Annotated in this window: 36 protein-coding genes and 1 rRNA gene; 12 read left to right on the top strand and 25 right to left on the bottom strand. The window is 62.5% G+C overall.

Annotated elements, in window-relative coordinates; all coding sequences use genetic code 11:
• Together M6689_RS09510 and M6689_RS09515 are read right to left on the bottom strand one after the other, a co-directional pair.
• On the bottom strand, positions 1-251 hold a 251-nt coding region (locus M6689_RS09510), incomplete at its 3' end, for an AMP-binding protein (RefSeq protein ID WP_298270759.1).
• Between the two features lie 170 nt (positions 252-421).
• Positions 422-886, bottom strand: a complete 465-nt coding sequence (locus M6689_RS09515; RefSeq protein WP_298270763.1) for a hypothetical protein — start codon at positions 884-886, stop codon at positions 422-424.
• Positions 887-1,094: 208 nt separating this feature from the next.
• Between M6689_RS09515 and M6689_RS09520 the strand changes: the two genes are divergently transcribed.
• Positions 1,095-1,244: a hypothetical protein gene (locus tag M6689_RS09520; protein WP_298270766.1), complete on the top strand. Its 150-nt coding sequence runs from the start codon at positions 1,095-1,097 to the stop codon at positions 1,242-1,244.
• Between the two features lie 98 nt (positions 1,245-1,342).
• Here M6689_RS09520 and M6689_RS09525 read toward each other — a convergent pair whose 3' ends face one another.
• Entirely contained in the window at positions 1,343-2,053 is a 711-nt protein-coding gene (locus tag M6689_RS09525) for a PEP-CTERM sorting domain-containing protein (RefSeq protein WP_298270768.1), read from the bottom strand.
• A gap of 306 nt (positions 2,054-2,359) precedes the next feature.
• Here M6689_RS09525 and M6689_RS09530 point away from each other — a divergent pair, with 306 nt between their 5' ends.
• On the top strand, positions 2,360-3,805 hold the full coding sequence (locus M6689_RS09530; RefSeq protein WP_298270770.1) for a glyceraldehyde-3-phosphate dehydrogenase: 1,446 nt from the start codon (positions 2,360-2,362) through the stop codon (positions 3,803-3,805).
• Positions 3,806-3,867: 62 nt separating this feature from the next.
• Here M6689_RS09530 and rtcA read toward each other — a convergent pair whose 3' ends face one another.
• Positions 3,868-4,935 carry an RNA 3'-terminal phosphate cyclase gene (gene rtcA, locus M6689_RS09535; RefSeq protein WP_298270773.1) on the bottom strand — a complete coding sequence of 356 codons (1,068 nt, stop codon included), beginning with the start codon at positions 4,933-4,935 and terminating at the stop codon, positions 3,868-3,870.
• Positions 4,898-6,094: a CapA family protein gene (locus M6689_RS09540; RefSeq protein ID WP_298270776.1), complete on the bottom strand. Its 1,197-nt coding sequence runs from the start codon at positions 6,092-6,094 to the stop codon at positions 4,898-4,900. The genes rtcA and M6689_RS09540 overlap by 38 nt, the downstream gene beginning before the upstream one ends.
• Before the next feature lie 167 nt (positions 6,095-6,261).
• Between M6689_RS09540 and M6689_RS09545 the strand changes: the two genes are divergently transcribed.
• Entirely contained in the window at positions 6,262-6,522 is a 261-nt protein-coding gene (locus M6689_RS09545) for a hypothetical protein (protein ID WP_298270779.1), read from the top strand.
• A gap of 54 nt (positions 6,523-6,576) precedes the next feature.
• Here the strand turns inward: M6689_RS09545 and bfr are convergent, their stop codons facing one another.
• Entirely contained in the window at positions 6,577-7,044 is a 468-nt protein-coding gene (gene bfr, locus M6689_RS09550; protein ID WP_298270782.1) for a bacterioferritin, read from the bottom strand.
• A 158-nt stretch (positions 7,045-7,202) separates the two neighbouring features.
• On the opposite strand from bfr, the gene M6689_RS09555 reads away from it, so the two are divergent.
• The gene (locus tag M6689_RS09555; protein ID WP_298270784.1) at positions 7,203-7,973 is read left to right on the top strand and encodes a protein phosphatase 2C domain-containing protein; all 771 of its coding nucleotides are present in this window, start codon (positions 7,203-7,205) and stop codon (positions 7,971-7,973) included.
• Between the two features lie 213 nt (positions 7,974-8,186).
• A complete protein-coding gene (locus tag M6689_RS09560; protein ID WP_298270786.1) occupies positions 8,187-8,843 on the top strand; it encodes a hypothetical protein in 657 nt (218 codons plus the stop codon).
• Positions 8,844-8,918: 75 nt separating this feature from the next.
• Here M6689_RS09560 and M6689_RS09565 read toward each other — a convergent pair whose 3' ends face one another.
• The 6 genes from M6689_RS09565 to M6689_RS09590 all read right to left on the bottom strand — a co-directional run bounded on the left by M6689_RS09565 (position 8,919) and on the right by M6689_RS09590 (position 19,231).
• A complete protein-coding gene (locus tag M6689_RS09565) occupies positions 8,919-10,010 on the bottom strand; it encodes an NAD(P)-binding domain-containing protein (protein ID WP_298270789.1) in 1,092 nt (363 codons plus the stop codon).
• Between the two features lie 179 nt (positions 10,011-10,189).
• The gene (gene acnB, locus M6689_RS09570; protein ID WP_298270793.1) at positions 10,190-12,733 is read right to left on the bottom strand and encodes a bifunctional aconitate hydratase 2/2-methylisocitrate dehydratase; all 2,544 of its coding nucleotides are present in this window, start codon (positions 12,731-12,733) and stop codon (positions 10,190-10,192) included.
• Positions 12,734-12,938: 205 nt separating this feature from the next.
• Positions 12,939-14,180: a histidine--tRNA ligase gene (gene hisS / locus M6689_RS09575; protein ID WP_298270796.1), complete on the bottom strand. Its 1,242-nt coding sequence runs from the start codon at positions 14,178-14,180 to the stop codon at positions 12,939-12,941.
• Positions 14,181-14,222: 42 nt separating this feature from the next.
• The gene (locus M6689_RS09580) at positions 14,223-15,602 is read right to left on the bottom strand and encodes a diguanylate cyclase (RefSeq protein ID WP_298270799.1); all 1,380 of its coding nucleotides are present in this window, start codon (positions 15,600-15,602) and stop codon (positions 14,223-14,225) included.
• A 79-nt stretch (positions 15,603-15,681) separates the two neighbouring features.
• A complete protein-coding gene (locus M6689_RS09585) occupies positions 15,682-18,072 on the bottom strand; it encodes a DNA internalization-related competence protein ComEC/Rec2 (protein WP_298270801.1) in 2,391 nt (796 codons plus the stop codon).
• 10 nt (positions 18,073-18,082) lie between these two features.
• Entirely contained in the window at positions 18,083-19,231 is a 1,149-nt protein-coding gene (locus M6689_RS09590) for a hypothetical protein (RefSeq protein WP_298270804.1), read from the bottom strand.
• A 191-nt stretch (positions 19,232-19,422) separates the two neighbouring features.
• On the opposite strand from M6689_RS09590, the gene M6689_RS09595 reads away from it, so the two are divergent.
• The 3 genes from M6689_RS09595 to M6689_RS09605 all read left to right on the top strand — a co-directional run bounded on the left by M6689_RS09595 (position 19,423) and on the right by M6689_RS09605 (position 24,105).
• A complete protein-coding gene (locus tag M6689_RS09595) occupies positions 19,423-20,700 on the top strand; it encodes a diguanylate cyclase (RefSeq protein WP_298270806.1) in 1,278 nt (425 codons plus the stop codon).
• A 205-nt stretch (positions 20,701-20,905) separates the two neighbouring features.
• Positions 20,906-23,014 carry a response regulator gene (locus M6689_RS09600; RefSeq protein WP_298270808.1) on the top strand — a complete coding sequence of 703 codons (2,109 nt, stop codon included), beginning with the start codon at positions 20,906-20,908 and terminating at the stop codon, positions 23,012-23,014.
• A gap of 38 nt (positions 23,015-23,052) precedes the next feature.
• A complete protein-coding gene (locus M6689_RS09605; protein WP_298270810.1) occupies positions 23,053-24,105 on the top strand; it encodes an HD domain-containing phosphohydrolase in 1,053 nt (350 codons plus the stop codon).
• On the opposite strand, the gene M6689_RS09610 is transcribed toward M6689_RS09605, so the two are convergent.
• From M6689_RS09610 to M6689_RS09620, 3 genes are all read right to left on the bottom strand, one after another.
• Positions 24,102-25,559, bottom strand: coding sequence for a sigma-54 dependent transcriptional regulator (locus M6689_RS09610; protein WP_298270813.1), 1,458 nt, complete (start codon positions 25,557-25,559; stop codon positions 24,102-24,104). The genes M6689_RS09605 and M6689_RS09610 overlap by 4 nt on opposite strands.
• Before the next feature lie 142 nt (positions 25,560-25,701).
• Positions 25,702-25,971, bottom strand: coding sequence for a hypothetical protein (locus M6689_RS09615; protein WP_298270816.1), 270 nt, complete (start codon positions 25,969-25,971; stop codon positions 25,702-25,704).
• A 36-nt stretch (positions 25,972-26,007) separates the two neighbouring features.
• Positions 26,008-26,952: a class 1 fructose-bisphosphatase gene (locus M6689_RS09620; protein WP_298270820.1), complete on the bottom strand. Its 945-nt coding sequence runs from the start codon at positions 26,950-26,952 to the stop codon at positions 26,008-26,010.
• A gap of 164 nt (positions 26,953-27,116) precedes the next feature.
• Between M6689_RS09620 and M6689_RS09625 the strand changes: the two genes are divergently transcribed.
• Genes M6689_RS09625 through M6689_RS09635 form a run of 3 tightly spaced genes read left to right on the top strand, consistent with a single transcriptional unit; the run spans position 27,117 to position 29,475 of the window.
• A complete protein-coding gene (locus M6689_RS09625; RefSeq protein ID WP_298270823.1) occupies positions 27,117-27,536 on the top strand; it encodes a ubiquinol-cytochrome c reductase iron-sulfur subunit in 420 nt (139 codons plus the stop codon).
• An 11-nt stretch (positions 27,537-27,547) separates the two neighbouring features.
• On the top strand, positions 27,548-28,648 hold the full coding sequence (locus M6689_RS09630) for a cytochrome bc complex cytochrome b subunit (protein WP_298270825.1): 1,101 nt from the start codon (positions 27,548-27,550) through the stop codon (positions 28,646-28,648).
• Entirely contained in the window at positions 28,645-29,475 is an 831-nt protein-coding gene (locus M6689_RS09635) for a multiheme c-type cytochrome (RefSeq protein WP_298270828.1), read from the top strand. Before M6689_RS09630 ends, M6689_RS09635 begins: the two co-directional genes overlap by 4 nt.
• A 49-nt stretch (positions 29,476-29,524) precedes the next feature.
• On the opposite strand, the gene M6689_RS09640 is transcribed toward M6689_RS09635, so the two are convergent.
• Genes M6689_RS09640 through M6689_RS09665 form a run of 6 tightly spaced genes read right to left on the bottom strand, consistent with a single transcriptional unit; the run spans position 29,525 to position 35,396 of the window.
• The gene (locus tag M6689_RS09640; protein WP_298270831.1) at positions 29,525-29,980 is read right to left on the bottom strand and encodes a cytochrome c; all 456 of its coding nucleotides are present in this window, start codon (positions 29,978-29,980) and stop codon (positions 29,525-29,527) included.
• Positions 29,977-30,564 carry a quinol:electron acceptor oxidoreductase subunit ActD gene (locus M6689_RS09645; RefSeq protein WP_298270833.1) on the bottom strand — a complete coding sequence of 196 codons (588 nt, stop codon included), beginning with the start codon at positions 30,562-30,564 and terminating at the stop codon, positions 29,977-29,979. Before M6689_RS09645 ends, M6689_RS09640 begins: the two co-directional genes overlap by 4 nt.
• The gene (gene nrfD, locus M6689_RS09650) at positions 30,557-31,939 is read right to left on the bottom strand and encodes an NrfD/PsrC family molybdoenzyme membrane anchor subunit (protein WP_298270835.1); all 1,383 of its coding nucleotides are present in this window, start codon (positions 31,937-31,939) and stop codon (positions 30,557-30,559) included. The genes M6689_RS09645 and nrfD overlap by 8 nt, the downstream gene beginning before the upstream one ends.
• A complete protein-coding gene (locus M6689_RS09655; RefSeq protein WP_298270837.1) occupies positions 31,932-32,645 on the bottom strand; it encodes a 4Fe-4S dicluster domain-containing protein in 714 nt (237 codons plus the stop codon). Before M6689_RS09655 ends, nrfD begins: the two co-directional genes overlap by 8 nt.
• Positions 32,646-32,670: 25 nt before the next feature.
• Positions 32,671-34,869 carry a molybdopterin-dependent oxidoreductase gene (locus M6689_RS09660; protein WP_298270839.1) on the bottom strand — a complete coding sequence of 733 codons (2,199 nt, stop codon included), beginning with the start codon at positions 34,867-34,869 and terminating at the stop codon, positions 32,671-32,673.
• Between the two features lie 11 nt (positions 34,870-34,880).
• Positions 34,881-35,396, bottom strand: coding sequence for a cytochrome c3 family protein (locus M6689_RS09665; protein WP_298270843.1), 516 nt, complete (start codon positions 35,394-35,396; stop codon positions 34,881-34,883).
• A gap of 572 nt (positions 35,397-35,968) precedes the next feature.
• Between M6689_RS09665 and M6689_RS09670 the strand changes: the two genes are divergently transcribed.
• Complete coding sequence (locus tag M6689_RS09670) at positions 35,969-36,172, top strand: GSU3473 family protein (protein ID WP_298270845.1); 204 nt, start codon at positions 35,969-35,971, stop codon at positions 36,170-36,172.
• A 90-nt stretch (positions 36,173-36,262) separates the two neighbouring features.
• On the opposite strand, the gene ettA is transcribed toward M6689_RS09670, so the two are convergent.
• The 4 genes from ettA to M6689_RS09690 all read right to left on the bottom strand — a co-directional run.
• Positions 36,263-37,942, bottom strand: a complete 1,680-nt coding sequence (gene ettA, locus M6689_RS09675; RefSeq protein ID WP_298270847.1) for an energy-dependent translational throttle protein EttA — start codon at positions 37,940-37,942, stop codon at positions 36,263-36,265.
• A 103-nt stretch (positions 37,943-38,045) separates the two neighbouring features.
• Entirely contained in the window at positions 38,046-39,497 is a 1,452-nt protein-coding gene (locus M6689_RS09680; RefSeq protein WP_298270849.1) for a bifunctional 2-methylcitrate dehydratase/aconitate hydratase, read from the bottom strand.
• Positions 39,498-39,546: 49 nt separating this feature from the next.
• A complete protein-coding gene (locus M6689_RS09685; RefSeq protein ID WP_298270851.1) occupies positions 39,547-39,720 on the bottom strand; it encodes a hypothetical protein in 174 nt (57 codons plus the stop codon).
• Between the two features lie 445 nt (positions 39,721-40,165).
• A 16S ribosomal RNA gene (locus M6689_RS09690) occupies positions 40,166-40,952 on the bottom strand; the annotation flags it as partial.

Genomic DNA, 40,952 nt, shown 5'->3' on the forward strand with positions numbered 1-40,952 from the left:
GGCACCGCCACGGCCCCGCGGGCGACAGTCCCCCAGAACGCCACCCCCAACCAGGGGGAGTTCGGCCCCCAGAGGAGAACGCGGTCCCCGCGCCCCACCCCCCGGTCGGCCAGCCAGCCGTTCATCCGTAGTGCCAGGAGATGGAGATCGGCATAGGAAAAGGTGAACCGTCGGACCCCCGTCCGGTGGACAAAGGCGGTACGGCCGCCATGGGCGGGAAAGGTAGCCAGCAGATCGGCCAGAGTGTTCATGGTCTGTCCTGAAAGAAAAGTGGACCGCCGCAGCGGTGGAATACAGTATAGGAATCAATTCAGGCCATGCAACCGGTTATGCCGGCCGATTGGGGACAACCCCTGTTGCGGGCACAAAAAAACCGGCGTGTTGCCGGTTGACGATTTATCAACCAAGAAAACGGGTCCCGTCATGAACGGCCGCAGCCGGCAATGTACGAGACCTGCTGCGACATCTCCCTCAGAAACGCCTCCCGGCGAGGAATGCGGGTCTGGCGAAGCGTCTTGAGGTACTCCTTCAGGCAGCGATCAAAGAGGTACGCACGGCGGAGCATGGCCACCTCCCCCCAGAGCAGGGAGAGGACCAGGGGAATGAAGGCAATGGCGATGATGGAATGGATGAGGATGCCGAAGCCCGCGGTGAGAATCATCAGCCCGAGCCTGACGAGGCCGCGGCAGAGTGCGGCGTCGTTGGAGTCGTCCCTGCTTGAAATGACAGCCCGATGATGGGTCTCTTCGTGGCGGTCGAAGAACCGGCCGGCATTGTAGACAAAGGCGTCGGATTCCCCGCGTTTCGCCTTGGTCTTGAGGAGGAAGTGTATCTGCGAGAGCTGGTTGTCCGCGAAAATCAACTTTTTCAGCGCAATGCAGTCCATGACCTTCCGCTCCGTTGCGAGTGGATTCCCATCAGGCCATCACCTGGCTGCCCCCGGCTTCCAATAGTGTATACAGAATACCGCTCTCCTGCAAGCTCATATACCCGAAGGCATGGATGGCATGCTTGATATCGGGACCGAATTTGGATAAAGTGTGAATATACCGAACGAGGGCTACCATCCGCGATGCAGGACGGAAAGGGAAAGTATGGGGAGATACTTCAGGGAGACACGGACCCCGCAGGAGAAGGTTCGCGATACGGTGAACCTGATCATTGCCATCATCCTGACCGTAATCGCCTCGGCCCTCGTCGTCCTTCTCGTCTTTCTCTTCTACGAGAACATGCAGGGAGGCTAGGCTCGCCCCGCCTGCACGTGCCTCTTTCAACCGCACCCACAAAAAAGGGGGTACCACTTGGTACCCCCTTTCCATTTGACGGGAAACCGGAACTGTCCTCAGTTCCGTCTTCTTCGCGCAAACGCTGCACCAACCAGGCCGCTGCCGACCAGAAGTAAGGTCGCCGGCTCCGGAACGGGTGCCGGAGTGGGCTGACCATTTACCACCGGACCGTTTATGGCGAAATCGTTACCACCCGCCGCGCTTCCTCTCGTTACGTTGAAGGCAATTTTGTCGATGTTCGGCAGGTCGCTCAGCACTCCGAGAAAGAGGGCACTGTCATTCCCGTCATCGTCCGAGCGGCCCAGCACAGTGTATGCCCCCAATGAGGCGCCGGTCAGATCGAAGGCCTCTATCGTCGCGAGGAAATCGCCGTAATAGTTCGACTGGATCTGGGCGCCCACACCATTTACGCCGGCATTGAAGTCAAGGATCATCGGGCCATCGGTATGCATTGTCCAGAGAAGCGTTTCCCCCGTCCCGAAGTTGCCTGCCCATGAACTCCCCTGCACACGAATCTCCATCGGACCGGGGGATGCCTTGCTCACCACCGCTTCCAGTCCGGCAATACCGTTCACCGTGGCCGAAAATGACTGAGACAGCTGGGTACGGTCCCCCCCCAAGGCTCCCCAATCGATCGAACCATTTGCCAATATGGCGTTGGCATCGGTCGTCAGGCTTAGTGCATGGGCCTGGACAACTCCAAGCAGCAGTACGGCGACCAGTGACGCCAATGACAGGGAAGCCAGCTTCACACTTGTAGTTTTCATGGTTTCTCCCTCCTTTCGCAACCAATCATATAAAACGTTAATTCAAATAACATGCCGTAAAAAACATGCTGATATTGCTGGATATTTCTTGAAAGCCCCCTGCTGCCCCCGCATTTATGTAAAGTTATCCGACAGCAACTGAAAAGAAATTCCTAAACCGGCTCTGCCTTCATGAGAGCATTGCACTGTTCCCTTCAATCAGATTTTTTATCCGGATTACCGTTGTTCCTATTGAGAAAGTGGCATCCATATTTTAGAATGAGTGACTTGCACTTGCGTTACATTTGAAGGGAGAAGGGATAAACGATGAACAACAGGAAACAGGTAGCCTATATCAAGGAATGGCAGAGCCTCGAAGAGTGCGCCGAACAGATGCTTCCGCTGGTCGGCCACCTCTACCGCGAGCATAACATTGTGACCACGGTCTACGGCCGTTCGCTCGTCAACAGTACCCCCATCGACATCCTCAAGACGCACCGTTTCGCCCGCCTCATCCTCGACGACGAGCTTTCAGTCCTCGACACCTATCCGCTCCTCAAGGCGATGACGGCCCTCGATCTGGCGCCGGCGCGGATCGATATCGGCAAACTGACCGTTGCCTACCAGTACCAGGGTGGCAAGGTGGGGGTTGAGGAATTCGTCAGCCGGGAACTGGTTTCCGTAAACACCGGCCGGGTGCCGCTGCTGAGCGAGCCCCAGGATGTGGTCCTCTACGGCTTCGGCCGGATCGGACGGCTCCTTGCCCGGATCCTCGTTGAGAAGTCGGGAAGCGGCGAGAAGTTGCGGCTGCGGGCCGCCGTGGTGCGCAAAGGGGGGGCCGACGACCTGGCGAAGCGGGCGAGCCTCCTGCGCCGCGACTCGGTGCATGGCCATTTCAACGGGATCATCACCATTGACGAGGAAGAGAACGCCATCATCGCCAACGGCAACCTGATCCGCATCATCTACGCCGACGCTCCCGAAACCGTCGACTACACCCAGTACGGCATCCACAATGCGATCCTCATCGACAACACCGGGAAGTGGCGCGACCGCGAAGGACTCGGGCGCCACCTCCAGGCCCGGGGGATTGCCAAGGTCGTCCTCACCGCCCCCGGCAAGGGGGACATCCCGAACATCGTCGCCGGCGTGAACAACGACCTGATCGTCCCGGAGGAACGGATCTTCTCCGCCGCCAGCTGCACCACCAACGCCATCGTGCCGGTGCTCAAGGCGGTCAACGACCGGTTCGGCATCGTCAGCGGCCACGTGGAGACGTGCCACTCCTACACCAACGACCAGAACCTGATCGACAACTATCACAAGGCGTCCCGCCGCGGCCGCAGCGCCCCCCTCAACATGGTCATCACCGAGACCGGCGCCGCCAAGGCCGTAGCCAAGGCGCTCCCCGAGCTGACCGGCAAGCTGACCGGCAACGCCATCAGGGTCCCGACCCCGAACGTCTCCCTGGCGATCCTCAACCTGGAGCTTTCCCGGACGATCGACGTGGCGGAGATTAACCGCCACCTGCGCGAGATTTCCCTCAACTCGCCGCTGCAGAACCAGATCGACTACACCAACTCCCCGGAAGTCGTCTCCAGCGACTTCGTCGGCTCCCGCCACGCCGGCGTGGTCGATTCCCTGGCGACCATCGTCCAGGGAAACCGCTGCGTTCTCTACGTCTGGTACGACAACGAGTTCGGTTACAGCTGCCAGGTGGTGCGCATGGTCCAGAAGATGGCCGGGGTGGAGCTTCCCTCTCTGCCGAACTGACCTCTTTCCCGTCGGAACAAATGGATGAGAAGGCGTCTCTACGACAGGGACGCCTTCTTTCGTCAACGGCTGATCGTGACCTGCCCCACCTCCCCCTCTTCCCCCTCGATCCGATGCCGGAGCGCGAAGAATTGCCCGACAACCCAGAGATTGGTGAGGAGATGTCGGGTAACGCACGAAGTGGTAAAGGTCGATTCCCCCTGTGCCAGTGCAAGGTAGGGGACAACCTGATCGGCGAGATGCGGATCGAGGGAGGCCCGGGAGCGGTGGTGCCTCACCAGTTCCGCCGCCGCTTCCTCCCCCACCGCCTCGGCCCGTTTCCCGATGGCGCCGAGAGCGGAGAACCCCGACGGCAGCTCCCCCACCAGACGCCGCAGAAAGAGAAACGTCCCCTTTCCCGGGGAGGGCGCATCCAGAAGACCGATGTCGGCACGGATTCCCGCAGCGCTGAGCGTGTCGAGGGCACTACGGCGCTGCCGCTCGGCAATGGCGAACGGGAGATTGGCAACCCCGGAGAGGCCGCTCACCCGCATGCTCCGTCCCGACGACGTTGTCGCGAGGGGGGCAAGGGAGACCGCCGGCTCCACCACGCACCGTACCCGGCCGCCGCCGCGGGGATAGAAGCCGTAGGAATCGATGGCAAGGTGCACCTTCCCCCCGATCCGCGCCAGCAGAGGGGCGAAAACCTCTGCCAGATGGTGGTAAGGCGGGCTGAACGGCACGTGGGTACCCCCGGTAAGGATCACCGTGCTTCGCCCCGCAGCAAGGAGAAGCGGCAGGATGAGGGTCTGCAGAACAAGGGTGATGGAGCCCGCTGTCCCGATGTCAAACTGAAACTCGCCGGGCACCACCGCTCCCGGGGCGAAGACGAGGTCGGTGGAGCCGGGGGCGTCGCCGGTGACCCGGGCGCCGGAGATCCGCGCCGCGGCCCGGACCGCCATGAGGTGCTGGGGCATGAGCCCCGGCTTCTGTCGCCCCTTCCTGATGCCGACGATCCGGAACGGCTGGCCGGTCACACAAGACAGGGCAAGGGCGGTACGCAGGATTTGCCCCCCTCCTTCTCCATGACTGCCGTCGATCTCGATCACCGCCTCACCTTCCATTCCTCCCCGGCCCGCCGGAATCGCCACCTCCCCGTTCTCCCCACCGCAGAACGAGCGTGGCATCTCCTGAGAGCTCGGCGGCCGTGCCGAAGCGCTTTCCCTCGCGGTTCAGGAGGTCCCGCAGCCAGAGCGCGTCCCGCCGCGCCGCCCTCCTCACTCGGAAGTTCCGCATCTCCATCGGCACCATCTCGACCCCCGCGAGCCTCCCGTTGAGCGCATCGATCCGCGGGAAGTACATGAGCCGCAGGTCACCCCGAAACTCCTCGTACCCCTCGATTCCTTCGTAGTCGGTGATGAAATCGCCACAACCGTACAGGACAAGCTTTTCCCGGTAAACCTCGATCCCTATCACGTGATGGGAGGAATGGCCATGGATCAGGTCGACCCCCGCTTCATCAATCAGGCGATGGGCAAACTCCCGGTGTGCGTCCGGCACAGCGTACCCCCAGTTCCCCCCCCAGTGGATCGAGGCGATCACGATATCGCCCCGCCTCTTGACGACGCGAACCATGTTGCCGATGCGGGTTACGGCACGGCCCGACAGGTTCGGAAGGAGGTTCACGCCGGCCCGTCCGGGGGCTGCCGCCCACTCCGCGGGGATTCCGCTCGATTCGGTGCCGAAGGAAAAGACCAGCACCCTCCCCCTTCCGGGGAGATCCACGAAGGCGGGCGCCTCTGCCGCCGCCAGATCGCGACCGGCCCCGGCCCACCGCACACCCGCATGCCGGAGGGTTTCGACGGTCTCCGCAAGCCCCGGATACCCCCAGTCGAGCACGTGGTTGTTGGCAAGCGCACAGACATCGAGCGGCGCTGCCGTCAGGACAGGGGCGTTGGCGGGGTGCATCCGGTAGTGGATTCCCTTCCCCGGCCAGTGCTCCTCGCTTGTCGTTACGGCCGTCTCCAGATTGACGACCTTCGCGTCCGGGGCCCTGCGCCGCAGCTCCGCAAGCGCATCTCCCCACACGTAGTCGAAGGGGGCATTCCGTGGTATCGGGCCGTTGAGACGCTCGGCAAACTCCACGTACCGGCAGGCATCCCTTACGTACGGCTCGTAAAGATGGGGAGGAACGGGATGGGGGAGGATCTGGTCGATCCCGCGGCCGGTCATGCAATCGCCGCACAGAAAGAGTGTGATATCGGAGTGAATGCGGTCCTTTGGTGCTTCGAGCCGCTCCGTACTCTCCATGGCATCTCCCCTTCTTCAGTCCTCGCCCCGCCGCTTCAGCCCCTGCCGGATCTCCCCGGGTTGCAAGGAAAAACGCTGGACGCTCCCGACGTCATGAAGTATGCTGGGCCATCCTGTTGCACGACAATCATGGCCCGCAAGCGGCGACCATCAGGGAGGTGGAGAGCATGTTGCACGCAGATCTGGGAGCATCACTCTACAAGACGTGGAGCAGCGCACAGCAGCGCGATGAAATCGCCAAACTTGTGGAAGGATACCGCGCCGGACTCCCCGTCAGCATCCTCTGCCGGATGACGGAGGCCATTGCCGGCAGCCGCAAGCGGGCACGGAAGATCCTTCACGAGCTGATGACCCCGGAGGAACGTCAGGAGGCCGCCGGACGCGAATCCGGCGAGGTGCAGGCGTTCGTGCTCGAATACCTTCGATAGAAACATGACAAAGCCCGCTGATGCGGGCTTGTTCATTTCGCTGCCGGTTCATCTCTAATCGATCTGCTCCCCGAGGTAATTCGGGACTCCCATCTGCTTGATCTGGTCGAGTTGCGCCTCGATCACGTCGATATGCCCCTCTTCCTCTTTCAGGATCGATTCGAGCAGTTCCCGCGTCCCGTTGTCCCCGAGCTCTACCGCCACCCGGATGCTGTCGTTGTACCCCCGGATCGCCGCTTCCTCGGCCGCGTGGTCGTACTCGTGCATCCTGGGGATCTCGGCGCCGATATGAATCTTGTTGAGATTACTGACGATCGGCTTCCCTTCGAGAAACAGAATGCGGGCGATCAGCTTCTCGGCATGCTTCATCTCGTCGATGGAACGCTTCCTGATCACGGCGTGGAGAAGCTCGTACCCCCAGTTTTCGCACATCTCGGCATGGACGAAATACTGGTTGACCGCCGTCAGTTCCTCCGCGAGACGCGCATTCAGGTGCTCGATAATCGTTTCGTTCCCTTTCATGGATACCCTCCCTTTCAAACTCTTCGATAGCGACAGGAAGCCCTCACTCATGCCGTCGTTCTCAGTTAAGTGAAGCAGAGTCTTTCAAAAGGTCAAGAAGCTCTCTTCTTGCCGGGGACACGCCTGGGGGTAGAATGGAAAGCAAGGAGCGCGGAGACGTGAAATCGGCATGGAAGAGCGACATCGGGAAGGTACGCCGCCGTAACGAGGACTTCATCCTTGCAGACGATGAGAGGGGAATATTTCTCCTGGCCGACGGCATGGGTGGGCATCCGGGAGGAGATGTGGCGAGCGCCCTTGCGGTCGGCTCGGCCCACGAGTTCCTGGTGGCGCGTGGCGGCGAAACGGGAGACGACGGGGTCTCCTTCCTCCTGGCCGAAGCCCTCGCCGCCGCCCATTCGGCCGTGGCCCGGCGCGGGATCGAGGAACCGGACCTGGAAGGTCTGGGGACCACCCTGGACATCGTCTATCTGGGGAGAGGCTCGGCCTGGCTCTGTCACGTCGGAGACAGCCGGGTCTACATCTTCCGCCGCGGGGAGCTTCTCCAGGTGACCGAAGACGACAACCTCGCGTCGCTCCTCGCACGGCAGGGGGTCCCTCCCGCGGAAATCCCTCCCCACGCCCGGCATGTCCTCACCCAGGCCGTGGGGGTCTCCGACGAACTCCTCCCCGAGATCCGACGCCTGGAGGTGGAAGAGGATAGCATACTCCTCATGTGCAGCGACGGCCTCACCGGCATGGTACCGGACGACATCATTGCGCAGATCGTTCGTGACAGGCGCAATGGGCTCCAGGGGATCGCCAACCGCATCGTGGCCGAAGCAATCAGCCGGGGGGGCTACGACAACGTCTCGGTGATCCTCATCGACCCGGAATTCCGTCGGCCTCCCGGAGAATCGCTTCTCCTGCCGGGCCGGCGCAATAACTGAGCCGAAACCGGAAGTTGCCCGCCGGGCGCTTCAGGCTCTCTTCTCCAACCCCTCCGCCTTTCCCTTAACCGTTACAGCCACCTGGTAATCGCCCCTAAGGCATTTTCGCCAGCCGGACGAATTTGTGTATACTTAACTGGTGCGAGGAAAGCAGGCAGATCGGTAAAGGGGAGAGAGTAGTGTAGAGGCTATCGCGCCGGAGAGGAGGGAACTATGAAGAGGGCGTTTCTTGCGGCAATAATTGTCTGGGTCGCCGTCACCATGACAGGGTGTGGCAATGGAGGCAGCAGCCCGCCGCCGACTTTTGTTTCCCAGATCCTCAGCGACCCGGCATTTGACGGCGATATCGAGCAGACTTCTCTCACTTCCTTCACGATAACCCAGGGGATGTCTACAACCGTGCAAAGCGTCTTCGCCGGCATAGATCCCGTGACGCTCACGGAATTCCGGGCGTTCCTCGACTTTCCCCTTGGAGGCCCCGCCGGCGTCCCGGCCAACGCCGTTATCGCCTCGGCATTCCTCGACATAACCATCAACAACATCCAGCCGATCAACGGCTCCATTCCGATCCGGATCGAGCTCGTATCGTTTCAACCCCCGACTTTGCAGGCAACCGATTTCGACCGTACGCTCCAGCCGCCTCTCGCCTTCACCACCATCGTGCCGCCGATTTCCCAAGCCGATGTCGGCAGACACGTATCGGTAGACGTGACGCCACTCATGGTGGAAGCTCAACGGCTTGCACTGACCAACTTCCAGGTGAGGATACTGGAGGATCTGGGACCCGTTTCCCCCGGGCTTATCGAAATTTCCGACACTACCTCGAACCGGGGAGTGCTGGCGCCGCTGCTAGAGGTCACCTATTTCTGATCAACGGCCCGGCTCAAAAAAGCCGCACCCCCGATTCGGAAATGCGGCTTGCCGGCAAAAGGATTCGCAACTGCTTCAGGAGAACTTGCGCTTGATGGCCTCGACCACGTGGTGCGCATCGTTTATGGCGGTGTAGATCAGGTTCGGGTGCTTCTCCTCCTGGATGCTGCCGGCACTGATCTTCATGAAGGAGGGAGATATGGCTCCGCCGATGACATAGACCCCCTTGCGGGTCGATTCGTACTCGGAAGTGAGGAGAATGAGACGATCCCCTTCCTTGGCTACCGTGCAGACCCCCTCGGCACAGGCGATGGTCTGGACGCCGATCTTGTCGAAGATGGGGAGAGGGCCCTGAGAGCCGATGCAGGCAATCACATTCTTCATCGGAAAACTCATGGCGTGATAGATCTCGATCCCGTCGGACTGCCTGAATTCGTTTATCCGCAGCACCAGACGATCCACCCCCTCCTCGTCCACCTCGCCGATCCGGGGAACGGCCCCCGGAAGCAGCCTGATATTGCCACCCAGCAGTATCTCTTCGCCGAGCCGCTGGGCCGTCTCCTTGTTGACGTCGAACTTCTGGGCCACGTGGGCCCAGTAGACCGAATGGGTGTCATTGGCCTCCCGCTTCGCCTTGAGGATCGAAATGATGACGTCTGCGGCCGTATTTCCTCCCCCGATGACGAGGGTGCGTGCTCCCACGTACTTCCTCGGGTCGTCGAGGGATTTTGCCACCATCTTGGCATCGCCGTAGACGGACAGCTCCCGGGGAATGCTGCTGCCGAAGGCGAGAATGACCTTACGACCCTTGAACGCTCCCTGCGACGTCTGGACAGTGAGGTGGTCACGCCCTTCCCTCAGGTCCTCGAAGGTGATCTCGGTCTTTACGTTCAGGTTCTCATGCTGGACGAAATGCTGCACGTACTGGACATATTTCTCGACGGCCACCGGCTTGTCGGGAGGGCGGAGCTCTTCGACCAGGAAAGGTTCCGGGTTCTCCTTGGGCTTCGATGGGTAGACATTCTTCCCTTCCGGGTAGGTATTGGCGATTCCCTGGAAAACCGTCTTCCCCTGCTCCAGGAGGATATAGGAAAGCCCGCTGCGGTGGCAGAGATAGGCGGCCGCAACCCCTGCAGGCCCGGCACCAACAATCACAACGTCATGCATCGGCGTTACTCCCTCTCAAGATGATTTGCCTAAACCTCACTACTGCAGAGAAAAGAATACTAGATTCATCCTGAGGTGCAAAGCAAAAACCCCCGCCCGGGCAAGCCCGAACGGGGGTTCTCTTTTCACGCTTTCAGCCTCCCGGCTTCGAGCGTTGAGCCATCAGATGGCGCCGGAAACTACTTGTACTCCGGCATCTCGTCGAATTGCAGGTACTTGTAAATCGCATCCTTCTTCGGCTCAACCTTATCTTTGCAGATCGCCATAAACTCTTCAACTGTCGGAAGTTTGCCCATGGTGGCGGCAACTGCGCCCAGTTCGGCGGACCCGAGGAAGACCTTGGCTCCATCGCCAATCCGATCGTCGAAGTTACGTGTGGAGGTGGAGAACATGGTCACCCCGTCCGGCACGCGGGCCTGGTTCCCCATGCAGAGGGAGCAGCCGGCGATTTCGATGCGGGCACCGAAGGCGCTGTAGACCGAGAAGTACGCCTCGTCCTTGAGCTGCTGCTGATCCATCCGGGTCGGCGGGCAGATCCAGGTGCGGACGTTCGGGTTGAACTTAAGACCACGCCAGATCTCGGCGGCGGCGCGGAAGTGGCCGATGTTGGTCATGCAGGAGCCGAGGAAGACGTCGTTGATCGGGGTGCCGGCGACTTCGGAGAGAAGCTTCACGTCATCCGGATCGTTCGGGCAGGCGAGGATCGGTTCGGTGATCTCGGCGAGGTCGATCTCGATCACATCGGCGTAGGCGCCGGTCGCATCGGCGTTCTTGTCGGCCTCCAGGAGCTGCGGGTTCTTCAGCCACTCGTTGACGGCATCGATGCGGTTCTGGAGGGTCTGGGCATCATGGTAGCCGTCGGCGATCATCTTCTTCATGAGGGCCACGTTGGAGCGCAGATAGGTGGCCACGCTCTCCTTGGAGAGCTGGATGCAGCCGGCGGCGGCGCTGCGCTCGGCAGCGGCGTCGGTCAGCTCGAAGGCCTGCTCCACGGTCAGGTCGGGAAGCCCTTCCATCTCGAGGATGCGGCCGTTGAAGATGTTGATCTTGTTCTTCTTGGGAACAGTGAGCTTGCCCTGCTTGATAGCCCAGTAGGGGATGGCGTTCACCACGTCGCGGAGCGTGATGCCGGGGTTGAGCTTGCCCTTGAAGCGGACGAGGACCGATTCCGGCATGTCGAGGGGCATGAAGCCCATGGCGCCGGCAAAGGCCACGAGACCGGAGCCGGCCGGGAAGCTGATGCCGATGGGGAAGCGGGTGTGGGAGTCGCCGCCGGTGCCGACGGTGTCGGGAAGGAGGAGACGGTTCAGCCAGGAGTGGATGACGCCGTCGCCGGGCTTGAGGGGAACGCCCCCGCGCTCGATGATGAAGCCGGGGAGGGTCTTGTGCATCTTCACGTCGGCCGGCTTCGGATAGGCGGCGGTGTGGCAGAAGGACTGCATGAACATCGGCGAGAGGAACTTGAGACAGGCCAGCTCCTTCAGCTCGTCGGCGGTCATGGGACCGGTGGTGTCCTGGGAACCGACGGTGGTCATCTTCGGCTCGCAGGCGGTGCCCGGGAGGACGCCGGCGACGCCGCAGGCCTTGCCGACCATCTTCTGGGCCAGCGAATACCCCTGGCCGGCCTTGGGCTGCGGGTTCACCGGCTTGGTGAAGATGTCGGTGTCGCCGAGGCCGAGGACCGTGCGGGCCTTCTCGGTGACGGCGCGGCCGATGATGAGCGGAATGCGGCCGCCGGCGCGGAACTCGTCGGCTATGGTGTTGGGGGAGAGCTTGAAGGTGGAGATTACCTCGCCCTTCTCGTTGGTGACCTCACCCTTCCTGGTGTTGATGGTGATCACGTCGCCGTCGTTCATCTTCGTGACGTCCGCCTTGATGGGGAGCGCACCGGAATCCTGGGCGGTGTTGAAGAAGATCGGGGCGATGACGCCGCCGATGATGACGCCGGCGGTCTTCTTGTTGGGAACGGCCGGGATCTCCTGGCCGATGTGCCACAGCACACTGTTGCAGGCCGATTTCCGGGAGGAGCCGGTGCCGACCACGTCCCCCACGAAGGCGACCTGGTTGCCGGCGGCGCGCCAGTCGGCAATATCCTTGAGGCGGTTCGGGAAACGGGTCTTCCCCATGGCAAGGGCGTGGAGCGGGATGTCGGGGCGGCTCCAGGCGTCGCCGGCCGGCGAGAAGTCGTCGGTGTTGATCTCCCCTTCCACCTTGAACACCTTGACCTTGATGGTCTCGGGAACGCCCGGCTTGGAGGTGAACCACTCGGCATTGGCCCACGATTCCAGGACCTTCTTGGCGGCGGCGTTGGACTTGGAGAGCTCCACCACCTGATCGAAGCCGTCGTAGACCAGGGTCATGCCGGAGAGGGCCCTGGCGGCCTCGTCGGCCAGCTCGGCATCCTTGAGGGCCTCCACCAGCGAAGCCACGTTGTAACCACCCATCATGGTGCCGAGGATGCGGACCGCATCAACCCGGGAGACGAGGGGCGACTTCTTGGCCCCGCTAACGATGTCGGCCAGGAAAGCGGCCTTCACCTTGGCGGCGGGGTCGACGCCGGGGGAGACGCGCTCTTTCAGCAGTTGGAGCAGAAACTCCTCTTTCCCTGCGGGGGGATTCTCCAGCAGGTTGCAGAGGTCGGCGGTCTGCTCGGGGTTGAGCGGCAGCGCCGGGATTCCCTGGGCCTTGCGCTCGGCTTCGTGGGCGAGATAGGCTTCGATCATGGTACGTATCCTCCTGTGGATTTGCTGCTTGATTTGATCGTTATTTCGGTGTGTTGACATTATGAAGAGATAACGGAAAATGGATACTGTATACAATTTCCGAGTCCGATTGTCAATTGCTTAAGTGGATTTCAGGAAAGTGTAAATATGGGGGCAAGAGAAGGGGAAAAGGGAACGGGGCGGGAAAGACCCGCCCCGGAAGGGATCAACGGAGGTGGGGGGCTATCGCCTCGGGCTTTAGCGCAACGTCACCCTGGCTGCCGGCGTCCATGTTTTTAAGGACCGCACTCCCCCTGACCAGCTCATCGCCGCCGATGATCAGGGTGAAGCGGGAGTTGAGCTTGTCGGCGCGCCGCATCTGGCTTTTGAGGCTCTTCCCTTCGTAGTCCATCTCGACGGTGAATCCGAGGCGCTGAAGGGAGCTCATGAGAAGGAATGCCTCGTCCTGGGCCCCATCGCCCAGCGCGGCAACGAAGAGATCCGGACGCCGGGCGAAGGTCTGCTCCTTCAGGAGAAGCGCCACACGCTCGACCCCCATGGCAAAGCCGATGCCGGGGATGCTGGGGCCGCCGAGGTCGGCAATGAGACCGTCATAGCGTCCCCCCGCGGCAACGGCGCTCTGGGCGCCGAGGAGTCCCGTGACCAACTCGAAGGTGGTGCGGGTGTAGTAATCGAGCCCCCTCACCATCCGGTTGTTGATCGCATAGGCGGTCCCCACCCGCTCCAGATGACGACGGGTGGCGGCGAAGTGGGCGTCGCACGTGGGGCAGAGGTGGTCGAGCATAGCCGGGGCATCGGCCGTCGCCTCCTTGCAGTGGGCCGACTTGCAGTCCAGCGCCCGGAGGGGATTGGATTCGTACCGCCGCTTGCAGTCGTCGCAGAGACGGTCGAGCCGCTCCCGCAGAAAGTTCTTCAGTGCCTCGCGATAGGCGGGGCGGCAGTCGGGACAGCCGAGGGAGTTGAGCTGGAGCGTCGGCTCCGTGAGACCCAGTTCGGCGAAGAAGTGGCAGAGCATGGTGAGGACCTGGGCATCGACCTTCGGATCGGTGACGCCGGTCACCTCGGCGCCGATCTGGTGGAACTGGCGGTAGCGCCCCTTCTGGGGCCGTTCGTAGCGGAACATGGGGCCAAGGTAATAGAGCTTCGCCACGGGATCCTGGGCGTAGAGCTTGTGCTCGATGTAGGCCCGCATGACGCTCGCCGTCCCCTCCGGGCGCATGGTTACGGCGTTCTCACCCTTGTCGACGAAGGAGTACATCTCCTTCTCCACGATATCGGTCGTATCGCCGATGGAGCGGCAGAAGAGCTCGGTTTTTTCTAGGATCGGGATGCGTATTTCGGAAAATCCGTAACAGCCGAAGACGCGGCGGGCCGCAGCCTCGATGTGCTGCCAGGTTTCAACCTCGCCGGGAAGAATGTCGTTAAACCCCTTGATGCCAGTGATCATATACTTACCTGCTCCCCCATCGCATAGTGACAGATACCCGGGTTAACGAATGGACGTTGCCCGGAAAACACAGTTTTTACCCTGTTCCTTCCCCAGGTACATGGCCTGGTCGGCCAGCTCCAGGAGCTCAAGCTTCGACTGGGTATCCATGGGATAACAGGCATAGCCGAGGCTTGCGGTGAGCCTCACTTCAAGGCCGGCATCGGCGAGGAAGGTGTGCCCCTCGATGGAACGGCGGACCCTTTCGGCAACGGTCGCCGCCCCCTTCTCGGCGGTCTCGACGAGAATGACCGTGAATTCGTCACCGCCGTAGCGGATGACGATATCGACCTCGCGCACCGATTTCTTGAGCAGACTCCCCACCTCGTTCAGCACCTTGCTCCCCATCAGGTGACCGTGGGTGTCGTTGACCTTCTTGAAATGATCGAGGTCGATGAAGATCATCGAAACCGTGGTCCCGAACCGGTCGGCCCGCTTCAGTTCCCGGTCGAGGGAAATGTCGAGGTAGCGGTAATTGAAGAGCCCGGTCAGTTCGTCGATGTAGAGCATGTCCCGGGCATTGGCGTAGCGGGCCGCGTTGTCGATGGCAAGCGACGACTGCTCCAGCAGAAAGTGGACGCTTTTCTGCCTGAATCCGGTCGGAAACGGGCGCCCTGGCTCGTTGAAAAGCGCCACGGCGCCCTGGACGAATGTTTTTGAGCAGATGAACAGAAGGAGGCCGTCGGCCAGGTCCCCCCCTCTCAGGATCTCTTCACCTGAAAACAGCAAAGGATCGAACCGCTTGATCCCGTTGCCGTTATCCGGCAGCTCGTCGCAACGGGGAAGGAGGATCTCGGCGATCCGCTCCGCTTCATCGGCGGAGAACCCACGATTCTCCTTCAGATCCAGCAGGCCGTTTTTCCCGGGAAAGAGGCCGATGGCGCGACATCCGCCGATCTCCCGGAGCAGGGCGTCCACCACGACGCCGGAAATCCGCTCCAGGTCGAGGCAGTTTGCGATGTTCTGCCCCGCCTGGAAAAGGTTGAGCAGCTCACGCAGCTCGAAGTTCTCATTGATCAGGCGCCGCTGCTCGAAGCAGAGAGCCACGGTATGCTTGAACTCCTCATGATTGAACGGCTTGAGGATGTAATCCCGCGCCCCGTTCTTGAGGGCGAAGATGGCCGATTCCAGATTGGCATGGCCGGTCACGAGGATGACGTCGACCGTGGGGGTCTGCCGCTTTACCCGGGAAAGCACCTCGATCCCGCTCATCCCCGGCATGACAAGGTCGGTGATGACAAGCTGGTAATCGTTTTTTTCGAGAAACTCAAACGCTTCGGCGCCGGAGGCGACGGTATCGACCTCGTATCCTTCCTCCATGAGGAGATCGGCATACATCTGTCGAAAAAACCGGTCATCTTCGACGACGAGGATCCGTTCCATGGGGAGTAACTCCTGACGGGTGGTGGGCGGAACTGCTTCCGCACGAGTTCTTAGACTATCAGATAATCGCCGGTATTTGTCAATGGAAATGCCCCTGTACGAAGGTGCGGACCGTCTCGCTGCGCCCGTCGCTCACCACCTCGATGGTCCCGTCGCGGTCGGTGCGGTAGACGGCGATGCGCCGCCGCGCGAGACGCTGGAGGGTCTGCACCGCGGGAAGACCGAAGCTGTTGTGCTTTCCGGCCGATATGAGCGCCACGCGGGGAGCGGAGGCATCGAGAAACCCCTCGGACGAGGAATGGCGGCTTCCGTGGTGCGGAACCTTGAGCACCGTACACCGAAGCCGCGCCGGATCGGCCAGCAGGCGCTCCTCCGTAGCCTGACCGATGTCGCCGGTCAGAAGCAGCGCCGTGGCGCCGTAGGCAAGGCGCATTACCAGCGACGACTCGTTTGCATCGCTCTCCCCCTCCCCTTTCGCCGCGGGCCACAACGGTTCAACCTTGACGACGCCGATGGCAAGGGGTGCGGACGAGGAGTCGATCCGGCGAATTGCAACTCCCCGGTCCGCAAGGAGCCACCTGAGCCGCCCATAGTCCGCCCCTTCGCCACCCTCCCCGCTTTCCCAGAACTCCCCGATCGGAAACGATGCCGCGACGGCGATGAGCCCCTTCATGTGATCCGGATGGGGGTGGGTCATGACGACGTAATCGATCCTGTCGACCCCCAGGTTCCAGAGTGCGGGAACCAGGAGCCGCTCGCCCACATCCATCCCCCCCTCGTAAAGGCTACCCCCCCCATCGACAAGCATCCGTTTGCCGTCGGGGAACGTGACCAGGGTCGATTCCCCCTGCCCAAGGCTCAGGAACGTGGCCGTGAGCGTCCCGTTGCCACGGGCATCCGCCGGCAGATGGAAGAGAAGCAGGACAGCCACCGCAATCCCCCCGACCATCTTCCGCGCCCCCTCGTCCGTCATGACGGTCACGGCGGTCAGGCCGAGATAGAAGACGAGCATCTCCTCTTCGGAGACGCTCCCGAGCGACAGAGGGGGAACCAGCGCCATGGCAGTTATGATAACGTCGGACACCCGCACCAGCATCGCCGCAAGCCACAGCGGGGCCTCAGCGGCTCCGGGAAAAAGGGGGATCAGCGCAAGGGCGGCAAAGCCGGCGATGACGGCGCCGTATCCGAGAAGCGGCACAATGAGGAAATTGGTGACGATGCCGGCGAGCGACACCCGGTGAAAGGTTTGCGCCACAGGCAGCAGAGTGACGGCAGTTGCCGCCACCGAGGCGGCAAGAAAGAGGAGGAGCTTGCCGACGGCCGCATTCCCGATGGTCCGGAACGGGCGCATCATCAGGGGAGGGAGGACCACGAGCCCCCAGAGTGCAAGGAAGGAGAGCTGAAACGAGAGGTCGAAGAGGTCCTGCGGGCAGCATGCGAGGATGGAAAACGCCGCCAGGACGAGGGTATTGAGGGGATCGACCTCCCGCTCCAGAATCATAGCCACGGTAAAGGTGGCGAGCATGACAACCGAGCGGACCGTGGCCGGGGCGGCACCGCTCAGGAAGAGGTAGAAGACAACCGGCGGGAGGGTCGCCACGAGGGCCAGCCGGCGGAGATTCCAGCGCAGGGCGCAATACTCGGAGAGGGCCAGAAGCCTGAACAGCAGCTGGTAGAGGACGATCCCGATCACACCGACGTGGAAGCCGGAAATGGAGAGGATGTGGTTCACCCCCGCCCGCGTGTAGGCATCGGCGATTTCGTCCGGCACCAGGCCCCGGTCGCCGATGAGAAGCGCCCGCAGAACTCCACCCTCGCGGGGGAATCGATCGCTGATGAAGGTTCCCAGCCTGGCGGCAAGGAGATCGAACCATCGCCGAACCGGGAAGTCCACCCCTTCGCGCATCAGGACGATCCGGTCTGCCCGGGGGACCGAGGCGGTGACGAACACGCTGCGATATGCCAGATGACGACGATAATCGAATTCGCCCGGGAGGCCGTAATTCTCGGGGCGACGAAGCCGCGCCGCAAACCTGATCCGGTCGCCGGTGCAAAATGTACCCCGCCCATCCTTTACGTAGAGAAGGACCCGCCCCGATGCGGCGAGGGACGCGTCGCCCGTGATAAGACGCTCTGCCTGCAGGAATATCCGCTCCCCCCCGGCACTCCCTTCGGGACGGCTGTCGATGACTCCTTCAACGATGACAGGTTCGGGGGAGAGGCGGTTGACGACGTGTTCAGGGGAAAGATCGGGAGTGAGGAACGGTTTCAGGGCAACGGTGCCCCAGGCAAAGAAAAAGAGGGCGAGGAGCAGGGTGAAGGGTACACGGCTGCGGAGAAAAAGTGCCGCACCGGCACCGGCCAGGGCAAGCCAGACAACCGGTGCGGGAAGTTCGAAGGCCAAATGGTGCGCGGCGCAGAGCCCCGCGATCATCCCGCCCAGGGGGAGCAGCAGAGGGTTTCGGGACACCTCCGGTCCCCTATTTGCCAGCGCGCAACCGGTTGAGCACCCCTTTCAGGGCCTCTTCGTATGCGGCGCGGGTCACCGAGGTCCGGGGCGCACCTTTCAATCCGACAATCTCAAGGTAGTCGGCGGGGGACGATTTACGCTTCAGGATCTCGACCACATCGGCCCCGCCGAGGGGAGGAAGGGTGAGCGTAAGGAGGTGCCGGCCTTCCCTGAGGCGCATGATGCCGAGGTCGTGCCAGACGAGAAACGGTTTTCCCGGACGCTCGAACCGTCTGCCGTCGAAATCGATGACGACCGGCTCCCCCAGCAGACGCACCCGGAGTTCGTACACCCCGGCCGCTTCGATCACCAGCGGCACCTCGATGACCGCCCCCCCTGCTCCGGCCCGGGTCCACTTCGGAGGGGTGAAGGGACCGAGGAAGGAGGCAGTGGTGACGGTTACGCCGTCGGGAAGGTGCGCCGCAGCGTGGACGGCGACGGGACGCGGGCTCCCTGCCTTGTCGAATGGCATCTTCTCTTCGAGTCCGAGGAGCGGGGCGAACACCTCGGCCATCGCCCCCCAGGTCAAGGGGGCATCGAAACGCCACCCCCCCAGCGGCTCCAGTGCGGGGAGATCGTCCGCCTCAAGCGCGATCCAGTCCACCCCCCCCTCGGGAGGAAGCTGAACCGAAATGACCTGGGTCCCCGCCTTCAGCGAGACACTGCCAACCACTGCCTCCCGAAGCGTTCCGCCAGTGCTGACGCGGAATTCCTCCCCCCCTGCCCGCCAGAGCTGGCCGTCCCCGCGGGAACTCACCTTCAGCCGGTACTCGCCGGCACGGGGGAGAAACACAGTGAACCTGACCGAGGCGGGAACGGCGAGCCCGCTCACCCACCCCTTGCCGGTAAAGGGTCCATAGAGAGGGTAGTTCTTGACGGAGACACTGTCCCCTTCGACATCGTAGACATCCTCGGCCTCAAAGCGGAAATGACGGTTCCCGCCCAGGACCGCCAGGTAATCCGCCGGCTTCGGCTTTTCCGGAAGCCCCTTCTCCAGCCCCAGCTCCGTGACAAGCCTCACAGCCAGTTCGCCCTGCGTCACGGTGGAGGGTCCCTCCCCTGCCGCTGCGACCGGCGCAACGCATGAAAGCGAAACGCCGGCAAGGAGCAGAACCGTCATTGCAAACCACCGAAGCCCACCGAAAAGAGCGCCCATTCGCACAACCCCCGTAACCCATCGAAAAATATGGTGGATTCCTTATACCACAGCTCTCTTCCATTTGCCAATCGGCATTTGGATGCTATATTGGATGGAATCTAACGGTTTTGATTTCTACGGACATGGTGACACAGTTGAACCAGCCACTTCGCGTGCTCATAATCGAAGACTCGGAAGACGACTGTTTTCTCCTCGCCCGGGCACTCAGGCAGGAATTCGGCTTGAGCTACGAACGGGTCGACACCGCCGACGCCTTCAGAACCGCCCTCCTTACCCGGCAATGGGACATTGTCCTCTCCGACTACTTCATGCCCCGTTTCGACGCGCTGGCCGCCCTGAAGATCCTGCAGGAGCAGGAGAAGGATCTCCCGTTCATCATCGTATCGGGGAAGATCGGCGAGCTCGAAGCCGTGCGCGCCATGAAGGGAGGGGCCCACGATTACATCATGAAGGGAGACCAGGCCCGCCTGATTCCCGCCATCCGGCGTGAACTGCGGGAGGCCGCCGTCCGCGAAGAGCGCCGCCGGGCCGAGCACGACCTCCATGAGCAGTTCCATTTCAGGCAGGCGCTCATCGACTCGATCCCCGCCCCGATCTTCTTCGCAAATCCCGACGGAGTGTTTCTCGGGTGCAACAAGGCGTTCGAGAACTTTTCCGGGCTTGTCCAGAGCAAGATCGTGGGCAAGACCATCTTCGACATCGTCCCCCGCCCCCTCGCCGAGCGTTTCGAGGAGTCGGACCGAGAGCTCTTTCGTCACGGCGGCACCCAGATCTACGAAAGCTCCATATCTTTCGCCGATGGCGCCATCCACGACGTCATCTTCTACAAGGCAACCTTCAACAACGTCGACAATTCCCTCGGCGGTCTCGTCGGCACCATCCTCGACATCACCGAACGAAAGCAGACCGAGGAGAAACTTCGCTACATGAGTACCCACGACGCCCTGACCGGTCTCTACAATCGCGCCTACTTCCAGGAGGAAATGGAACGGCTCGAACAGGGACGCCAGTTTCCGGTCAGCATTGTCGTTGCGGATGTCGACCGCCTCAAGAACGTCAACGACACCCTGGGTCACGCCGCGGGCGACGAGTTGATCATCAGGGCCGCCCTGCTCCTCAAGGGGGCTTTCCGGGCCGAAGACGTGGTTGCCCGCATCGGCGGCGACGAATTCGCCATTCTGCTTCCGAGCGCCGACTCGGTGGCGGTGGATGAGGCACTGCACCGGCTGGCCGCAAAGCTGAAGTCCTACAACGAATCGAACGAAGAGCCGGCGTTGAGCATGTCGCTGGGAGCCGCAACTGCCGTCAAGGGAGATCGGCTTGAAGAAACTCTCAGGCTGGCAGACAAACGGATGTACCACGACAAATCGACCAAGAGCTGCGTCACCGCCGAGGGATGCAGGGGCGACATCTCCTCCCCCCATCCCTGAAGGCTCCGTGCTCACCCCTTCATCCTCCACTACTCCGGAAACACTTGCTCTCCGGTTTTTCCGGCCTCGAAAATTCGTCCTCAACTTACCCGCGGGAATGCCGATGAATAGAAAAGAGAGAAAATCCAAATTATTGCGGCGTGTTTCCGGTCCGGCCCTTCAAGGAGAGGCCAAACTTCGCGCCCGCACCCAACGGAGCACCACGATGAACCTCCCCCCCCTCCGCGCCCTCATCATCGATGACTCGCCGCTCGACGCAGAGCTGGTAATGCGGGAGCTGCGCAAAGGATTCACACTCACGGTTGCCCGGATCGACACCCCCGAATCCCTGACCGAAGCCATGAACGCCGGTGAATGGGATATCGCCATCTCCGATTACGTCATGCCCCGTTTCAATGGTCTCGACGCCGTCGCCATGCTCCGCGGAATGCGAAACGACATGCCGATCATCATCTGTTCGGGAAAGGTGGGAGAGGATGCCGCCGTCGAGACCATGCGGGCGGGCGCCAACGACTACATTATCAAGGACAATCTGGCCCGGCTTCTGCCGGCCATCAAGAGAGAACTGTCGGAGGCAAGGATCCGCCGGGAGCGGGAGGTTGCCGAGCGCCGAAGCCGGGAGCTTTCCGAGGCGATGGCGGCCGCCAGCCTCCGCTTTCTCGAAACCGGCAACATCTGCCGGATGGCCCAGATCCTCGTCGAACGCTGCGTCTCCATCACCACCTCGTCCTGCGGCTTCCTCTACGATCTGCGCCCCAACGGCGATGCACGGATTCTGGCCATTTCCGGCAACTCGTCCCATGTCGCCGCGGGGTGCCGCTTCCTCACCGGCCTGGAGGGGTCTGCAGACAACGGGTCGGGTTACGTCGTTGCACGCAGCGACTGTCTGCTGTTCGCACCGGTGGTCGACGAACAGACCATTCTATGCAACGACTTCGGGACCGGTAACCACCACCTCTGCCAGCAGGAACGATCCCGCAGCCTGATCAGCTCGTTCCTCGGCACGCCGCTGAAGGTCGGCGCCAGGGTGGTCGGCGTGATCGGGCTCATCAACAAGCCGGGGGGATTCACCACGCTGGAACGGAGGGAACTCGAAACCTTTGCCCAGACGGCGGCCCTTGCCCTGCACAGTGCCCGGGCGGAACTCGAGCACAAACAGGCCATGGAACAACTTCGCCAGGCCCAGAAGATGGAAGCGATCGGTCAGCTTGCCGGCGGCATCGCCCACGACTTCAACAACCTTCTCACGGTCATCAACGGCTACAGCACCCTGCTGCTCCACGAAATGCCCCACGACAACCCGTACCGGCCCGAAGTCGAGCATATCCTCCAGGCCGGCGAACGGGCCGCCGACCTGACCCACCAGCTTCTGGCCTTTAGCCGCCGCCAGATCCTGGAGCCGAAGGTCATCAACGTCAATCACCTGGTCAAGAACATCGAGAAGATGCTGAAGCGGCTGATTCGCGAAAACATCATTCTCAACACCCGCCTGGCTGACGAAATCGGCATGGTGAAAGCAGACCCTGGGCAGGTGGAGCAGATCGTCATGAACCTCGTGGTCAACGCCCGCGACGCCATGGAGAACGGCGGCGTCGTGACCATCGAGACCGCCGACGCCGTGTTCGACGACCTCTTCGTGCAGGAAAACCGTGGCGCCGTCGCCGGCAACTATGTCATGCTTGCCGTCCATGACAGCGGCACCGGCATGTCCGAGGAGGTGAAGCGGAAGATTTTCGAGCCGTTCTTCACCACCAAGGCCCAGGGGCGTGGCACCGGCCTGGGCCTTGCGACGGTGTACGGGATCGTGAAGCAGAGCGGCGGCTACATCCAGGTCCTGAGCGAACCGGGCAGGGGATCGTCGTTCCGGGTCTTTCTCCCCCGCGAGGAGACGATTCTCCCCGAGGGGAAACCCCGCCCGCGGCACGAGGGGCCGCGCGGTTCGGAAACGATCCTCGTCGTGGAGGATGAGGTCGGCGTCCTCAACCTGGCCGCCCGCACCCTGAGGGGACGGGGCTACAACGTGCTGCAGGCCGGCTCGCCGGCGACCGCAGCGGAGATTTTCCGCCAGAACAGGGAACGGATCGACCTGGTGCTCTCCGACATTGTCATGCCGGACATGAGTGGACCGAAACTGGCCGAAGAATTACGCCTGCTGCGCCCCGACATCAAGGTCCTGTTCATGTCCGGCTACACCGAAGACAGCATCGTGCCGCGCGAGATCAGCCGCGACCGCACCTCATTCATCCTCAAGCCATTCAGTCCCGATGATCTTGCGGGAAAGGTCCGACAGCTTCTTGGCAACCAGGCCGGTTGACCTCAATCCAATTCCGAAATTTCCAGGGAGGAGACCACGTGCAGACGACGATCCTGACTATCGATGACGAGGAGATGATCCGGGAGCTTCTCGTCACCGCCCTCTCCCGCGAAGGGTATCGCTGTTTCCAGGCCGGCGGCGCCGAAGAGGCGCGGGGCATCCTCAACGCGTACCGGGTGGATCTGGTGCTCCTCGATATCATGATGCCGGGCAATTCCGGCGTTGACGTCCTCAAGGAAATCAAGTCGCTGAGCAGCGATACCGTGGTTATCATGGTATCCGCCATCAGCGACACGGAAACCGCCATGCGCTGCATCCACCTGGGGGCCGATGACTATATCCTCAAACCGTTCGATATCGAGCGGGTGCTTCTCACCATCCGCAATTCACTCGAAAAGCAGCGTCTGCGCATCGAAAACCGGGAGTATCAGGCGAACCTGGAACGGAAGGTCGAGGAGCAGACCGGCCAGGTCAGAATGGCGATGGAGGAGCTCCACCAGACCTACGACCATACCCTGACCGCCCTCGTCAGGGCCCTCGACGCACGGGAAAAGGAGACCGGCTCCCACTCGGAGCGGGTGATGAACTACACGATGCTGCTGGCGGAAATGATGGGGATCGGCGAGCCGGAGCTCGGGGTCATGGCGCGGGGGGCGCTCCTTCACGACATCGGCAAGATAGGCATTTCGGACAACATTCTCCTCAAACCGGCACGGCTCGACGAGGCCGAGTGGATCGAGATGAGACGCCATCCGCGGCTCGGCTACGACATCCTCTCGGGGATCAGGTTTCTCAAGGGGCCGGCAGAGATGGTCTACGCCCACCACGAGCGGTACGACGGCACCGGCTATCCCAACAGGGTGGCGGGAAACGCCATCCCCCTCGGTTCCCGGATTTTCGCCCTCGTCGACACCCTCGACGCCATGACCTCCGACCGCCCATACCGCAGGGCGCTTCCCTTCGAGGCCGTGACCGAAGAGGTCAAGCGGTGCAGCGGAACCCAGTTCGATCCCGACATCGTCCGGGTCTTCCTCGCCATCCCCCGCTCCCGGTGGGAAGAGGCGGGGAAATACCGCTTCAGCGACAGTTAGCGTCCTGAACGACCGGTCGATCCGGCGCCGCCGAGCCGGTCCCGCAGCGTGTTTCTGCTTATTCCCAGCAGACGTGCCGCCATGACCTGATTGTTTCCGGTCCGTTCCATCGCCAGTCGGGCAAGGGCGACTTCAAGCCCCCTGCCGACCGACTCGTACACCGTTCCGTTTTTCTTCCGGCAGACCGCGTCGAACTCGGGGCCCAGAAAGGAAAGGAAAAACTGCGCGAAATCGTCCCCGCCCCCAATGACATGATGCCGCCGTACCTCGCCGCAACCCGGGAGCAGCGGCCCCAGGTCCTCGGGAAGCAGGAGATCCCCCTTGCAGAGCAGCACCGCAGAGTTGATCACGTTCTTCATCTCCCGAACGTTTCCCTCCCACGGATACTCCTGAAGCAGTTTCAGCGCCTTGGGCGCAATCCCCCTGATCGGTTTGCCGTGCTGCCGCGCGCTGCGGGTGACGAACAACTCGGCGAGCAACGGGATGTCTTCCGTTCGTTCCCGCAGGGGAGGAAGGAAAAAGTTCACCACCCGGAGGCGATAGAAAAGATCGAGCCGGAACGTCTTCTCCTTGACCGCTTGGACAAGACTGCGATTGGTGGCGGAAATCACCCGGACATCCACCTTGATGGTCTCCCGCCCCCCGACCCGCTCGAATTCCTGGTTCTCAAGGACACGGAGGAGCTTCCCCTGGCTCAGCAGGCTCATCTCGGCGATCTCGTCGAGGAAAATCGTCCCGCCGTTGCACTGCTCGAACTTTCCGATCCGGCGGGCGTGGGCATCGGTGAATGCCCCCTTCTCGTGACCGAAGAGCTCGCTCTCCAGAAGAGTGTCGGGGATCGCCGCACAGTTCACCGCGAGGAACGGGCGGTTTCTGCGGCGCGAGTAGTTGTAGATCGCCCGGGCGAGGAGCTCCTTGCCGGTGCCGCTTTCCCCCTGGATGAGGACGGCGGCATCGGAGCCCGCCACCCGCCCCACCATCTTCCAGACTTCCAGCATCTCGGGTGACGAGCCGATCATGACGTCCTCGTCACCGCCTCCCTCCTGCAGGCTTTCCCGCCTGTCGGTGAACCGCACGGCGCGGGTCATGAGGTTGCACTCGACGGCCTTGCGCACCGTCTCCCGCAAGGCGGCGAGGTTGAACGGCTTGGTGAGGTAGTCGTATGCACCGAAACGCATCGCATCGATGGCGCTGCGCATGGCGCGGGACCCGGTGGCAATGATTATCGCCAGGGCCGGATCGACACCCTTTGCCTCCTGCAGCACATCGATCCCCGACTCGCCCGTCAGGTTCAGATCGAAAATGGCGGCGTTGGGACGCTCCTCGGCAACGATCCGCAGGGCCTCCCGACCGTCGGTCACCGTGAAGAGTTCCATCTCGTCGTGCTCGAATACCCTGCTGAGCAGGGCGAGCACCACATCATCATCGTCAAGTATGAGCAGTTTGCTCCGCATTCGCTCCCCTTCGGCGAGATATTGTTCCTAACGCAACCTATCGGCAGCAGGGTCAAAAAACTTTAACGATTCAAAAAAAAGAGGCCATCCGGCAACGGACAGCCCCCATATGGCAACACGGTGTGGACGTATCGCCGCCGCGTTATTCTTCTTCCTCCTCGCCGTATTCGTCGACGCCGAAGGCCTCGTCGTACCCCATGTCTTCCGCCCCTTCCGCATCGTCGAGCTCATCGGCGAGATACTGCTCGGGGGAACGGAGATCGTCGTCGGCGATGGCTTCGAACTTTGCGACCAGATCCCCCTTGGTGCAGTAACGGCCCTCACGGTGGCCGCAGGTATCCGAAGCGCTCTCGCAAAGGTCGAACAATTGAATTTCCGTGCAGAGCCTCTGCTGCTTTCCGTTCTCTTCCATGAAAACCTCGTTCGGGACTGTTAATGGTCGACGGGATCAGTTCCCGTTGACGAACTCCATCGCCTTGTGGACGTCGTTCTTGCAGCCGATGAAGATCGGGGCGCGCTGATCAAGCGACTGCGGCTCGATGTCGAGGATCGGATTCCTGCCGTCGGTGGCGGCACCGCCGGCATGCTCGATGAGGTACGCCATCGGGTTCAACTCGAACAGAACGCGCAGCTTTCCGTTGGGCGAGCCGTTCAGGGCCGGGTACATGAAAATGCCTTTCCCCTTCATGAGAACCTGGTTGATGTCCGGAACGAACCCGCCGGAATACCGCAGCTTTGACCCCTTGTTTTCGAGATAGCGGACGAACTTCTCGGTCCCCTCGGGATACTTGTTGCGCAGGCCACCGGGAGCGTAGATGTCACCCTCCGGTTTCATGGTGACATTCTCGCGGCTCAAGGTGTACTCCATCAGGTGGTTCATGGTGAACTCGTGAACCCCCTTTCCGACGGAGTATACGAGAGAAACCCGCGGGCCGTAGAGAATGTACATGGCGGCCACCTGGTTGCGCCCCTTCTGGAGGAGGTTGCATCCTTCGTAGATCGAAACGATGGTTCCCACCGCCAGGTTCACATCGACCAGCGAAGAGCCGTCGAGGGGATCATAGGCCACCGAATAGAGCCCCTTGGCATCGGCCTGGGCCTGGAAGATCTCATCCATCTCCTCGGAGGCGATGTTGCAGACGACCCCCGAGTGAATGAGCCGCTTTTTTATGATCCGGTCCGACAGCACGTCGAGGGCGAGCTGCTCCTCGCCGTAGAGGTTCGAGGTACCCGCAACGCCGAGGTCGCCGGTGCGCACGGCGTTGATCACGTACTTGCTCGCCTCGGCGATCTCGCAGATCAGGTGAATGAGGTTGTCGCAGATATCCTGGTTGCGCAGATGACGACGGAGGTCGATCTGGAACTTTGTCTTGCCCGGTTCGGAATACGGCATGCACAGCCTCCTGTAAGGATTGGAATCGAATAGAGATTATTGTAAACAGCCCGCCAAATCAAGCGAAATCTGGGGAGCTTCTCACGAAACGGCCGGTGTCGGAAATATTGAAATGTCCCCACCAGCGTCTATACTTGATGCCGACACCCTCTTCCGGAGGTTCCATGCAGAGAAGCAGCAGAAGAAAATTCCTCGCAAGCCTCCTTGGCACCCTGGGGGCCGCGGCAGTCGGCATCGCGACGTACCCGGTGTTCAAATACCTTGCTCCGTCGCGTTCGGACGAGAGGGGTGGGAAGGTGACCATACCCCGTGCCCAGGTCGGGGTCGGCCAGGCCCGTTTCTTCCAGTTCCAGGGGCACCCGGCGGTGGTGCTGCAGAGGGGGCCCGGCGTCTTCGCGGCATTTTCCGCCATCTGCACCCACCTTGGCTGCATCGTGAAGTGGGTCCCGGAGAAAGGGGAGTTCCTCTGCCCCTGCCACGCCGGGCGCTTCTCCAGCGACGGCAAGGTCCTGGGCGGTCCTCCGCCCAAGCCACTGCCGAGCATTCCCGTCGCCATTTCGGGCGAAAACCTGCTGATCGGATAGGAGGGACGACGATGGGTCTGGGGAGGAAAATCGGCGACTATCTCGACGTACGGCTCGGCATCCGCGATATCCTTGCGCAGAACCTCACCAGATATCTGCTTCCCAGAAACATCAACGCCTGGTACACCCTCGGCGCGGTGCTCCTCACTCTGTTCGCCCTCCAGTTCGCCACCGGCATACTTCTCTTGGTCTACTACAATCCCACGGCCGACGAAGCCTTCCGCAGCATCCAGCGGATCATGAACGAGGTGCCGTTCGGCTGGCTGATCCGCACCGTCCACGCGGTGGGGGCCAACATCATCATCCTTGCGCTGCTCATGCATATGCTCTCGGTGCTCTTCATGGGAAGCTACAAGGCCCCCCGGGAGCTGACGTGGGTGGCGGGATTCCTGTTGCTGCTGCTGTCGCTGGGGATGTGTCTCACCGGGTATCTCCTCCCCTGGAGCCAGCTTTCGTTCTGGGCAACCACGGTGGCGACGAGCAGCTCCGGGGAGATCCCGCTGGTCGGCGACATCGTGCTCCGCTTCCTGCGGGGGGGCGCCATGGTTGGCCAGCCGACCCTGGGGCGGTTCTTCGCCCTGCACGTCATGGGCTTTCCGCTGATCTTCGGCCTGCTGGTTCTGATTCATCTCTTCTGCGTGCGCCGGGTGGGGATCTCCCGCCCCCCCTTCGGGCCGGAGTGGCGCCCTGCGGAACCGCCGGTCGCCTTCCGCCACGAAGAGCATCACGGCGGGATCCCCTTTTTCCCCCACTACGTGGCGAAGGATGGGGCAACGATCGCCTTCTTCCTCGCCCTGCTCCTCGCGGTGGTCTTCTTCGCACCGGGACTCTTCTTCCCGCCGGCCTCTTTCGAGCCGGCCGACCCTTTCACCACCCCCCGGGGGATCAAGCCGGAGTGGTACTTTCTCTGGGCCTACCAGACGCTCAAAATCTTCCCGAACGAGTTCCTGGGGCTCGCCGTGCAGGGGATCGCGCTGATCCTCCTCCTGCTGCTGCCGTTTCTCGACCGCTCGCCGGAGAGGCGGCCGGCCCGCCGTCCCCTTTTCGTATCCGTCTACTTTATCGGAATCGCGCTCTTCATCGCCCTTTCCGTGTGGGGGCACTACTCATGACGGGAACAGGCGAAGCACAATGTACGACGTGGCGTTGCCTGCCGCCCATCTTCTTCCTCGTTGCCCTGATCGCCTGGGTCAGCCCGGCCGCGGCCCAGACAGAAGAGACGGTCTGCATCCAATGCCACGGCTCGCAGCCCGGCCAACTCGGCGCCCCGGTCAGGGAATGGCGAACAAGCATCCATGCGGCCAACGGCATCTCGTGCCACAACTGCCACGGCGGCGACCCCACCGATGTGGCCATGGCGATGAGCCCGGAGCGCGGCTTCCTCGGCGTTCCGGATGAAAAATCGATTCCCGGCTTCTGCGGCCGCTGCCATGTGGGGGTCAAGGAAGACTACCTCGCCAGCGCCCACGGCCGGGCACTCGGCAAGGGGGGACCCCAGTGCGTGACCTGCCACGGCAACCACGCGGTGCAGAAAGCGAGCCCCGATCTGATCAACCCGAAGGATTGCAGCCGCTGCCACGACTACGGCCGTGCGGAGGAGATCAAGTCGGCGGTGCTTGAGACCGACCGCAGGATAACCGAACTGGAGCGGCAGCTTCTCTCCCTGCGCCACATCGGCATCGCCACCGCGGAGATGGATGGAGAGCTTTTCGCCCTGCGCAACCGGTTTCACCGGCTCTTCCACAGTGTGGACGTGGAGAAGGTCCGGAGCCAGACCGCCGGATTCCAGACGGAGCTGGGAAAGATCAGCGGCCGGATCGCGGAGATCGAGTCGAAACTGAACCGCCGCAAGCTCTGGGGGGGTGCAATGGTGGCGCTGCTGGTCGGCTGCGGCATACTTTCTCTCTTGATTTACAGAAGCTATCGGAAAGAAATCTGAGGCTTTTCGGGAAGATTTAGAGATCGGGCCGGCCGGCAAGCCGGCCTTCTCATTTGCGGGTGCGCAGGAAATTCACCAGACTCCAGCGCTCCCGGGGCGTGAGCTTCTCCCGGAACTGGGGCATGCGGCCGAACCCGAAGGTGATGGCCCTGAAGATCGTGGCGTCGCTCAGCCCCCGGACCATCTCGCTGTCGAGACCTGGAGGGGGGGGAGTGAGCTTTCGCCCCACGGGGCCGCGCTCGGCCGAAGTCATGCCGTGACACAGGGCGCAATTGATCTCGAAGAACGTTTTCCCCTCCGCCAGGGATGCCGCGGTCGGGAGGAGGGGATTTTTCAGCTCCCCCCCCTGGGGGATGACCTCCCTGCCGGAAACCGGCACGCTCCCCGCGGGGGGCGAGAGGACCGGCGCCCGGTACGGCTTGTAGGAGGGTTGCTCGTCCATCCAGAGGGCCGCCATCAGGATGGGGGCAGCGGCCACCACGGCCAGTTTCGCAGCTTTCTTCATGACGGCTCCTCCGCCACAATCCGAAGGGCCCCCGCTTCCCTCATGATTTCCTCCGCGCGGCTTTTCTGTTCCCCCGCAGGAAGGGAAAACACGCTGCCGATACACTCGCCGGTCTCCGCTTCGCGCCCGCAGACCACCGCCTCTCCCCCCGGGTGGATGGTGACGCTGATGCCGATGCACCCTTCGGCGATGGCGGGATCATAGGGACGTTTTCTCCAGACGGGAAGCCCCATCTCCAGGAACATCCCGACGATGGTGCCGGCAAGGGCGAAGAGCATGGCAAGCTCGTAGGTGACGATGCCGGTCGGGTAATAGGCGATGATCGGCTTTTCGCCCGTCTGCACCGGGTAGAGCCAGGCGGTGCCGGCGGCGAGGGCGAAGCCGGCGACGGCGCCGACGATGAAGCAGCCCAGGGTCAGCCAGCGAAACCGGGTGCGCTGGCCGGTCTTCACCAGCGCGCCGTCGGGATAGGGAACGGAGGTAAGGGAGGTTATCTGCGCCTCGGCGAATCCCTCCCCCACCAGACGCTCCACCGCCCTCCCCGCGCTCTCGAAATCCCGGAATATCCCCAGGATCTCAATCATCTCCCGCCTCCTTTCCCGCGATGGACGGCAGCTCGGCGCGGGCGAACGGGACAAGGACCTTGCGCGCTTCCAGCTCCCGCACGTCGGTCAGCGCCACCATCGGGAAGCACTTGGCGAAGAGGGTATACATCAGGGCGAAACCGGCAAAGGCCCCCGCGGTGACGGAGAGTTCCACCCAGGACGGGAAGTAGGTCCCCCAGACGAACGGCATGTTCTTGTGGGAGAGCGAAGGGACGATGATCAGATAGCGCTCGATGAACATGGCGACGTTCACCAGCAGGGAGATCGCCAGCATCGCCCCCACGGAGCGCCTGATCCGCCTGAAGCAGAGGGCCGTAAGCGGCAGGAGCGAGTTGCCGACGAGCATCAGGAGCAACGCCGGCGTATACTTGCCGGCCATGAAACTGAAGACCTCCCACTCGATCGGCTCATGGGCGTACCAGGTGGTCTGCACCTCGACAAAATAGGCGTAGGACCAGAGAAGGGCGATGACCAGGAGAAGCTTTCCCATGTTGTCGAAGTGGAGCGGGGTCAGGTATTCCTCCAGGTGGAATGCCTTCCGGATGATGACCATCAGGGTGATGACGGCGGCCACCCCGGAGAGGATGGCGCCGATCACGAAGTAGGGGGGGAAGATGGTGCTGTGCCAGCCGGGGACCACGGTGACGGCGAAGTCCCAGGCGACGATGGAGTGCACCGAGACGGCCACCGGGATGATCAGGGCCGCCATCAGGGTGGAGGCCTTGTGAAAGATCAGCCACTCCCGCGCCGTCCCCCGCCACCCCATGGCCAGCGCCCCGTAAAGGGTGCGGCGCCACCCCGCGGAACGGTCCCGGGCCACGGCGAGGTCAGGGAGCATTCCGAGGTAGAGAAAGAGACTGCTGCCGATGACGTAGGTAAAGATCGCCGTTGCGTCCCACAGCAGCGCCGAGCGGAAATTGGGCCACAGCCCCCGCTGGTTGGGATAGGGAATGAGATAGAAGAACACCCAGTTGCGCCCGAGGTGAATGAGCGGAAACAGGGCTCCCACGGTAACGGTGAAGACGGTCATCGCCTCGGCGGCACGCAGGATCGGCCGGCGCCAGTTGGCCCGGGAGAGGCGCAGAATGGCCGAAACCATGGTTCCCGAATGGGACAGGCCGATCCAGAAGACGAAGTTTACGATGAAAATCCCCCACATGACCGGGCGGTCCAGGCCGGTACAGCTCATATCGGTCGACACCATGTAACCGAAGGCGTACAGCCCCCAGGCCACCACCGCTCCCAGAAAAAAGGCGAGCAGATACCAGCGCAGGGTCGGGGGGCGAAGGGAAGAGAGCATCGCGTCGTTCATCCGACCGGCGCTTTTGGCTGCCGGGAGCGTTGGTTCAGACATGCTCGCGTCCTCCTCCCTTGAGGTAGTAGACCGATGGGTGCGTACCGAGATGCTCCAGGAGACGGAAGCGCCGGGGACTGCGGACCAGGCGCGCGACCCGGCTGCGGGGATCGGCAAGGTTGCCGAAGACCAGGGCCTCGGTCGGGCAGGTCTGGGCGCAGGCCGGCTGCACCTCGCCGTCGCGGATCAGCCGCCCTTCCCCACCCGCATCTTCCTTGGCGCGGCGGATCCGCTGGATGCAGAAGGTGCATTTTTCCATCACCCCGCGGGTGCGCACGGTGATGTCGGGGCTCAGCTGGTTTTCGAGCGGCTTCGGCCACTGGTGGCTGTAGAAGTTGAAGACCCGCACGGCGTAGGGGCAGTTGTTGCCGCAATAGCGGGTGCCGACGCAGCGGTTATAGACCTGGCCGTTCAGGCCGTCGGGGTTGTGGTAGCTGGCGTAGACCGGGCAGACCGGCTCGCACGGGGCATCCCGGCAATGCTGGCAGAGCACGGGGAGAAAGCGCGCCCGCACGTTGGGGTACTCCCCCACCCAGAAACGCTCGATGCGCAGCCAGTGCATGTTGCGCCCCTCGGCAATCTCCTTCTTGCCGCAGATGGCCACGTTGTTCTCCGCCTGGCAGGCGACCACGCAGGCGCCGCAGCCGCTGCAGCGGTCGAGGTCGACAACCATTCCCCAGCGGTATGGGCTCGTCTGTTTTTCCATCGGTCCAGGCTCCTCCGGGCTGAGGTCAGATCTCTATCAACTCGCCCCGGTAACTCCCCTCCGGATTGCCGGCCGTCACCAGGCCCCCCTCTTTCGATATCCTGGCAACGCGCACCCGGGTGGCATTCCAGGCCGGCAGAGGCCCGGTTTCGCTGGGTGGCAGAGCCAGAAGCACAAGGGGGTTGGCGCCCCTCCCCGCGGCGTAGCGACCCATCCCCCGGTGCCCCTGCCCCATCGGGATCGCCACCAGGTCGGGACGGATGCCAGGATAGATCACCGCGGGAAGGCGGAGCGAACCCCGGGGGGAAGTCACCTCCACCAGGTCGCCGAAGCCGATCCCGAGCCCGGCGGCGGTCCCGGGATTGATTTCCACCCAGCTGTCCCAGACCACGGTGGTCATCGGGTCGGGAAGCTGCTGCAGCCAGGGGAGCGGGGCCCCCCTGCCGTCGTAAAAGGCGGTCGACGGGTATACCTGCAGATGAAGCGGAAACCGCCTTTCATCGCCGGCAAAGCGAGGCTCCGCCGGGAGAGGAATGGGCGCCTCAGCTCTCCAGCGATACCCTTTCCCGCGTTTCCCTTCTGTCTTGAAAAGCCCTCCCTGCCTGAGGAGATCGACCCACACCGTCTCTAAGTCGATTCCCCCCGCAGGATGAAGCTCCCTTTTCATCGTCTCCTTCAGCATCTCCTGGTACGACTGGTAAGGGAATGCCGCGGCCATCCCGCCACCCAGCTCCCTGGCGGTCGTCATCAGCACCTCGGGGAACTGGCGCGTGTCGTGGAGCGGCGTCACCACCGGCTGCATGAGCCCGATCACCGTCCCGCGGGGGGCGGCAAGCGGAATCACGTCCCCCCAGCTCTCCAGTGCGGCGTGATCGGGAAGAACCAGGTCCGCCTGCAGGGCAGTATCGTCAAGCAGGGGCGAGAAGCTGACAATGAACGGAACCCTTCCCAGTGCCTCGGGGAATCCGGTGGTCTGGGGAATGGCGTGGAGCGGATCGCCATGGATCAGGGCCACCCCCATTCGGTCGCCCCGCATCTTCTCCACGAGAGCGAGGAGATCGGCGAAGGAGTTCTCGGGTCCGGCAACCGGGCCGCCTCCCGGGTAGACCCCCCCCGGCCGGTTCAGGTTTCCCACCAGCACGTTCAGCAGCTGGACGGCGCGAACCGCTTCCGCGCCGTTTTCCTGGAAGGCGACCATCTCGCCGGCCATGGCCAGCGACGGGGGGGTCGTGGCGAACTCCCTGGCAACCTCGGCGATGACCTGCTGAGACAGGCCGGTGAGCTGTGCCACCCGCGGGAGATCGTAGCCCTCCAGCCCGGCCGACAGCCGGTCCGGCCGGAGTCCGTTCGCCGCCAGGGAAGCCGCGTCATACAGCGACTCGGAGAGAATCAGGCGTGCCATCCCGAGAGCCAGCGCCCCCTCGCTTCCGGGCCGGGCCGGCATCCAGCGATCCGCCGAAGCTGCGGTCAGCGACATGCGGCCACCCACATAGGTGAAATGGCCGCGGACCGTGTCCCTCCCCTGGCGCATCCGGCCGAAGGCGAAGCCGTAGTGGACCGGCGACAGATGGTATTCCAGGAAATCGGCGCCGAAGCTGAGAAGGTAGCGGGTCCCGGCGATGTCGTACCAGGGAAGGCTTGCCTGGCCGAAACTCCGCCGGTTGGCCGCTCGCAGCCAGTCGGGGGCCAGGAGATCGAACCGGATGTGATGGGGGGAACCGAAGGTGGCCATGAAGCGGGCCGCCAGGTCCGCCAGGGTGCCTTGCAGCTGCGGGGTCATCAGGGCCAGACGCTCGGTGGTCCGTTCCCGCTGCAGGGTCCGGAGCTGCCCCGTGAGCAGGGAAAGCCCCTCTCCCCAGGAAATCGGCGTGAACTTTCCCGAACCGCGGGGGCCGCTCCGCCTGAGCGGCTGCGGCACCCGGTCGGGATGGTAAACCTCCTGCAGAATGGCCTGTCCCCTGGCACATAGCTTTCCCCTGTTGACCGGGTGATCGGGGTTTCCCTCGATTTTCTTCGCCCTCCCCTCCGACACCCGGACCAGGATGCCGCAGCCGGCCGGACAGAACCGGCAGGCGCTGGCGAAATATTCCGCCCTGCCGGGGGTAACCCCTTCGTCGGGCGGGACCAGGTAGGGGATGAGCTTTTCGTTTGCCGACCGGCATCCCGAAAGCCAGGCGCCGGCGGCTGTCATCCCTCCGAGCTGCAGAAAGGTTCTCCGTTTCATGGCGGCTCCGTCTATATGTGGCACGTCCAGCAGTCGATGCTGGCCCTGTGCTGCCGATGACAGTTCAGACACCACCCCATCTTCAGGCTGACGGAGCGGGTGATCCGCTCCATGGCGGCCACTTCGCCGTGGCAGGTGGTACAGACGAGTCCGGCCCGCAGGTGCATCATATGTGGGAAGTAGACGAAATCCGGCACACTGTAGACCCTGACCCAGGGAATCGGTTCCCGTCTTTCCCAGTAGCCCGTCAGTTTCCTGATTTCCGGTGCGTTTGGCGAGATGAACAGATGGCAGGCCCGGCAATCCGCCACGGCCGGAATGCCGGCCACCGGAGACTTCAGGGCGAACCGGTGGCAGAAGAGGCAATGGATGCGGTTTTCGCCGGCATGTTTCTTATGGCTGAAGGCGAGGGGCTGGAGCGGAGCATGGTCCCGAAAATCGAACGGCAGGGTGTACATCATCGCCAGTCCGGCGAAGATTGCGCCCACTGCAACGGCCAGCCCGGCAAAAAACCGCGATTTTTTCATGCCGTTCACCAGGAGAAAAACCAGGATATGGCGGTCAGGACAGCGTCGCGTGAGGCCGGGGAGCCCGCCTTCGCTCAGAGCACCCTGTTTCTGCCGATCCAGGGCTCATTTCGCTGCGGCCGACCAACTCACCCTGGCGGGCTCGGACAAGATCGGCCGCTGACGCTCCATTTGCCGGGTTCGGCGACGAAACAGGGCACATTCGCTCCGTCGGGCTCCCCGGCCTCACGAATTCACAAATAAATAATAGTTGGCATTTATGGCGTGTCAAACCGGCAATGGCGCGGGAAACGAGCGCACAGAAGCGCAGAAAAGGAAGAGCTTCGCGTCTGTCACGTCTCTTGCGAGGGAGAGTAGCGAGGATATTAGTCGCGGCGTGGATATTAGTCGTGGCTAATTCTTTTTTATTTACACCCGGAAAGTTTTTGTGTATACACTAAATGTGTTTGCTTGATCCGGCCATGGAACGGAGGTGAAGCCCCCAAGCGCACGATGCGTCGCTGGAACGGACGGCCCGGGAGGGGCCGCCGAAGAAACCCGGTACAGATGTCAGCATCAAAGGAGGAAGGGACATGGTTGTACTCGTACGCTTGCTCGATGATACCGTTACCGTGGCGCGGGAATCCAATCTCGGCCAACTCATCAAGGACGGCCAGATCAAATCGTTTCTGAGTTCCGGTGACTGGATCGAGACGTTGAACCGCCAGAATGACAGAAAACAGCGCTCGGCTCCTCTTTCCGATTCCCGCCATACGGCATACGTCTCCTGCTTCTGAATCGGAGTCACCACCTCTTTCACACGACAAAGGGCGACTGAAAAGTCGCCCTTTGCGCATCTTGGAGCATATCGCCGATCGCCGCAGGCTTTACGCCCTGGTCAGCTGCCGGTACTTGATCCGGTGCGGAATCTCGGCCGCGGCGCCGAGGCGTTTCTTCCTGTCATCTTCGTACTCCGAATAATTGCCGTCGAACCAGACCACCTGGCTATCCCCCTCGAAGGCGAGGATGTGGGTGGCGATCCGGTCGAGGAACCAGCGGTCGTGGGAGATGACCACGGCGCAGCCGGCGAAGTTCTCCAGCGCCTCTTCCAGCGCCCGCATGGTGTTCACATCCAGGTCGTTGGTCGGCTCGTCGAGGAGGATGACGTTTCCCCCGTCCTTGAGCATCTTGGCGATATGGACCCGGTTCCGCTCGCCGCCGGAGAGCATCCCCACCTTCTTCTGCTGGTCGCTTCCCGAAAAATTGAAACGCGACACGTAGGCCCGGGAGTTGACGCTCATCTTCCCGAGCTGTACGGTCTCCTGGCCGCCGGAGATCTCTTCCCAGATGCTTTTGTTCGGGTCGAGCGCATCGCGGCTCTGGTCGACGTACGCGAGCTTCACGGTATCGCCGACCCGGATGGTGCCGGAATCGGGCTCCTCCTGGCCGGTGACCATTCGGAAAAGGGTCGTCTTCCCCGCACCGTTGGGTCCGATAACGCCGACGATACCGCCTGGCGGGAGCCTGAAGCTCATACCCTCGACCAGAAGGCGGTCGCCGTAGGACTTGGAAATGTTCTCCGCCTCGATGACGATATCGCCCAGCCGCGGCCCGGGGGGGATGTAGATTTCGAGATCCTTCGCGTGCTTCTCGCTCTCCTGGGAGAGGAGCTGCTCGTAGGAGCTGATGCGGGCCTTGCTCTTGGCGTGGCGCCCCCCGGGGCTCATCCGGATCCACTCCAGCTCGCGCTGCAGGGTCTTCTGCCGCTCGCTCTCGGCCTTCTCCTCCCGGGCGAGGCGGTTCTGCTTCTGCTCAAGCCACGAGGAGTAGTTCCCCTTCCACGGAATCCCTTCGCCCCGGTCGAGTTCCAGGATCCAGCCGGCCACGTTGTCAAGGAAGTAGCGGTCGTGGGTGACGGCGATGATGGTGCCGGGGTAGTTCTGAAGGTGATGCTCCAGCCAGGCGACGGTCTCGGCGTCCAGGTGGTTGGTCGGCTCGTCTAGAAGTAGAATATCGGGCTTTTGCAACAGGAGCCGGCAGAGGGCGACGCGCCGCTTCTCGCCGCCGGAGAGGACCTTCACGGGGGTATCGCCCGGAGGGCAGCGCAGGGCATCCATCGCCATCTCCAGGCGGGAGTCGAGGTCCCAGGCGTCCAGGTGGTCGAGCTTCTCCTGCACCGCCGCCTGGCGCTCCAGCAGCTTGTCCATGTCGGCGTCGGGGTCGGCGAACTTCGCGGTGATCTCGTTGAACTCGTTCAGGAGGTTGACGGTCTCCTGCACCCCCTCTTCAACGATATCGCGCACGGTCTTGGTCTCGTCGAGCTTAGGCTCCTGCTCCAGGTAACCGACGGTGTAGCCGGGAGAGAGGACCGCCTGGCCGTTGAAATCCTTGTCGACCCCGGCCATGATCCGCAGCAGCGACGACTTGCCCGAGCCGTTGAGCCCGAGGACGCCGATCTTGGCACCGTAGAAGTACGAAAGGGAGATGTCCTTGATGACCGGTTTCTTGTCGTAATACTTGCTCACCCGCATCATGGTGTAGATGATCTTGTTGCCGTCGTTGCTCATCGCGTAGCGCAACCTCCTGAAGTGAAATCGGTCTTTTTTACCCTTTCAGGCGATGGACTGTCAACTGCACATTGATTTTGCCGCAGGGATGCCCAGCCCTCCTTCAGATAAGGAAAAGCTCCACAAATTCGTGGACCGGAGTCGAATCGAGCCGCTGCGGGTCGAGGCAGAGATCGGCGATGGCCCGACACCGGGCCGCCGGCAGGTGCGACGCGAGATTTGCACGGAACTTCCGCATGAGGAGCGGCACCCCCTCCGGGCGCCGGCGACGATGCCCCAACGGGTATTCGATCTCCACCTTCCCGGTATGGTTGCCGCTTTTGAAAAATATCTGGACGGCATTGGCGATAGAGCGTTTCTCCGGATCGAGATAGTCGCGGCTGTAACGCTCGTCCTCCACCACCTCCATCCGCTCCCGCAGCATGTCGATGCGGGGGTCGGCGGCCGCGGCGTCCTCGTAGTGATCCGCGGTGAGGGTGCCGAAGACGAGGGCGGCGGCCACCATGTACTGAAGACAGTGGTCCCGGTCCGCCGGGTTGTAGAGAGGGCCGCTCTTGCTGATGATCCGGACCGCCGACTCCTGGGTGGTGATGACGATCCGCTCGACATCGTCCAGCCGTCCCCGCACCTGGTCGTGGAGCAGAAGGGCGCACTCCACCGCGGTCTGGGCGTGGAACTCGGCCGGGAAGGCGATCTTGAAGAGGACGTTCTCCATGACGTATGAGCCGTAGGGGCGCTGGAAGCCGAAGCGCTCCCCCCGGAAGGAGGCGTCGTAGAACCCCCAGTTCTTCGCGGTGAGGGCGCCGGGATAACCGGGCTCGCCGGCCATGGTCAGCATCGCCAGCCTCACCCCTCGACTCGTGGCGTCCCCGGCGGCCCACGACTTGCGGGGGCCGGTGTTGGGGGCGTGCCGATAGGTGCGCAGGCTCTGGCCGTCGACCCAGACCTGGGAGACGGCATTGATGATCTCCTCCCTGCCGCCGCCCAGCATGGCGGTCACCACCGCCGCCGTGGCGAGCTTTACGAGGACCACATGATCGAACCCCACCCGGTTGAAGGAGTTTTCCAGGGCCATCACCCCCTGGATCTCGTGGGCCTTGATCATGGCGGTCAGGACGTCGCGAATCACGAGGGGGGGCTTCCCCGCGGCGGTCCGGCGGCGGCTCAGATAATCGGCCACGGCAAGGATCCCCCCCAGGTTGTCGGAGGGGTGTCCCCACTCGGCGGCGAGCCAGGTGTCGTTATAGTCGAGCCAGCGGATGAGGATCCCGATGTCGAAGGCGGCCTTCACCGGATCGAGCTCGAAGCGGGTCCCCGGGACCCGGGCGCCCAGGGGGACGACCGTCCCCGGAACCACCGGGCCGAGGAGCTTGGCGCACTCGGGGTAGCGGAGCGCCAGCATCGCGCAGCCGAGGGAGTCCATGAGGACCAGACGGGCGGTATCGTAAGCCTCGCCGCTCTCGACAACATAGTCTGCCACGTACGCGGCGATGTCGGACATCTCGCGGTCGGGCTCGGGGCGGATGTTCAGGTCGGCCGGGTTACCGGTTGTCATGGGGTTCTCCCTTCCTCAACGGGGGACGCAGTGACAAGAATGCGGTTCCTCACACGGTGATCCCGTCCAGCCTGCAGACCCCCTTCTCACCGGCCGGGCGGTTTACGTGGCAGTGCCAGGGGCAGAGGGTGCAGTCCTTGAGGATTTCCCCGGTGGCCTCGATCCTCGCGGCCAGTGCGCCGCTTCTGTGGAGACGGAGATAACCCGGTTCGAACTTTCCCATGACGAGCCTCCTTCACCCGGAGTGACAACGTACTCCAGAGACAGATTCTACCATGCGGGAGGGGGGAGGCAATTCTCCGCGCAACCTCGCATAAAGAAAGCCCCGGGGAAATTCCCCGGGGCTTCTTCTGCTCCAGAATACCGTATGTCCGTTGAGCGACCGTCCACTGTCTCTCCAGCATCTCCCGGAAAGACGCTTCAGGCGTCCTTCTCCCGTGAGGGAGGGCTTGCACACCACGTCCGGCTCCGGAACCATTCTCTCAGCTGTTCGACCGAATCCTCAACTGCATTGCTACGCATACCCCAGCGCAGATGACAACGCTCGCCACCGTCCTTTTCCAAACAGCAGATGCTCGCGGGTACTGACCTGGAAAATGATGGACTCGGGACACAGGGCTCAAGATTTTATCCTGCGCCATGCACCTTGTGCCTTGCACATTCCTTAAAAAGGAGGTGATCCAGCCGCAGGTTCCCCTACGGCTACCTTGTTACGACTTCACCCCAGTCACCGACCAGTCCGTAGGACGCTGCCTCCCTTGCGGGTTAGCTCACGCACTTCGGGACCAATCGACTCCCATGGTGTGACGGGCGGTGTGTACAAGGCCCGGGAACGTATTCACCGCGGCATGCTGATCCGCGATTACTAGCGATTCCGACTTCATGGAGTCGGGTTGCAGACTCCAATCCGAACTGGGACCGGCTTTGAGGATTAGCTCCGCCTCGCGGCATTGCGACCCTTTGTACCGGCCATTGTAGCACGTGTGTAGCCCTGGACATAAGGGCCATGAGGACTTGACGTCATCCCCACCTTCCTCCGGTTTGACACCGGCAGTCCCTTCAGAGTGCCCAACTGAAAGATGGCAACTGAAGGTAAGGGTTGCGCTCGTTGCGGGACTTAACCCAACATCTCACGACACGAGCTGACGACAGCCATGCAGCACCTGTCTCGCGGTTCCCGAAGGCACCCCGGTGTTTCCACCAGGTTCCGCGGATGTCAAGCCCAGGTAAGGTTCTGCGCGTTGCGTCGAATTAAACCACATGCTCCACCGCTTGTGCGGGCCCCCGTCAATTCCTTTGAGTTTTAGCCTTGCGGCCGTACTTCCCAGGCGGAGTACTTAATGCGTTAGCTGCGGCACTGCAGGGGTCAATACCCGCAACACCTAGTACTCATCGTTTACGGCGTGGACTACCAGGGTATCTAATCCTGTTTGCTCCCCACGCTTTCGCGTCTCA

The organism is Geobacter sp., assembly GCF_027327745.1.
Classification (GTDB): Bacteria; Desulfobacterota; Desulfuromonadia; order Geobacterales; family Geobacteraceae; genus Geobacter.

What these genes read in the sequence shown, in the direction of transcription:
- M6689_RS09515 (WP_298270763.1), bottom strand. Translation starts at nt 886, where the DNA reads ATGGACTGCATTGCGCTGAAAAAGTTGATTTTCGCGGACAACCAGCTC.
- M6689_RS09520 (WP_298270766.1), top strand. Translation starts at nt 1,095, where the DNA reads ATGGGGAGATACTTCAGGGAGACACGGACCCCGCAGGAGAAGGTTCGC.
- M6689_RS09525 (WP_298270768.1), bottom strand. Translation starts at nt 2,053, where the DNA reads ATGAAAACTACAAGTGTGAAGCTGGCTTCCCTGTCATTGGCGTCACTG.
- M6689_RS09530 (WP_298270770.1), top strand. Translation starts at nt 2,360, where the DNA reads ATGAACAACAGGAAACAGGTAGCCTATATCAAGGAATGGCAGAGCCTC.
- M6689_RS09540 (WP_298270776.1), bottom strand. Translation starts at nt 6,094, where the DNA reads ATGGAGAGTACGGAGCGGCTCGAAGCACCAAAGGACCGCATTCACTCC.
- M6689_RS09545 (WP_298270779.1), top strand. Translation starts at nt 6,262, where the DNA reads ATGTTGCACGCAGATCTGGGAGCATCACTCTACAAGACGTGGAGCAGC.
- bfr (WP_298270782.1), bottom strand. Translation starts at nt 7,044, where the DNA reads ATGAAAGGGAACGAAACGATTATCGAGCACCTGAATGCGCGTCTCGCG.
- M6689_RS09560 (WP_298270786.1), top strand. Translation starts at nt 8,187, where the DNA reads ATGAAGAGGGCGTTTCTTGCGGCAATAATTGTCTGGGTCGCCGTCACC.
- M6689_RS09565 (WP_298270789.1), bottom strand. Translation starts at nt 10,010, where the DNA reads ATGCATGACGTTGTGATTGTTGGTGCCGGGCCTGCAGGGGTTGCGGCC.
- acnB (WP_298270793.1), bottom strand. Translation starts at nt 12,733, where the DNA reads ATGATCGAAGCCTATCTCGCCCACGAAGCCGAGCGCAAGGCCCAGGGA.
- hisS (WP_298270796.1), bottom strand. Translation starts at nt 14,180, where the DNA reads ATGATCACTGGCATCAAGGGGTTTAACGACATTCTTCCCGGCGAGGTT.
- M6689_RS09580 (WP_298270799.1), bottom strand. Translation starts at nt 15,602, where the DNA reads ATGGAACGGATCCTCGTCGTCGAAGATGACCGGTTTTTTCGACAGATG.
- M6689_RS09590 (WP_298270804.1), bottom strand. Translation starts at nt 19,231, where the DNA reads ATGACGGTTCTGCTCCTTGCCGGCGTTTCGCTTTCATGCGTTGCGCCG.
- M6689_RS09600 (WP_298270808.1), top strand. Translation starts at nt 20,906, where the DNA reads ATGAACCTCCCCCCCCTCCGCGCCCTCATCATCGATGACTCGCCGCTC.
- M6689_RS09610 (WP_298270813.1), bottom strand. Translation starts at nt 25,559, where the DNA reads ATGCGGAGCAAACTGCTCATACTTGACGATGATGATGTGGTGCTCGCC.
- M6689_RS09615 (WP_298270816.1), bottom strand. Translation starts at nt 25,971, where the DNA reads ATGGAAGAGAACGGAAAGCAGCAGAGGCTCTGCACGGAAATTCAATTG.
- M6689_RS09620 (WP_298270820.1), bottom strand. Translation starts at nt 26,952, where the DNA reads ATGCCGTATTCCGAACCGGGCAAGACAAAGTTCCAGATCGACCTCCGT.
- M6689_RS09625 (WP_298270823.1), top strand. Translation starts at nt 27,117, where the DNA reads ATGCAGAGAAGCAGCAGAAGAAAATTCCTCGCAAGCCTCCTTGGCACC.
- M6689_RS09630 (WP_298270825.1), top strand. Translation starts at nt 27,548, where the DNA reads ATGGGTCTGGGGAGGAAAATCGGCGACTATCTCGACGTACGGCTCGGC.
- M6689_RS09635 (WP_298270828.1), top strand. Translation starts at nt 28,645, where the DNA reads ATGACGGGAACAGGCGAAGCACAATGTACGACGTGGCGTTGCCTGCCG.
- M6689_RS09640 (WP_298270831.1), bottom strand. Translation starts at nt 29,980, where the DNA reads ATGAAGAAAGCTGCGAAACTGGCCGTGGTGGCCGCTGCCCCCATCCTG.
- M6689_RS09645 (WP_298270833.1), bottom strand. Translation starts at nt 30,564, where the DNA reads ATGATTGAGATCCTGGGGATATTCCGGGATTTCGAGAGCGCGGGGAGG.
- nrfD (WP_298270835.1), bottom strand. Translation starts at nt 31,939, where the DNA reads ATGTCTGAACCAACGCTCCCGGCAGCCAAAAGCGCCGGTCGGATGAAC.
- M6689_RS09655 (WP_298270837.1), bottom strand. Translation starts at nt 32,645, where the DNA reads ATGGAAAAACAGACGAGCCCATACCGCTGGGGAATGGTTGTCGACCTC.
- M6689_RS09660 (WP_298270839.1), bottom strand. Translation starts at nt 34,869, where the DNA reads ATGAAACGGAGAACCTTTCTGCAGCTCGGAGGGATGACAGCCGCCGGC.
- M6689_RS09665 (WP_298270843.1), bottom strand. Translation starts at nt 35,396, where the DNA reads ATGAAAAAATCGCGGTTTTTTGCCGGGCTGGCCGTTGCAGTGGGCGCA.
- M6689_RS09670 (WP_298270845.1), top strand. Translation starts at nt 35,969, where the DNA reads ATGGTTGTACTCGTACGCTTGCTCGATGATACCGTTACCGTGGCGCGG.
- ettA (WP_298270847.1), bottom strand. Translation starts at nt 37,942, where the DNA reads ATGAGCAACGACGGCAACAAGATCATCTACACCATGATGCGGGTGAGC.
- M6689_RS09680 (WP_298270849.1), bottom strand. Translation starts at nt 39,497, where the DNA reads ATGACAACCGGTAACCCGGCCGACCTGAACATCCGCCCCGAGCCCGAC.
- M6689_RS09685 (WP_298270851.1), bottom strand. Translation starts at nt 39,720, where the DNA reads ATGGGAAAGTTCGAACCGGGTTATCTCCGTCTCCACAGAAGCGGCGCA.